This is a genomic window from Mesorhizobium sp. M0771 (genome assembly GCF_040320155.1).
In the GTDB taxonomy this organism is placed as follows: Bacteria; Pseudomonadota; Alphaproteobacteria; order Rhizobiales; family Rhizobiaceae; genus Mesorhizobium.
The window spans coordinates 1-54,914 of record NZ_JAMYPC010000003.1 but is presented as its reverse complement, the minus strand read 5'-3'; the positions used below and the strand labels follow the sequence as shown (position 1 = coordinate 54,914).

The following is a 54,914-nucleotide window of genomic DNA, read 5'->3' as shown; positions in this document are numbered from 1 at the left end:
CCGGCTTTGCGTCAGCACGTAGCCCAGTGCGATGGCCGCCGCGATGAACCAGAAGAGCGACATGTAGATGCGGAACGGGCCGATGAAGAAATCACCGACCAGCGCTTCGGCCAGCCAGCTGCCCTCGGCGCTCCACGTCCGCTGCGGAAAGCCGTCGGTGACGAACAGCGCGGTGCCGCGCACCACCAGCAGCATGCCGAGCGTCACCAGGAAGGATGGGATTTTCAGCTGCGTGACGAACCAGCCATTGACCAGGCCGATGAAGGCCGCGATCAGCAGCGCGGCGAGGAAGCCGACCTCCAGCGAGGTCAGGCCGCTGTTGAACAGCGTCCACATCAGCACCGGCGAAAAGCCGAACAGCGAGCCGACCGACAGATCGAATTCACCCGACGTCATCAACAGCGTCATCGCCAGCGCGATCAGCCCGAGCTCGACGGTGAAGGCCAGCGTGTTGGAGATGTTCTGCGGCGACAGGAAATCGTGGTTGATGCTCCAGAACACCGCGATTTCGACGATGAGCAGAACGAAGGGCCCGAATTCCGGCCTCGCGATCAGGCGTTGGATGAGCGAACGGTTTTCCACTGATAACCTGCGACAGGAAGGGGAAGGCTGAGCCCAGCGCGCAACGCGAAGGGCTCGGCGAAAGACAGTCGCGACCGCGGCTGCGGCCGCGACTGTTGAAGGTCTGGGTTATTTGCCCGACAGGATGTCGTCGTAGACCTGCGCGGTGTCCTTTTCATAGAGCGCGCCGGTGATGACGTTGAAGCCCGGAGGAATGCCTGACGCCGCCATGTTGGCCAGCGACAGCGCGACGTAGCTGGTCGCCTGCGGGTCCTGCCACTGGCCGGCATTGACGTAGCCGGTCAGCACTTCCTGGGTGGTGTCGAGCGAGTTGCCCCAGCCGACGACCGGGATTTCGCCCGGCTTGATGCCGGCCTGGTCGAACACCCGCTTGATCGAGCCGGTGACCAGATCGCCGAGGCCGATGATTGCCTTGACCTTGGCCTTGTTCGCGGTGAGATAGTCGACCATGCGGTTGATGGCTTCGGCCTGGTCGAGCGTCGCTTCGGTGATCTCATAGGTGATCCCCAGCGGTTCGAAGACGCTCTTGATGCCTTCCTCTTCCTGGACGCCGTAGGTGGCGCCGGGGATTTCGACCGGCATCCAGACGAAGTCGCCCTTCTTCACCAGACCCTTGTCGACCAGATATTGCGCCCAGTGCTTGCCGAAGGTGACGTTGTCGCCGCCGACATAGGCGTCGAAGCTTGCCTTGGGATCGGGCGTGTTGAAGTTGATGATCGGGATCTTGGCGGTGTTGGCTTCCTTGGCGATTTCGATCAGGCTGCCCGGATCGGGGCTGGTGGTGACGATGCCGTCGGCCTTTGCCGAGATCGCGGCGCGCACGGCCTCCTGCTGCGAGGCAACGTCGCCATTGTGGAACGAAGTGTTGACGGTGTTGCCGGTGTCCTTCGCCCATTGCTTGGCGCCGGCCAGGAAGTAGGTCCATACCGGGTCGGCCGGGCCGCCATGCGAAATCCAGTAGAACGTCTTGGCCTGTGCCGCCGCCGGAACGGCCAGCGCCACAATCAAGCCAAGCACGAGTAATCGTAGCCTCGTCAGCATTTGCTTTCCTCCCATGTTGAAAAACGACCTCCACGTCCGGCGATGATCCGGGCCATGCCCTTGATCCTCTCCTCCTGCCAGCGCCGACCCGGATGCGCAGAGCATCTTCTTTTGCGGCCGATGGCAAGCCTCCATCCGCCCAATGGATGGTGGCGCGATGCAACGCGCCATCATCGATCCCATCAGATCGCATCAGTTAGAGGGCGATTCCAGGAAAAGTGTGAAACGGTTTTCCGTCCGGAATTGCGTCAACCAAGAGATAGAGATATTTCCCGGCAAGCAGGCGGGGCTTAAACTCAGGCGCGCGGATTTTCCTGGAAGCGCTCGGCCTGGCGGTTGGGCAGCACCTTGGCCAGCCGGTCGAGCGCGAGCGCCAGCACCATCACCGCGCCGATCACGAAGGGGCTCCATGCGGCGTCGATGCCCAACAGGGTCACGCCGCTCAAGATGACCTGGACGATCAGCATGCCGATCACCGCACCGAAGACGGTGCCGCGCCCGCCGGAAAGCGAGGTGCCGCCGATGATCGCCGCGGCAATCGCCATCAGCACGAAACCGCCGCCTTGGTCGACGTCGGTAACGGGAGAGCCAAGCCACAGCGCGCCCGCCAGCCCCGAGACGACGCCCATCAGCACCAGCGTCTGCAGCCGCACAGCACCTGTCGGGATGCCGGCATAGAGCGCCGCCTGCGGATTGCTGCCGACGGCCTGGATCCGGTAGCCGAAGCGGCTGCGGTGAAGCACGAGGTGCATCACCACCGCCATTGCGACGAATACAAAGACAGCCGTCGGCACAAGGCCGAACAGCTTGCCGTGAACGATCTCAAAGAAGTCGCCGCTTGGGCTGGCCGGAGCTGTCGCTTGCATCTTGACGGCCACCTCCGCCAGGCCCCGGAACATTGCAAAGGTGCCCAGCGTAACGACGATGGCCGGCAGTCGCAGCGCCACCACCAGCAGGCCGTTGACGAGGCCGAGCCCGGCGCCGAGCAGCACGCCGGCAAGGGCGGCAAGCCACGGGTCAATGCCGGCGGCCAGAAGGAATGCGGTGAGAAGGGCCGCGAGATGGAACATCCAGCCGACGGAAAGGTCGATCTCGCGGAGTGCGAGCACGAACACCATGCCGATCGCCAGCATGCCGGGATACGCAGCGGTTTCCAGCAACGACAGCACATTGGCCTCGTCGAGGAAATCCGGCCGGGCAAAGCCTGTAATCGCCACCAGGACAACGAGCCCGATGAGCGGCCTGAGTTCGACGGGCAGGCGAAGGCTGCGCTTCGGGTGGGCAGCCGAACCGGCAAGCTGTAGCATGGGATCCAATCGTGTCATGCCATGGCTCCCACGAGTTTCTTTTTCGGCCGCTCCGCCTCCGGCATCTCGCCGGTGGTGGTCAGTTGCAGCACTGTCCTTCGCTTCATCTCGGCGCCGGACAACTCGCCGGCGACCCGGCCGCGGTGGAAGACAAGGACGCGGTTGCTGAGGTTGGTCAGTTCGGACGGCTCGACCGAACGCAGCAAAACGATACAGCCATTGGCTGCCATCTGCCGGATCAGCGCATAGATCTTGCGCTTGGCAGCCGCCTCGATACCGCCAGCCGGATTGTCTAGGAGCAGCACTTGCGGCGCCGTCTCCAGCCATTTGGCGATTACGATCTTCTGCTGATCGCCGGCCAGCAGCGAATTCACCGGCGCGTCCGGCAGGCCCTTGATGCGCAGCGCATCGATCTGCCTTGCGGCGGCGGCGATCGCGGCCTTGGGCGAGTAGCGGCGCGACCCCCAGTTGCGGGCGCCGGTAGCGATGTTGCCTATGTTGAAGGCCAGCGACCGGTCGGGCATCAGGCCGTTGCACAGGCGGTTGGCCGGCACCAGGCCGATGCCGCGCCGCGCCGCTTCGGTCGGATTTCCAGGCAAGCCGTAGCCGTCGGGGAGCCGCACCCTGCCGCTTTGCGCCTTGCGCAGGCCAAACAGCATCTCGAACAGGTGTTCAACGCCTGACCCCTCAAGCCCGGCCAAGCCGAGGATCTCGCCGGAGCGGGCGGTGAAGCTGACGCCGGAAATCCGGCCGCCGCTCAGACCCTCCACCGTGATCCGCGGCCTTATCGTGCTGGCATTGGCCGGCAGTGCAGGCGGGAACAGGCTGTCGCGCTGCTGGCCGATCATGGCGTCGATCACATCGGCTTCGCTCAACGCCGAGCGCTCACTTGTCAGCACGTCACGGCCGTTGCGCATCACCGTGACCTGGTCTGCGATCGCAAACACGTCCTCCAGCCGGTGCGAGACATAGAGCACGCTCGTGCCCTTGGCCTTGAGGTCTCTTAGTACGGTGAACAGGTGCTCGGTCTGGCGCCGGTCGAGCGCAGAATTCGGTTCATCGAGGATCAGCAGCCTCGGGCCTTCCAGAATTGCGCGGCCGAGTTCGACATATTGCCGTTCGCCCATGCCGAGTTGTCCCACAGGAGCGTGGACATCGACGTCGAGCTTGAGTTGCCGAAGCACGGTGCGGCTGCGTGCCTCCATCTCGCGCCTGGAGACGAAGCCATTGCGCAACGGCTCGCGATTGACGAACAGATTGGCCAGCACCGAGCGGTCGGCAAACAGGCCGAGTTCCTGGTGGACGACGCCGAAGCTGTGCTTGCGTGCAGCGATCGGGCTGTCGACGGTGACCATCTGGTCGCCGACGCGGATGGTGCCGCTGTTGGGCCGGAGCACGCCGGCAAGCAGCTTCACCAGCGTCGACTTTCCGGCGCCGCTTTCACCGACGACAGCATGGATCGTCCCCTGTCCGACAGACAGGTTCATATCCCTGAGCGCGACAACGCCGCCATAACGCATGGCGAGATTGCGCACCGATATCATCGGCAAACCGAGCATGCGATTCGGCCCCCACAGACCGCGCCCCGATCCTGGAGCGAATTTCCGATACAGTCACCCGGATTCCGCTAACAAACGGCTTACAGGGACCGGATAGGAACGTTTATCGGCTATCCGTTCGTCCTGGCTGCTCCGAAATCAGATCAGGTCGGCCTTGGCGAGGTCCCGCATGAGATGGCTGGCGCCGTAGGTCCAGTGCGGGCAATCGGGCGACAGAAGCACGCGGTTCACCAGCGCGCCGAATTTCTCCGACGAGATGGTGACGATGTCGCCGATCTTGTGGGTGAATCCCTTGCCCTTCTCGCCGCGATCCTTCGACGGCACGAACATGGTGCCGAGATAAAGCGCCAAGCCGTCGGGATACTGGTGGTGCGGCCCCATGGCGGCCGCGACCAGCTCTTCGGGCGAACGGCTGATCTCGGCCATCGAGCTCGCGCCCTCCAGCGAAAACCCGTCCTCGCCCTCGACCTGCAGCCGCACCGTGGCGCGCTTCACGTCGTCAATCGAAAATGTTGCGTCGAACAACCGGATGAAGGGCCCAAGCGAGGCCGAGGCATTGTTGTCCTTGGCCTTGCCGAGCAGCAGCGCCGAGCGTCCCTCGACGTCGCGCAGATTGACGTCGTTGCCGATGGTGGCGCCGACGATCCTGCCGGTGCTGGCGGCGATCATGGCGATCTCCGGCTCGGGGTTGTTCCAGGTCGACACCGGATGCAGCCCGACATCGGCGCCGAAGCCGACGGACGCCATCGGCTGGCATTTGGTGAAGATCTCGGCGTCGGGGCCGATGCCGACTTCCAGATATTGCGACCAGGCGCCGCGCTGGATGAGCTTGGCCTTGATCTCCATCGCCTCAGGCGAGCCGGGCTTCAGCTTCGACAGATCGTGGCCGATCAGCCCGGCAATGTCGGCGCGGATGGCGTCGGCCTTTTCCGCCGAACCGCGCGCCTGCTCCTCGATGACGCGTTCGAGCAGGCTGACCACGAAGGTCACGCCCGACGCCTTCACCGCCTGCAGGTCGACAGGCGAGACCAGATAGGGTTTTGCCGGATCGCGGGTGGCCTGAAAACTGTTGGCGGCGATCGCGTCGAGCGAGCCGACCGGTTCGCCCTTGGCTGAGCGCACGTGTCCGGCCGGATCGGCCATCTCGCAGATGTCGCGCACTGTGGGTGCGGTGGTCGAGGTGACGTCGAAAACGATCCCGTCGCGCACGGTGACCACCAGCGGATGCGAGGCATCGCTTGCCCTGGCTCGGCCGATGAAGAGCCCGTCGGCGGGAAGCTGCGTTGGGTTCGTCATGGCTTACGGTCCTTTGATGATCGAGATGGCAGCTGGGCCGCTGCACTTTCACCGGATTCACGCCAAAGGTCTATCCCGTGGCGCAGGCAATTGTCGGTTCTGACATGAGGCCCGCTCTTTCAAAAAAATGAAACTGGCACTAGAATTTTCATTTTCCGCATACTCCAGGTGAAGCCTTGCCCGCACCGTTTTCCGTTCCGATCTGGCAGAAGCCGCAGACCGCATCCGCCTTCCAGTTGCTCGTCACTGCGCCGGTCGACGTTGCCATCGTCGGCGGCGGCTTCATGGGCCTGTCGACCGCCTTGCACGCAGCCCGGCTCGGTCTCGGTGTACAGGTGCTGGAGGCTGGCGAGATCGGCCAGGGCGCCTCGGGCCTCAATGGCGGCCAGGTCATTCCCGGCCTGAAATATGATCCCGAATGGCTGCTCGAGCATTTCGGCCCCGAGCGTGGCCAAGCGCTGGTCGATTTCGCCGCCTCGGCGGCGGATACGGTGTTCGATCTCATCCGCGACGAAAAGCTGGCGGTGCCGCTCACCCGCAAGGGCTGGATCCAGGCCGCGCATACCGAAACCGCATTGAAAGCGGCGGCGAACAGGGATGGTCAATGGCGGGCGCGTGGCGCCGATGTCCGGCTTCTGAATGAAAGCGAGATCGCCGATATGACCGGCGCGCAAGGCTATCTCGGCGGCTGGCTCGACCGCCGCGCCGGCATCATCGATCCGCTCGCCTATACAGTGGAACTGGCGCGCATCGCCGCCGCCGCCGGCGCCAGCATTGCCGAGCGGCAGAAGGTGGTGAAACTCCGCAAGGAGGCCGGCCTTTGGCGTGTCTCAACCGAAAGCGGCGCCGAGGTGCGGGCGAAAGCGGTTGTCCTGGCGACGAACGCCTATACCGATGGACTGCTTCCGGGCCTCGCGGAAACGATCGTGCCGCTGCATTCCTTCCAGGTCGCGACCGCGCCGCTGTCATCCAACCTTGCGGCGACGATCCTGCCGGAAGGGCAGGCGGTGTCCGACTCCAGGCGCATTCTCGTCTACTACCGCAAAACAGCCGACGGCCATCTGGTGCTTGGCGGCCGCGGCCGCATGGCGCGGCCGAGGAGCGAGGCCGACTGGGCGCATCTGCAGCACGCGCTGGTGCGGCTCTATCCGGCGCTCTCCGATGTCGTCATCGAGAAGCGCTGGTTCGGCCGCGTGGCGATGACACCGGATCACCTGCCGCACATCCATGAGCCGGAAAAGGGCCTGCTCGCCGTGGTTGGTTGCCAGGGCAGGGGCGTCGGCCTGATGACCGCGCTGGGAAAACGCATGGCGGGCTACCTCGCGGGCGGCGATGTCAATCAATTGCCGTTCCCGCTGTCGCCGGTCCGGCCGATCCCGTTCCACGCCTTCCGCCAGGTCGGCGTCGCCGCGACCATCGCCTGGTACCGGATGCTCGACGCCTTCGAGCGCTGATTGGGTGCCGGTCGCCTAGGCCTCGTGGATTCAGCTTGACAGTTTCACAAATATGAAAAAAGCTAAGCCGATTTCATATTTCCGTTGAGCAGTCCGATGTCGAGCATCGTTGCAACAGAAGCGCCGGCAGGGTCGTCCCGAGGCTTCCGCTTCGCCATGTTGCTGCCGGGCGGGCTGGTCACCTTGTTCCTGATCCTGTTTGCCCTTGGCCTTGTGCTCTTCCTCTCACTTCGCGGCAATGACGGTTCGCTGCTCGGCGCCGGCTTCACGGCAGGCAACTTCATCACCGTGGTCTCCGATCCGCTCTACTGGACGGTGACGCTGCGCTCGCTGGTGATCGCCGGCCTGGTGACGCTGGCGACCGTCGTCACCGCCTATCCCGTCGCCTACTATCTCGCTTTCTATGCCGGCCGCCGCCGCAGCCTGCTTTTGTTTCTGGTGACCCTGCCGTTCTGGACCAGCTATCTCCTGCGCGTCTTCGCCTGGAAGATCGTGCTCGCCTACAACGGCGTCTTGAACTCGGCGCTGATCGAAAGCGGCATCTGGTCGGAGCCGACGCTGGCCTTCCTCAACACGCCGGCGGCGGTGGTCGTCACGCTGGCGCATGCCTATGCGCCCTTCGCCATCCTGCCGATCTATGTGGCGCTGGACACCATCCCGAAATCACTGCTCGAAGCCGCCTCCGATCTCGGCGCCAGACCGTTCACGGCGTTTCGCCGCGTCGTCTTGCCCAATTCGATGCCGGGCGTTCTGGCGGCCGCCCTCGTCGTCTTTGTGCCGACGGTCGGCGACTATGTCACCCCGGCCATGGTCGGCGGTCCCGCCAGCACCATGATCGGCACATTGATCCAGTCGCAGTTCGGCAAGGCCAATGACTGGCCGTTCGGGGCGGCACTTTCAGTCTGCGTGATGCTGGTCATCCTCTGCGTGGTGCTGGTCGCACGCGGCGCCGACCGCAAATTCGGCAGCCGCACATGAGCGCGGCGCGGAGAGATGATGGCCGCGGCTGGCTCGGCGTCTATGTGCTTGCCTATCTCGTCTTCCTCTATCTGCCGGTGCTGTTGATCCCGCTGTTTTCCTTCAACAACTCCATCCAGGCCGCGTTTCCGCTGCAGGGCTTCACGCTCGAATGGTATGCCACGCTCTATGGCAATCCGGCGCTGTCCGGCGCGCTTTTGAACAGTCTCGTCATTGGCGTCGTGGCCGCCGCCGGCGCCACGCTCTGCGGCATCACCGTCTCCTATATGGACCTCTACGGTCGTTCGCCGCTCGCCGCCACCATCAGCGCCATCTCCAGGCTGCCGATCCTGATCCCCGGCGTCATCGTCGGCATATCGTTGCTGATCCTCGTCAATCTCATCGGCCTCGGCCCGTCGCGCATCGCCATCGTTCTCGGCCACATACTGGTGGCGCTGCCGACCACCGTGGTGATCATGCGCAGCCGGTTTGCCGCAATTCCGAAAACCATTCGCGAGGCCGCACTCGATCTCGGCGCTTCCGACTGGACGACCTTCCGGCGGGTGATGTTGCCGCTCTCGCTGCCGGCCATCGTCTCGGCCTTCATGCTGGCCTTTCTGATTTCCTTCGACGAGTTCATCGTCGTCTTCTTCCTCGCCGGCACCGAGCCGACGCTGCCGCTCTACATCTGGAGCCAACTGCGTTTTCCTCGCTCGCTGCCGACCGTGATGGCGCTGGGGACAGCTATCCTTGCTGTGTCCGTCATCATCGCCGGCATCGCCGAAATCCTGCGCCATCGCGGGCTGAGCACAGCCCGTCGGACGGCGCCCACCAGTCCAGCCTGACCCATAACAAAAGAGGAGAACCGAAATGGCATTCGACCCGAAATCAATTACTGGGCTGAAATCGATCACTGGCCCGAAATCGATCACTGCAAAGACAGCCCGCACCGGGCTTGCCGCGCTTGCAATCGTCCTGTCGTCGACTGTCGCCTTCGCCGCCGACAAGCTGCAATATTTCACCTGGTCCGGCTATGAACTGCCAGACTTCAACAAGAGCTTCCTGACGGCCCATCCCGATGGCGTCGAGGCCTCGATCTTCGGCGACGACGACGATGCCTTCACCAAGGTCAAGGCCGGCTTCCGCCCCGATATCGCCCATCCCTGCTACGACAAGGTGGCGCGCTGGAACAAGGAAGGCCTGCTGCAGCCGATCGATACCAAGCGCATCAAGAACTGGGATTCGATCTTCCCGGTGTTCAAGAACCTGCCCGACATCCAGGCCGGCGACGGCAAGGTCTGGATGGTGCCGTGGGATTGGGGCAACACCTCGATCCTCTACCGCACCGATCTGGTGAAGAACCCGGAAGCGAGCTGGAACCTTCTGTGGGACAAGCAATATGCCGGCCGCATGGCGACCATCGATGCCGTGCATGACACGCCGATCGTTGCAGCACTTCTGGCCGGCGTAAACCCCTTCGATATGACGCCGGAGCAGATGGACAAGGTGGCGGAAAAATTGCGCGAGCAGCGTCCGCTGCTCTCCAACTACACCACCGACATGACCTCGGTCGAACAGGCGCTGGCCAGCGGCCAGCTGGTCGCCGCCATGACCTGGAACGCGTCGGCAACCTCGCTGAAGAAGCAGGGCGTGCCGGTCGAGTTCATGAAGCCGAAGGAGGGCATGCTGACCTGGGCCTGCGGCTTCGTCATGCTCAAGGACGCCAAAAACGTCGACCTCGCCTATGACTTCATCAACAGCCGGCTCGACGCCGACTCGGGTAAGTACCTGATCCAGGCCTACGGCTATGGCAGCTCGCTGAGCACCGCCTTCGCCGGCGTGGCGAAGGACGAACTGGACAAGCTGCAATTGCCGGCGGACCCGGAGGTGATGCTGAAGACCACCATCTTCACCGGCCCGATGAAGCAGAATGACGATGTGGCGAAGATGTTCGAGAAGGTGAAGGCTGGGGGGTGAACTGAGGCTGGGGTGTCCCCTTCTCCCCTTGTGGGAGAAGGTGGATCGGAGCACAGCGCCGAGACGGATGAGGGGTGTTCCAAGGAACGCCAACGTCTCACTCCGCTGGAACACCCCTCATCCGTCGCCTTCGGCGACACCTTCTCCCACAAGGGGAGAAGGGGGAGCCTATCAACCCCGCGCCGCGCCAATAAAGAGACGAGGACCCACGCATGGACATGCTTGACGACGCAACCGAGAAGCCCAAGGCCGACGCCGACATTCGCGTCGGCCGGCGCGTGCGGGCGCTGCGGCTGGAGCGCAATTTGTCGTTGGCCGAGCTGGCAGCAAAAGCCGGCGTCTCCATTGGTGCGCTGAGCCAGATCGAGCGCGGCCTGTCTTCGCTGCGCGTCAAGGTGATCTGGCCGCTTGCGGCCGCGCTCGACATCGAGCCTTCGGCGCTGATCACCGACGGCAACGAAGCCGCCAACGATCTCTATTGCGTGCGCGCCGACAAAAGGCGGCAGCTCCCGGTCAAGTCGGAAGGCATCGCCAAGGCGCTGCTGTCGCCGCCGGGCGCGGCGCTGACCGGCCTCTTGGTGACCGTGGAAGCCGATGGCGGCACGGCGGAAGCCTATGCGCATATCGGTCACGAGTTCGGCTATGTCCTGTCGGGCGAGGTCGAACTGGTGGTGGACTCGACAAAATACGTGCTGAAGAGCGGCGACTCCTTTGCCTTCAAGAGCACGCTTCTGCACGCCTTCCGCAATCCCGGCACCGAGCCTTGCCAGATCCTCTGGGTCAACACCACCAAGCCGTCCGAGGTTCGCGATGGCGCCTGATGCGCTGGTACGCCTGGACACGGTCTCGAAGGTTTTCCCCGGCGGCGTTGTCGGGCTCGACGCCGTCGATCTCGACATTATCAGCGGCGAGTTCATCACCCTGCTCGGGCCCTCGGGCTGCGGCAAGACCACCAGCCTGCGCGTCATTGCCGGTTTCGAGAGCCCATCGAGCGGCAAGGTGCTGCTCGATGGTCGCGACATCACCGCGCTCAGGCCGTTCGACCGTCCCGTCAACACCGTGTTCCAGGATTATGCGCTGTTCCCGCATATGAACGTCGCCGAGAATGTCGGCTTCGGCCTGTCGCTGCGCAAACTGTCCGGCGCCGAGCAGGCAAGGCGCGTCCGCGAAGCCCTCGACATGGTCGGCCTCGCCGACAAGCTCGGCGCCCGCGTTTCCGAACTGTCGGGTGGCCAGCGCCAGCGCGTCGCGCTCGCCCGAGCCATAGTCTGCGAGCCGCGCGTTCTGTTGCTCGACGAGCCGCTGTCGGCGCTCGATGCGCATCTGCGCGAACAGATGCAGGTCGAACTGAAGCGGCTGCAGTCGCGGCTCGGCACCACCTTCGTCATGGTCACCCACGACCAGACCGAAGCGCTGTCGATCTCCGACCGCATCGTCGTCATGAACAAGGGCCGCATCGAGCAGATCGCGCCGCCGGCCACGCTTTACGACCGGCCGGCGACGAAATTCGTCGCAAGCTTCATCGGCACCATGAACCTCTTGCAATCGCGCTTCATCGGCCGCGACGGCGACCGCCTGCGCTTCGCCGCTGGCGGGCTTTCGCTGGAAGCAACATCTGAAACCGGCGACACACCCGGCGAAGGCACTGAGCGCACCATCGGCGTTCGCCCCGAGGACTTGCTGGCCACCACCGATGCCGCCGCCGGCACCGCGCCGGCGCGCGTCAACTCCATCGTCTTCCACGGCCGCACGCTGCGGCTGCATGCTGAGCTGGGGCAGGGATTGCCGGTGGTGATCGATGCGCCGCGCCAGGCCGAGGGCTTTCAATTCAGCGTCGGCGACGTGGCGCATATCAGCCTGCGCCGTGGTGCCAACTGCCCTATGCTGCCAAGCTGATCCAACCCAATCCCTTCATCGACGGTTGGATTTAACCTGCTGTGAAGATCGCCAAGGTGGAATTAAGTGTGAATTGACTCGCAAAGGAACATATTCCTACTTTGCGGGATGCCCGAACTAAGCACCCGACCGCGCCGAAATGTGCAAACCCTCTGCTTGGCGCATGAAGTCGGGCAGCTAATTCGTGTTCGATGTCGGAACTGCAACATCACTCGACACTATCTGCCTGGCGATCTCGCAAAGCTGGTTGGTGATATCCCCTTTTGGGATGTGGAGCGGCACATGCGGTGCGAGCGCTGCAAAGGTCGTGAGCTCGATGCAGGCATCATTCTGCCAAGCGCTGCTGAACGCCTTAAAATTCGCGTCAGACGTCTTGTCGAAATCCGCATGGTTCGCCGGGTAATCTGGCGAGACGACGATTGAGGAGAGCCGATTTCGGGCTAAAACAGAGACCCTTGGGCCGGGGCCTGTGGTGGGAACTTGATCTGTGTGGCTGGCTTCTCAACGATCACCAACGCGTCGTTGGGCGCCGTCCGCTGCAAATGCCGTGCTTTCGACCATGGCGCCGTCAGCCAAGCCTCGGTTTCCTCCGGCGTGGTGAGGATCACGGGCATAGCCTTCTCATGGATCGGCGCAATGAGAGCATTAGGCTTGGTGGTCATGAAGGCGTATAGCTCGAAGTCGCCGGGACCGTCCTTGACCTTTCGCACGCCCTGCCAAGACGTCCAGAAACCAGCGAAGAAGAACAACGGCCGGCTCTCGCCACGGGCAAACCAGTAATTTCGCTGGATTCCTGTTTCCGGGTCTTTATCGTTCGCCGCAGGGCTGGGCTCGGCAAAGCTGGTCACCGGCACGACACATCTGTGCTCGACCCCCACATATTGCTGCCAGTGCGAATATTGCGGATTGCGAACGTTGGTGGTGCCGTAGTCGGCCTTACCTTTCATGCGCTCGGGCGGCGTTGGCAAACCCCAAAGCAGTTTCGCCAGTTCACGCTCCCCATCCGCCCTGTTGCGAACGACAAGCCCAGGTTGATTGGGATAGACATCAAGCGAAGGTTCGAGGTTGCCGCTGATATCGTGCAATGTGCGGGTCCATTGGCGGACCGCCTCTTGCGTCGTCGTGATGTTGTAGAGGTTGCACATGCACCCAGCATTGCGGAATTGGCTTTTGTCTGCAACCGAAGTCGCTGTCCGACGCCGCCGCAATCGTCGTCACACAGCCGCGCTATATCCATCGTCCTGACACACCGTGTCAGCTGTCGTGCGGGTAAAGGTGGCGGGCCGGCAAGCGCTTCCCTACTTCAAACCAGTCTGAACAGGAGGAACACACATGACCATCGCGGATGTTGCCAAGGATTTCACCGAAATGCTCCAGCAGGGGGATCACCTGGGTGCTGGTGAAAAGTACAATGCCGATGATATCGTCAGCCTCGAAGCCATGGAGGGGCCGATGGCCATCGCCCGTGGCAAGGAGGCTCTCAGGCAAAAGGGCGAATGGTGGCAAGCGAACCACGAAGTCCATGGCGGCTCTGTCGAAGGCCCCTATGTCAACGGCGACCAGTTCGCGGTGCGCTTCAAGTTCGACATAACGCCCAAGGCCACCGGCGAACGGGTCACCATGGACGAGGTTGGCCTGTACACGGTCAAGAACGGCAAGATCACCGAAGAGCGCTTCTACTACTGAGCCCGGGTGCCGTCGGGTTCCGGCGCGCGCTTCGCTGCACGACCCAAAAACCAGGCGGCCGGGACAAAGTCCTGGCCGCAGTGGGAAAAGCTCAAATGGTCTTCACATACTGCGCCAGCTGATCGGCCACCGTGCCCCAGCCGTCGAAGAACCCCATCTCTTCATGATTGTTGCGGGTAGCCTCGTCGCGATGGATGGCCGTTGCCGTGTAGCGCGTGCCCTTGTCATCCGACTGAAGCGAAATGACTGCGGTGATGAAGGGCTCGCCCGAGGGCCGATAGCCCGGCAGCAGCGCATCGGTCCACACCAGCCGCTCGTTCGGCACGATCTCGAGATAGCAGCAATGGCGGTCGTTGAGCTCCTTGCCGTCGGGCGATTGCATGCGCGTCCGGAACAGTCCGCCCGGACGAAGGTCGATCTCGCAATCGGTGATCAGCCAGGGCTTGGGCGTGAACCATTGCTTGACATGCTCCGGCACCGTCATCGCGCTCCACAAGAGTTCGCGCGGCGCGTCGAGCTTGCGCTCCAGCACAAGGTCCAGTCTGGGGTCGGGCTTGAAGGGATAGCTCACTTTTCTTGCTCCTTGAGGCTCATCACATAGGCGTCGAATTGATCGAGTCGGCGCTCCCACAGCGTGCGCTGTTCGGCCAGCCAGTTTTCGGCGAGCTGCAGCGGTTCGGGCGCCAGCTGATAGGTCCTGGTGCGGCCGATTTTTTCCGATCGCACCAGACCGCAGCCTTCCAGCACTTTCAGATGCTCGATGAAGGAAGGCAGCGCCATCTCGAAAGGCTGCGCCAACTCGCTGACCGAGGCCGGACTGCGGTTCAACCGCTCGACCACGCGCCGCCGCGTCGGGTCAGCCAGCGCGCGGAAGATGCCGTCGATCGGCGGGAGACTTGTAGTTGGGGCGAGGAGGCTTGGCATGGGCGATCCTGAGGTCTGTCGACGCGGTGCAGGCAGATACTTAGGAAATTTCCTTAGTATTGGCAACCTCTAAAAAAGCGCCGCTAGCGATTGGGAAGCTGGCAAAGCGGGGAGGGCGGTTTTAGGCTGTCTGAGGATTCGACTGTCAGTCAAGGGAAGCGCGTTTTGACGATCACCATGTACGGCATCACCACCTGCGACACGATCCGCAAGGCGCGCACCTGGCTGGAGGGCCATGCTGTGCCCTACCGCTTTCACGACTACCGGGCCGAGGGGATAGAGGCGGGCAGACTGGACGGGTGGGTCGGCAAGGTTGGCTGGGAAAAGCTGCTCAACAAGGGCAGCACCACATTTCGCGAACTGCCGGACAAGGACAAGCAAGGGCTCGACGAGAAGAAGGCCAGGAAGCTGATGCTGGCCAACCCGACGATGATCAAGCGCCCGGTGCTCGAGGTCGGGGATGAGATTTTGGTGGGGTTCAAGCCGGAGGCTTATGAAGGGGTGGTGAAGTAGCGTAGCCTTGCCTCGTCAGCCTATGGCGTAGCAAGGAGCGAAGCGACGCAGCGCAGACCCGAGGATGACGAACGCGTGGAGGGCGATCGCTAATTGTGAAGGCTTTCGCTTGCGGCGTATGCAGCGGTTCGCTGTCTCTCAACCCGTCCCGCGCAAATATCCCGCCAACGCCACCGCATTGTTATGCGCCTCGTCATGCGCGCCATAAAGCAGCGTCACCTTGGCCTTGCCGAGCAAGCCACGCAGTTTCGCCACCGCTTCTCTATTCCCATCCAGTTCGACCGAATACCGCACCTGAAACTCCGCCCATCGCGCCGGCTCATGTCCGAACCACCTCCGCAATTCATCGCTCGGCGCGATCTCCTTCAGCCACAGCGTCAGCGCGGCATCCTCCTTGCTGACGCCGCGCGGCCAGATGCGATCGACCAGCACCCGCTGCCCGTCATCGGGCGCGGGTGCTTCGTAAATTCGCTTGACCGTCAGGTCGAAGGCCATCCGCCCCCTTTACGCCCACTCGCCCTTGCGCATCACCGGCACCTTGCGGCCATCCTTATGCACGCCGTCTATGTCGATCTTGTCCGAGCCGATCATCCAGTCGATGTGGATAAAACTCTTGTTGCCGCCGCGCTGGGCGATTTCGTCCTGGCTGAGCGAGGCGCCGTCGACGAAGCATTTTGAATAGCACTGCCCGAGCGCGATGTGGCAGGCGGCGTTCTCGTCGAACAGCGTGTTGAAGAACAGCAGGCCGCTGGCCGAGATCGGCGAGGAATGCGGCACCAGCGCCACCTCGCCGAGCCGGCGCGAACCCTCGTCGGTGTCGAGCACTCTCTTCAGCACGTCCTCGCCCTTCGAAGCCTTGGCTTCGACGATCCTGCCCTCTTCGAAACGCACCGAGATATCGTCGATCAGCGTGCCTTGGTAGGACAGCGGCTTGGTCGAGGATACATGGCCGGAGACGCGCCGTGCATGCGGCGTGGTGAAGACCTCCTCGGTCGGGATGTTCGGATTGCAGGTGACGCCGTTCTTGGCAGTCGAGGCGCCGCCCATCCATTCATGGCCATCGGCCAGCCCGACGGTCAGGTCGGTGCCCGGGCCGCTGAAATGCAGATCATGGAAATTGTGCTCGTTCAGCCACTTTGTGCGGCCGCGCAGCGCTGCATTGTGCGCCGTCCAGTTTGCGATCGGGTCTTCCACATCGACCCGTGATGCCGAAAAGATCGCATCGGCGAGCTTCACCACCGCGACATCGTCGGCATCGCCGGGGAAGACCTGTTTTGCCCAGGCGAGATCCGGGTAGGCGACGATGTTCCAGTTGATGTCGAAGCCGGTGATCTTTTCCAGCGCCGGCTGGTAGGCCATCGAGTTCGCCTTGTTGGCGCGCGCCACTTTCGCCGGGTCCTGCGCCGACAACAGCGACGGGTCCTCGCCGCGCACGGCAAGCCGCGCCGCATTGTTGGAAAAGGCCTTCGCCATGCCTTCATACATCCAGCCGGCGGCGCGGTCGAAGCCGGCATCCGCGCCGTAGCGGAAGCGCGCCAGCATGATCTCGTCATCGTTGAAGATAGGGGTCACCAGGCCGGCGCCCGCTTTATAAGCGTGCTCAACGATGCGCCTGGTCAGCGGCAGTGCGGCGATCGACGAGGTCAGCACCAGATCCTGCCCCGGCTGCAATTGCAGCCCCACCTTGATGGCGACTTCCGCCAGCCTGTCGAGCTTCACCGGGTCGATGGTTGCGGAAACGCCGCGCGAATGTGTGGTCATGATCCTGCCTGCCTTGGTCCGGGAGTGAGAGTTCCAACATAGGCCGGCGCGGCTGTGCTTTCCAGCACCGTCGCGACGGACAGCCCTAGGCAGCGCTTTCCAGCGCGCTGAACTGCGCCACGGTCGCCGCGATCTCTTCGCGGATCCAGATCTTGAAATCGCGCACCTTGCGGCTTTCGGTCTTGGTGGCCGAGGTCACCAGCCAGTAGCCGAGGCCGCTCTGCGCCCGCACGCCGAAAGGCGCGACGAGGCGGCCGTCGGCCAGCGCATCGGCGGCCAGCAATTGCCAGCCGAGCATGACGCCGTGGCCGGCGATTGCCGATTCCAGGCACAGCATCGGGTCGGTGAAGCGCGCGCCCTTGCGGAAGCTGACCGGCTCGGCCCCGGCAGCCTTGAACCAGCTCTCCCAGTTGATCATCGCCCGCTCGTCGGTGATGGCGCAGGTCTGCGCCAGGTCTTCGATCGACTTCAGTTTCTTGGCGATCACCGGCGCGCAGACCGGAAAGACTTCCTGCGCCAACAAAAGTTCCGCCCGGCCGCCCGGCCATTTGCCGTCGCCAAGCCGGATGGCGATGTCGATGTCGGAACGTTCGAGATCGGCGAGGCGCACCGAGGCGTCGATGCGCAGCAGCACGTTGGGATGGCGGTCGAAATGCCGCGACAATCGCGGCAGCAGCCATTTCGAGGCGAAGGCCGGCGCCACCGAAACCACCAGCGTGCATTGGCTTGCCTCATCGGCCAGCGCCACCGCCTGCGCCAGCTCGCGAAAACCGGCGCCCAGCCGGGCGGAAAAAACCGTTCCGAATTCGGTCAGCACCAGCCCGCTTGCGGTGCGTTCGAACAGCGCCTGTCCGAGCTGCTTTTCAGTGCGGTTGATCTGCTGGCTGACGGCGCTGACCGAGACGTTGAGTTCGCCGGCCGCCGCCGCGAGCGAGCCGAGGCGGGCGACGGTTTCGACGGCGCGCAGGCCGTTGAGATGGACGCGGTTCAGCATAGCCATTTCAGTTTTTCTAAACCGGCGCGGCTGAAATCTCAATTGAAAGACAGCCCGACAAGGCAGATTTTAGTGGGACAGTCAGACCGAGGAGGCGAGGATGACGATCGTACATTGTTCAAGATCTTAGCCGCTGCCGGCCTCCGGCCGGACCGCTATGATGGGATGCACGGCGGCGATGTCATCGACTGGGTTACCGACCCATTGTCGCATCCGGTGCTGGACACCATGTCGGAACGCGAACTCGGAGATATCCCGTTCCGGCTGACGGCGCGCCGCACCGCCTACGAGACCGGGGCGGTCGGCTGCGGCTGAGATGCGGGGGCGTTAGTCGCGCCCGCTGGCCCAACACAAAGCGGATTGTTTCATCGGTCGCCAATTCTATGGTGCGCTGCAATGAACGCCGCTCCATCACCCTTGCGCCAAGCTCTCGCTGGCATGATCGCCATGGCCGTTGCCATGGGCATTGGCCGTTTCGTCTACACGCCGATCCTGCCCGGAATGATGGAAGAACTGCATCTGTCGCCGGCCGATGCCGGCTGGATCGCGTCGGCCAATTATCTCGGCTACCTCGTCGGCGCGCTTGCGGCGGCAGGCGGCTGGGCGCATGGGCGCGAGCGGCTGCTGATGTTTGGCGGCCTTGCCGCCAGTGCTGCGCTCGCCGCCCTGATGGGGCTGAGCGAGACGATGACCGCCTTTGTCGTCCTCCGCTTCCTTGCCGGTCTCGCCAGCGCCTTCGTCATGGTGTTCATGGCCTCGATCGTCTTCGGTCACCTGGCAGCCGCCAACAGAAGCGACCTGCAGGCGCTGCATTTCGGCGGCGTCGGCCTCGGCATCGCGGCATCCTCAGCGCTGATGGCGGTTCTGGTCACCGAACATGCCGGCTGGGCTTCGGGCTGGCTGTGGTCGGCAGCGATTTCCGCCGGCGGCCTTGCGATGGTCGCCTTGCTCGCCGGCAGCACCGCACCTGGCCGCGGCGTGGCCGACCGCGAACCGGCACTGCCGAGGGACCGGTCGTTGGCAAAAGTCATCGTTGCCTACGGCCTGTTCGGCTTCGGCTATGTGGTGACGGCGACCTTCCTGGTCGCCATCGTGCGCCAGGGCGGCGGCGGCCGCGTCTTCGAGGCAAGCGTCTGGATGGTCACCGGCCTTGCCGGCTTTCCCTCGGTCTGGCTGTGGCAGAAGGTAGCGGCACGGATCGGGCTTTATACCGCCTATGCCGTGGGCTGCCTGGTCGAGGTGGTCGGCGTCACCGCCAGCGTCGCCATCGGCGGCACCGCCGGGCCGCTGCTGGCGGGCGTCCTGCTCGGCGGCACCTTCATCGCCATCACCGCGCTCGGCCTGCAGACGGCAAGGCAGCTCGTGCCGGAGGCGCCGCGCCGGATTTTTGCGCTGATGACCGCTTCCTTCGGCATCGGCCAGATCGTCGGCCCGATCGTCGCCGGACTGCTGGCGCAAGCCTCGGGCAACTTCTTCCTGGCCTCGATCGTCGCTGCTGGCGTATTGCTGGTATCTGCTGGGATCACCTGGTCGGCCGCGCCAAAATCGCCATGATTGTGGTCTTGCTCGATGCCGGGCATCGGGTACGGGCATTTGCTTTCCACCTGATGTGTGACTTTATGCCCGCTGAACCCCGCTGATTTGCGCACCGACCGAGGATTTCACCACAGTGTTCGTATCCTTCTTCCCGCAGCCGAAGCTGTTTTTCACCTCGGCCGCCGTCTGGAGCCTTTTGCTCATCATAATTTGGTTTTTCGGCGGCCAAGAGCTGGGTACCCTGATTGGGCTTGCTCCGGTGGCAGCCGACACGCCCGTTGGCGTTGAAGTCTTTTGGTCTGACCCGTTCGTCTGGTTCTACCTATACTACGGCACGGGCGTAGCGCTTTTCGCTGGCTTTTGGAGGTGGTATTCACCCCATCCTTGGCAGAACTGGTCGATCCTTGGGTCCGCGCTCATTCTCTTCGTGATCTATTTCCAGGTTCAAGTGGATGTAGCCTTTAACGCTTGGTACGGACCGTTCTACGATCTCATACAGCGGGCGCTCGGCAAGGCGTATTCGACAACGCCGTGGGATTTCTACAGCCAACTGCTGACCATCTCCTGGGTCGCTGGATTGGCCGTTGCCGTGGGTGTCCTTAACCTATTTTTTGTGAGCCATTGGATCTTCCGCTGGCGCACGGCGATGAATGAATACTACATGTTCTATTGGGACAGGCTTCGCACTATCGAAGGAGCGTCGCAGCGTGTCCAGGACGACACCATGCGCTTTTCCACGACGATGGAAGCACTCGGTGTGAATTTGGTCCGCTCGGTAATGACGCTGATCGCATTCTTGCCCGTTCTCCTCGTTCTGTCGAAAAATGTAACTGAATTGCCAATCGTCGGAGAGGTCCCTTACTCCCTAGTGGTGGTAGCGATTGTTTGGTCGATTTTTGGGACTACTTTCTTGGCGCTCGTCGGCATCAAGTTGCCAGGCCTCGAATTCCGTAACCAGCGCGTCGAGGCTGCCTATCGAAAAGAACTTGTTTATGGTGAAGATGATCCGAATCGTGCTCGGCCGCCCACTGTCGCCGAACTATTTAACAATGTGCGGCAAAATTACTTTAGGCTTTACTTTCACTACATGTATTTCAATGTGGCTCGCATATTTTATCTTCAGATAGATAATATATTCCCTTATATAGTATTGGTCCCAACGATGGTGGCCGCCAAAATCAGTTTGGGTCTATTGAACCGAATTCTCGATGCCTTCGGGCAAGTGCGCTCCTCGTTCCAATATCTCGTCAATGCGTGGACAACGATTGTCGAGCTTCTGTCCATTTACAAGCGCCTGCGTGCCTTCGAGGCAATTATCCACGGCGAGCCGCTTCCCGATATCGATCGTCGTTTCCTCGCCCGCCAGGCAAAGGCACCCGACCCGGCTTGATCCTATCTGCATAGACGGTTGGCGGCTCAGCCGCCCACCGCCGCCTGCCTCTCGCTACCACGTTGCCGCTGCACATAATCGCGAAAACTGATGCATTCGACGTCGGCTTTCACGCACGTCTCGTCGGCAAAGCGCTCCAGCGCGTCCCAGTAGGCGCCGTTGTTCATCGGCGTGAAGTGGAAGCTGAGCACCAGCGGGATGCGCTTGCCCTGATATTGCTTGTCGAAGGCGGCGCGGAACGCCTGGTAGGTCCGATCGCTGAACTCGGCTGCCTGGCTCGGCCGCTCGAAACCGCCGGAATGCCTGACATAGAGATTGTAGTCCATGGCGATCACCGGCCTTGAACTCGGGCCTTCCGGGATCTGTGGCAGCGAAAAGCGGGTCAAGCCGCCGCCGGTCGGCGGCTCGACCGGGCCGTTCGAGACGCCGCTGGCGTCATAGTGGTAGCCGGCTTCAGGCAGGGCCTCGTAGAGCCCTTTGCTGGTCGACAGATAGGGCGCGCGAAAGCCGACCACGGCATGGGCAATAGCGCGCCAGCCTGCGGGCTCGGGCGCAATGCCGTTGATTGCATAGGCGTTCTCCAGAATGCGCTCGAACGATGCGAATTCCTTCAGCCAGTCGGCCTTGCTCCAGTCCTTGCCGTCGAAATGGCCGCAGCCATGGCTGGCAATGTCATGGCCCTCCGACGCGGCGAGGCCGATCTGGTCGAGCCGGTCCGCGACTTCCTGTTTCGAGGCGGCGAAGCCGATGTTGGATTTGCCCGCGGACCTGGCCGGCGCGGTGTATTCGGCGCGTGTCTGCTGCGACAGCAGGAACACGCAGGAAAGGAAGTAGGTAAAATGCGCGCCGGTGCGCTTGGCTAGCGCCCGGCTGCGCTGCCATTGCGATATCTCACGGGCGCTGTCGAACGAGATGATGACGATCTGCTTCGGCTTTGCCGGGGATGGCGCCGCCGGCGGGTCGGCGTAAGCAACGCCCGCCGTGGCAAGCACAGCGGTGGAAAATGCGACAACGCGGGACAAACGAGGCATCGGCAATCTGGGCTTGATCGGAGGCAGTCCAAGCCGGCTACCGGCAAAATGTGGCACGGGTGCGATCAATGTCGGCAGCCATGCACCCGGCGATTAGCCGATTTTCCTGCCGAGCCCCTTCCATGCCCGTGAAATTTCGCTAAAACGCGGGCTCAAGAAGCGCCCCTGTCAGGGCAGCAATGGTTTTGATTGATGTCCGACGACAGTTTTATCCGCGAAGTCAACGACGAAATCCGTCGCGAGCAGGCGCAGGCGTTATGGGACCGCTTTGGTCCGGCGATCCTTGGCCTCGCCATCCTGGTGGTGCTTGGCACCGCCGCCTTCGTCGGCTACCGCTATTGGGATGAGACCCGCGCCAACCGCTCCGGCGACGCGTTTTCGCAGGCGCTGAAGCTTGCCAATGACGGCAAGAGCGACGAGGCGCTGACAGCGCTCGAACAGCTGGAAAAGGATGGCTACGGCGCCTATCCACTGCTCGCCCGTATGCGCGCCGCAACCGTCAAGGCCGACAAGGGCGACTTTGCCGCCGCCGTTACGGATTTCGATGGCGTCGCCGTCGACAACGCCATTCCCCAGGGTATTCGCGACATGGCGCGCCTGCGGGCCGCCCTGCTGCTCGTCGATCACGGCTCCTTCGCCGACGTCTCCAGCCGCGTCGAGGCGCTGACCGCCGACAACAACACGCTGCGCCACACGGCGCGCGAAGCGCTCGGCCTTGCCGCCTGGAAGGAAGGCAAGACCCAGGATGCGCTAAAACTGTTCGACCAGATCGCCGCCGATGACGGCGCGCCGCGCAATGCGCGCCAGCGGGCGACGTTGATGTCCGAACTGATCCGCGGCTCGGGCGCGTCATGATACGCATCGCCCAAAGCCTGCCCTCGGGACTGACCCAAGGGCGCGCTGCGGTTCGGGCGATGATATGGGTGGCCGGATGAGCTTCAAAGTCGCCATTATCGGCCGTCCCAATGTCGGCAAATCCACGCTTTTCAACCGGCTGGTGGGACGGAAGCTGGCGCTTGTCGACGACACGCCGGGCGTCACCCGCGACCGTCGCGTCCACGCGGCCAAACTCTACGATTTGCATTTCGACGTCATCGACACCGCCGGCTTCGAGGACGCGGCCGCCTCGACGCTGCCCGGCCGCATGCGCGCGCAGACCGAGATCGCCATCCGCGAAGCCGACCTGATCTTCTTCACCATCGACGCCAAGTCCGGGCTTTTGCCCGACGACCGCACATTTGCCGAAATCGTGCGCAAGTCCGGCAAGCCGGTCGTGCTGGTCGCCAACAAGGCCGAGGCCAAGGGCGCCCAGGGCGGCATGCTGGAAGCCTGGGAACTGGGTCTCGGCGAGCCGATCCCGGTCTCGGCAGAGCATGGCCAGGGCATGCCCGACCTGCGCGATGCTGTCATCGAAGCCCTTGGCGAGAAGCGCGCTTTCGACGAGGAAGAGGCCGAAGCCGAAGACGAGGTCGCCGCCAGCGAGGTGCTGATCGGCGAGGACATCACCGATCCCGACGCTGAACCTGCCTATGACGACACCAAGCCGATGCGCATCGCCGTCGTCGGCCGTCCCAATGCCGGCAAGTCGACGCTGATCAACGCGCTGATCGGCGAGGAGCGGCTTTTGACCGGCCCGGAAGCCGGCATCACCCGCGATTCCATCTCGGTCGACTGGGACTGGCATGGCCGTCGCCTAAAACTGTTCGACACTGCCGGCATGCGCCGCAAGGCCAGGATCCACGAAAAGCTGGAAGTGATGTCGGTGCAGGACGGTCTGCGCGCCATCCGCTTTGCCGAGATCGTCATCATCGTGCTCGACGCCACCATCCCATTCGAGAAGCAGGACCTCCAAATCGCCGACCTGATCATCCGCGAGGGCAGGGCGCCGGTCATCGCCTTCAACAAATGGGACCTGATCGACAATCCGCAGGAACTGCTGGCCGAATTGCGCGAAAAGACCACACGGCTTTTGCCGCAAGTGCGCGGCATCCAGGCGGTGACGGTTTCGGCCGAGACCGGGCGCAGCCTCGACAAGCTGATGGATGCCGTCATCAAGACGCACAAGGTGTGGAACAGCCGCGTTTCCACCGGCAAGCTCAACCGCTGGCTGGAAAGCATTCTTGCGCATCATCCGCCGCCCGCCGTCGCCGGACGCCGGCTCAAGGTAAAATACGTCACCCAGGCCAAGACGCGGCCGCCTGGCTTTGTCGTCCAGTGCTCGCGGCCGGATGCGATGCCGCAATCCTATGTCCGCTATCTCTCCAACAGCCTGCGCGAAGCCTTCGACATGCCTGGCGTGCCGATCCGGATAGCGCTGCGGACTTCGGACAACCCGTTCGCGGGGAGAGCGAACAAGCGCAAGTGAGCGGTGACGGTTGCGGAATTCTCCGCAAGATTGGCGGGACAGCACCCCCTCTGCCCTGCCGGGCATCTCCCCCGCAAGGGGGGAGATCAGTCGTTTCGTCTTTGGAGCCTCTCTTGCAACGTTGAAAATTGGCGAAAGCATTCGCGAGATCCAATCTCCCCCCTTGCGGGGGAGATGTCCGGCAGGACAGAGGGGGGTGTGACGGAACGCTACGCTGGACAGCCGCTTCCGTCTAAGCGACCTCTCTCAACCGCTCGTCCTGCGGCAGCGCCGCCACCGCCGCGTGCCACAATATATCCGCCAGCCGCGCCGCCACCGGGTCCAGTTCGGCGTCTTTCTGGTGCAGCACCAGCGCCATGGTCGGCAGCGCGGGTAAGCCCAGCGTTTGCGGCGCCATCGCCCTGACATTGGCCGGCAGGCCGATATCGGTGCGGATGGTCAGGCCGAGGCCGGCGGCGACCGCCGCCCAGATGCCGCCAAGGCTGGGGCTGGAGAAGGCCATCCGCCATGGCAGGCCGGCGCGGTCGAGTGTTTCCGTCGTCACCGTGCGCAGCAGGCACGGCGCTTCCAGCGCCACCAGCGGCAGCGCCTCGCCCTCGCGCAGCCTGGTCTCGATCAGCTTGGCCGGCCCGATCCAGCGCAATTGCGCGTCGCCGACATGCCGGCTGTAAGGCAGCGCCTGGCCGCTGTCCCAGGCCAGCGCAATGTCGAGATTGCCTGATGTGATCCGCTCGGCAAGTTCATAGCTGCGCCCGATCCGCGCCTCGATCTTGACCTTGGGGTGCGCGCGGGCGAAGCGTCCGAGCACCTCCGGCAGCACCGCCTCGCCGAAATCCTCCTGCAGGCCGAGCCTGACCCAGCCTTCCAGTTCCACGTCGTGGATGGCCGAGGCCGCCTCGTCGTTCAACTCGAGCAGCCGCCTGGCATAGCCGAGCATGGTTTCGCCGGCTTCGGTCAACGCCAGTCCGCGGCCCGACTTGCGGAAGATCGGCGTCGCCGCCTGGTCCTCCAGCTTCTTCAATTGCGCGCTCACCGCCGAAGTCGAGCGTCCAAGCCGGTCGGCGGCCTTGGCGAAGCTGCCGAGTTCCATGCCGGTGACGAAGCTTCGGAGGACATCGAGGTCGAAGGTTACGCGGCGCATCAAAACGGTCCTGTTTTTCGGGAACAATTGTCAAAAAATTCCCGATATTCGGGATGAAGTTATGGCGGTAAAGACGAGGCGTCAAGGTCCCGAAAGGGCATCAACAGGAGTCCCGCCATGTCGATTGCCGACGCAAATCGTGAGCCAGGCCGGGTTGGCCGAGCCGCCGCCGTCAGGTCGAAGGCTGAACGATTTCGCGCCAATCATCGCTGGAAGGTGCTTGGCATCGGCGTTGCCGCCAATGCCAGTTTCTCCGCCACCTTCGCCGGCATACCGGCGGCGGCGGTGTTTCTGCGGTCGGGCTATCACTTGAGCAATGGCAATCTCGGCCTGGTCCTCGGCCTTCTCGGACTGGGCGTTGCCTTGAGCGAACTGCCCTGGGGTCTGCTCACCGACCGCTGGGGCGATCGCGGCGTGCTGTTGACCGGCCTTGGCGCGACCGCGGCGTGGCTCGCCTTGATGGCGTTGTTCATCGTGCCCTCAGTGACCTATGTGCCTGGCGTCGCAATGCTGGCCGCATGCCTTCTGGTCGCCGGCCTGCTCGGCGGCAGCGTCAACGGTTCCAGCGGCCGCGCCATCATGGCCTGGTTCCACGAAGGCGAACGTGGCTTTGCCATGAGCATTAGGCAGACCGCCGTGCCGCTCGGCGGCGGGCTCGGCGCGCTGGTCCTGCCGTCGCTGGCATCGGTGCACGGTTTCGCGGCGGTCTTCGGGCTGCTGGCCGCCATGAACGCCGTCTCTGCGCTGTTTGCCTGGCGATGGCTGCACCAGCCGCCGGAACTGGACAATGCCGGCAGCATGGCCATGGCAAAGTCGGGCGGTCCGGCGCCGCTGCGCAATGTCGAGGTCTGGCGCATCGCCACCGCCATCGGCCTGCTCTGCTTTCCGCAAGTGGCGGTGCTGACCTTTGCCTCGGTCTTCCTGCACGATTTCGCCGGCATGGCCACGCTCACGATCAGCGCCAGCCTTGCCGCGGTGCAGACCGGCGCCATGGTGATGCGCGTCTGGAGCGGCCGCTTCACCGACCGCCATGGCAACCGCCGCTGGTTCCTGCGCCTCTGCAGCATGACAAGCGCGCTTGGCTTCGCGGCCGTCGGCCTGCTGGTCCTGGCGGCAGGAGCCACGCCAGACGCCCATGCCGCGTTGATCCTGGCGATCGCCGTGCTGCTGGTCGTTGCCGGCATTTCGGTCTCCGCCTGGCATGGCGTCGCCTACACCGAACTCGCCACGCTTGCCGGCGCCAGCCGCGCCGGAACCGCGCTCGGTCTTGCCAACAGCTTCGTCTTCATCGCCTTCTTCGTGGTGCCGACCGCCATTCCGGCATTGCTGCTCATCTGGTCGTGGCCTGGCGTCTGGCTGGTGGGCGCGCTCTGCGCCTTGATTGCATGGCCAATTTTCCTGCGGCCGAACTGACGGGTTGCCGGTCGGCAAACGGCGTCCCATTTCGGGCCGCTTCGGAAAAACACGATCAACCGCGTTAACCCCGCATCAAGGTTAATGCTTCACTTTGGCTCTCCAGTGGCTCAGTGGCGTTTCTGGAGAGTTCCCCGTGCATCGACGTGTCCTGAAGCGGCTGGCCGCCGCCGCCGGTGAGAAAAAACGTTCCTTCCTATCGCCATTGGTCATCGGGCTCGGCATCTGGATCGGCTTTCCGACCGTCGTCGCCTACCAGGACATGGGCAGCTTGATTTCCGGCCTCGAAGCTTCGGGCACCCGCTGGAACTCTTATGTCGAGCGCTCCGTCGCCGGCTCGGTTCATGCCGCCGAAATGCCTTTCATCGATTCCGTCACCACCGGTTCGCTCTCGGGCTCGGGCGTGCGCCTGCCCGGCGTCGGCAAGGTCTCGTTTCGCGGCAAGGGCAATGTCGCCGGCATCACGCCCGACGAGGACCGCATCATGCGCGCCGACAAGAAGGGCCGCATCATCCAGGTCTCGCCGGTGGCGCCGCCGAAGAACTTCAATGCCGGCTCAATCTTTCAGCGCACGTCCTCGCTGCTGCGGCCGAGCATGGACAGCGGCCTGAAGCTCGCCTTCGCCAAGCCCGGCATCAAGGGCAAGGAAATCCAGATCGCCCAGGCCTTCCATACCAACCTGGACAAGAAGCCCGATCCCGGCGTGCCGGCCATGCTTGCCGCGTTGGTCAACAATGACAGACCGGACGTGCTGGCCACCGCCTATGCCCAGGCCGAACCCGATTACGCCAAGGCCTCACCCTTCGAGGCGCTGCTGCAGGACGAGGAGCCGAGCAGCGGGCGCTTCATTCCGCCGATGGCCAAGGGTGACCACTCGTGGATTCAGAACCCGCTGCCGGCCAGCGTCTTCTCCACGAAGGAGCAGGCCTGCCTCGCCAACGGCATCTATTTCGAGGCGCGCGGCGAATCCGTGCGCGGCCAGGCCGCCGTCGCGCAGGTCATTCTCAACCGAGTCCGCAATCCGGCCTATCCGAACTCGATTTGCGGCGTCGTCTACCAGAACGACAACTGGCTGAACCGCTGCCAGTTCTCCTTCGCCTGCGACGGCCGCAAGAAGCGCATCGAGAGCCCCGCCCACTATAAGACCGCCCAGGACGTCGCGATGGCGGTCACCGCCGGCAAGATATTCATTCCCGAAGTCGGCTCATCCACCCACTACTACGCCAACTACGTCCATCCGGGCTGGGCGCGCACGATGCAGAAGATGACCAAGATCGGCCTGCATATCTTCTACCGCACCTATGGCGGCGGCTGGAGCTGAGCCCTTCGGCTTGCCTGTCGCAACGAACCGCAAAGGCCCTGGAAGCCGAAATCGGACAGCGGTCGCCGGACGGATTCGGGGCATGTGCCGACCCGATAGTGCCGGGCACGATGTCGCACCTCGCCAAGTAATTGATTCCAATAGAAAAAATACATGGCTTTGAAGTCCCGCCCGTGGCTTGACGGGCGCAAACCCTCTAACTATGTTGCCGGCGACTTTAGAAGCGGACGGACGGTGACGGTCTGACCGGGCAGGGGGGTTACGATGGCCGACAAGAACGGGCCAGACGGAACCGGAGAAACCGGCCGCGGCAGCAAGCACGAGGCCGACATCCGCGACGAAGATCTCGAACGCCGCCGGCGTGAGCTTGGAGCATCGCTTGCGACAAGACGGCCGGATCAGCTCGAGGGGAATGACGGCGCGAAAGCGACGGCCGGATATGGCCAGGCGCTCAAGCTGTCCAGCGAGTTCATCGCCGGGATAGTGGTGGGTGTGGGCCTTGGCTGGTTTCTGGATCGCGTGGCGGGAACCTCGCCATGGGGTCTGGTCGTCGGCTTGTTGCTGGGCTTTGGCGCCGGCGTGCTCAATGTCCTGCGTTCGTCAGGTGTTGTGGCGGAATTCGGAAAAAGCGAGAAGTCGCACGATCCGAAAGAATGAAATGGCGCGCCGCCAATGGCGCACAAGGACACTTAAGGCCGCTCGCGGTTTTGACGGGGATGTAAATGGCTGCTGACAAGGTCGATCCGATCCACCAGTTCCATATCGTCAAGCTGATTCCGATCAATATCGGAGGCTATGACCTGTCCTTCACCAATTCGTCCCTGTTCATGGTCGCGACCGTGCTCGTCGCATCGGCGTTTCTGTACCTCTCGACCTCCAGCCGCAGCCTTGTTCCCGGGCGCCTGCAGTCGGTTTCGGAAATGGGCTACGAGTTCGTCTCCAACATGCTGCGCGACGCCGCCGGAACGCAGGGCATGAAGTTCTTCCCCTTCGTGTTCTCGCTGTTCATTTTCGTGCTGGTCGCCAACCTGCTTGGCCTTTTCCCCTACTTCTTCACCGTCACCAGCCACATCATCGTCACCTTCGGCCTCGCAGCCCTGGTGATCGGAACCGTCGTTGTCTACGGCTTCACGAAGCACGGTCTGGGCTTCCTCAAGCTCTTCGTGCCGCACGGCGTTCCGGTGTTCCTGTTACCGCTGGTGGTGCTGATCGAGGTGATCTCCTTCGTGTCGCGCCCGGTCAGCCTCTCGGTTCGTCTGTTCGCCAACATGCTGGCCGGCCACATCACCCTGAAGGTGTTTTCGGGCTTCGTCGTCAGCCTGAGCGCGCTCGGCGCCGTCGGCGTTGCCGGTTCGGTGTTGCCGCTGGCCATGGCAGTCGCGCTGACCGCGCTGGAATTGCTGGTCGCTTTCCTGCAGGCCTACGTCTTTGCGGTGCTGACCTGCATGTATCTGAACGACGCCCTGCATCCCGGGCACTGACCTTAGAATTTCCGGCATCTTTCGCCGGATGGAATTGCAACGGAATTACAGATCCAAAGGAGTTTAAAATGGACGCAGAAGCAGCAAAGTACATCGGCGCCGGTATCGCTTGCCTGGGCATGGGCGGCGCGGGCATTGGCCTCGGCAACATCTTCGGCAGCTACCTGGCGGGCGCCCTGCGCAATCCGTCGGCCGCCGATGGCCAGTTCGGCCGCCTGATTTTCGGCTTCGCCGTGACCGAAGCTCTGGGCATTTTCTCGCTTCTCATCGCGCTTCTCGCCCTGTTCGGCTGAGCCCCTGTTCGGCCAATTATCGGTCGGACGAGCATTGGGAAGAATTGGCTGGCCGCATTCCTGCGGCCATGCCTGATATCAGGGGATAGTCCATGTTCGTGACATCTGCGTTTGCGCAAGAGTCCGCACCCGCCGCTGAAGGCGCCCATACCGGTACGGAAGGCGGCACGCATTCCGGCGCCGGCGTGCCTGCCGAGGCGCACGGCACGTTCCCGCCATTCGATCCGGCGACGTTTCCGTCCCAGCTTCTGTGGCTGGCGATCACGTTCGGGCTGTTCTATTTGTTCCTGAAGAAGGTGGTGATGCCGCGCCTTGGCGGCATCATCGACGTCCGCAGCGATCGCATCACGCAGGACCTCGACCAGGCCGCCAGGCTGAAGGGCGAGGCCGACGCCGCCGTTGCCGCTTACGAGCAGGAACTTGCGGAAGCCAAGGCCAAGGCCAACGCGATAGGCCAGCAGGCCAACGACGCTGCCAAGGCTGAAGCCGAGGCTGCCCGCAAGAAGGTCGAGGCCGCCCTCGACAAGAAGCTCGGCGAGGCCGAGGCCAGCATTGCTTCCATCAAGGCCAACGCCATGAAGGAAGTCGGCACGATTGCCGAGGACACCGCTTCAGCCATCGTCGATGCGCTTGTCGGCGGCAAGACGAGCAAGGCCGAGATCTCGGCTGCGGTCAAATCCGTGGCCCGGTGAGGAGCACATCATGGACGCCACATCTCTCGCAACGCTTTGGGCAACGGTTGCCCTCGTCATTTTCCTCGGCGTTGCCGTTTATATCAAGGTGCCAGGCCTGATCGCCAAGTCGCTCGACGCCCGTGCGACCAAGATCAGCGACGAGCTTGCGGAAGCCCGCCGGTTGCGCGAAGAGGCCCAGCAACTGCTCGGCCAATACCAGAAGAAGCGCAAGGAAGCAGAGCAGGAGGCCGCAGCCATCGTCGCTGCCGCCAAGCGCGAGGCCGACATGCTTGCCGCTGAGGCGCACAAGAAGACCGAAGACTATGTCACCCGCCGCACCGCGCTTGCCGAGCAGAAGATCGGCCAGGCCGAGCGCGAAGCCGTCGCCGAAGTGCGCGCCAGCGCCGTCGACATCGCCGTCGAGGCGGCCCGCACGCTGCTTGCCGGCAAGATCGACGCCAAGGCCGGCGCCGACCTGTTCAAATCCGCGCTGCAGGATGTGAAAGCCAAGCTGAACTGAGCGGGATTAGCTCGCTGACATCGAGCCGCTTGGGTGACCTGGCGGCTTTTTTGTTTGGCGAGGCGTCGAAGCCGCCAATCTCCCCCCTTGTGGGGGAGATGCCCGGCAGGGCAGAGGGGGGCGCTGTCCCGCCGGCGTTTCCAGATTTTCTATTTCGTGTTACGGATTCCTTGCATCGGCAGGTTTACTGAAAGGTCGCGTTCCTTCGCGCCCCCCTCTGGCCTGCCGGCCATCTCCCCCTCAAGGGGGGAGATTTAGCTGTCCAACCCGACAAACCCTTCTTCTTCCACCACCTCAACCCCACCCAGCCTGAACGGCGCGAATGATGCCCGGTGCAGCCTTGCCACCGGCCCATGCGCTTCGATCGCGGTGCGGTGCCGCACGGTGGCGTAGCCCATATGGACCTCGAACCCGTAGCGCTCGTGATGGCTGCCGCAGCCGCACATCATGCGGTCGCGCATCACCTTGGCGACGATCGAGGCGGCGGCGATCGATTGCGAGCGCTGGTCGCCCTTGATCAGCGCGCGGCCTTCGCAGAGGAGGCCCGGCGGCACATCGCGGCCATCGGCCAGCGCCAGCTTCGCCTGGATCGGCAGGCCGGCAAGGGCGCGGCGCATGGCTTCCAGGCTGGCCTTGAGGATGTTGCTGCCGTCAATGCCTTCGGCGCTGACCGAGGCCATCGACACGCCGAGCGCTGACCCCAGGATTTTCAGGAACAGCGCCTCGCGCTGCAAATGGTTGAGCCGTTTGGAATCGTCGAGCCCGTCGGGAATGTTGGCGGGATCGAGGATCACGGCCGCCGCCACCACCGGCCCCGCCAGCGGACCGCGGCCGGCCTCGTCCATGCCTGCCACCGGCCACAGGCCTTCGGCCATCGCCTTCGTCTCGAAGGAGAAATCGGGCTTTTCGACGATTTCGAAAAGAAGCGGAGAATCGGAACGTGCGCGAGCCATGTTGCGGCGAGGTTCGCATCGGCTCCGATTCTCCGCAAGTCCCTCCAGGGTCGAGTGGGGCAAGACCGGGAGGGCACCGTCTGCAGGCCGGGGGACAGGCCGGACGGGATTCTCGGGTCGCCTGACAGCCACGAGGGCAGGGCAAGCGCTACTCTCAGAGCAGCATCAGCTGCTCGGTCGCCTTGGCGGCGGCGACAAACTGGTCGGTTCGGAGCGTGCGCCGCTCGGCGTTGAGGCCGAGCCGCTTGGCCGTGATCTCGAAGCGCCGGCCGATCTGCCAGGCATAGGGGCCGGCGCCTTTCATCCGCTTGCCCCATTCCGAATCATAGTCCTTGCCGTCGCGCATCGAACGGATCAGCGACATCACGTGCCGGTAGCGGTCGGGATAATGGCGCAGCAGCCAGTCCTTGAAGATCGGCGCCACCTCGAGCGGCAGGCGCAGGATGACATAGCCGGCCTCGCGGGCGCCTGCGGCGCGTGCCGAATCGAGGATGCGCTCCATCTCCTGGTCGGTCAGGCCGGGAATGATCGGCGCCACCATGACAGAGGCCGGGATGCCGGCATCGGAAAGCTGCCGGATCGCCTCAAGCCGCTTGGTCGGCGTCGACGCGCGTGGCTCCATGGTGCGCGCCAGCATGCGGTCCATCGTTGTCACCGACAGCGCCACCTTGGCCAAGCCCCGTTCGGCCATGCGCGACAAGATGTCGATGTCGCGCGTCACCAGATGGGATTTGGTGACGATGCCGACCGGATGGCCGCGCGCCTCCAGCACTTCGAGGATCTCGCGCATGATCCGGTATTGTTTCTCGATCGGCTGGTAGGGATCGGTGTTGGTGCCGATCGCGATGGTGCGCGGCTGATAGCCATCCTTCGACAGTTCCTTGTCGAGCAGCCGCGCCGCATCCGGCTTGGCAAACAGCTTCGCTTCGAAATCCAGCCCCGGCGACAGGCCCATGAAGGAATGCGTCGGCCGGGCGAAACAATAGACGCAGCCATGCTCGCAGCCGCGATAGGGGTTGATCGAGCGGTCGAAGGAAATGTCGGGCGATTCGTTGCGGGTGATGATGGTGCGCGGCTTCTCGACCTGCACTTCGGTCTTGAACGGCGGCAATTCCTCCAGCGAATTCCAGCCGTCGTCGAACACATGCCGGCTGACCGGCTCGAACCGGCCGGACGGGTTGATGCCCGCGGAACGGCCGCGGTTGCGATCCGGACGGACGCGCATGCCGCTCTGTTCGATCATCGCATTGGCCATCTCGGCTCGCCCTGCTCCGAAAGCAGCAATGTCCGCACGCACGATATGTTCCATTTTGGCCCTTTCCCAAGGACTGTCGGCTGGCTGTCGAATCGCTCTGTTCATGAAAATAATCCTATTTCGCTGATGAGAACAAAGCAAGAACTTTTTCGTTGGGCCATGCAAAACTGGCGCTGCGCCGGGCTTTCCGCTATTCGGCTAAAAATGCTCAGCGTTCTCATCGAAACCCGGGATGACGAAGAAGGCCTTGCCCGCACGCTCGCCTCGTTGATCGGCGGCGCGGTCGAGGGCGTGGTGCGCGATGTCATCGTCTGCGACACCGGCTCGACCGACCAGACGCATCGGGTTGCCGATCATGCCGGCTGCCACTTCGTGGTCGGCGGCATTGCCGCGGGAATCAGGCAGGCGAAGGGTGACTGGCTGCTGTTTCTGGAACCCGGCGCAAGGCTGGCGGAGGGCTGGATCGACGACGTTGTCGCTCACACGGCGCGGCAAACCATGCCGGCGCGCTTTTGCCGTGCGCGCGGCAGCCGCACGCCGTTCCTGTCACGGGTGTTTTCGGGCAACCGGGCGCTGGCCGAAGGGCTGGTCATCAGCAAGCGCCAGGCCGCTGCCCTGTCGAAGAACGCGCACAGCGCCGAAGCCCTTGCGCGCGGTCTCGCCACCAGGCGGCTCGACGCCGAAATCTGGCTGGCGCCGAAGAAGTGATGTTTCTCCCTTTTCCCGTTCCCAGGGAGAAGGGTGCCCGAAGGGCGGATGAGGAGCAGCGTCGGCGTCTCATCCGCATTGGCACGGTCGCAGCACCATCCCTCTTTTTCGCCGCAAAAAGCTATTGTGCATTGCACAAAAGCTGACGCGGGATTAGCATTCCGTTGATGCGGGATATCGGGGTTTGGGTAGTGCCGGAGCGGTAAGCAAGCGCCGCGTCGTCGTTGCTGCCGTTCATATCTGAGGACCCCGATGAACCTTTCGTCCCCTGACAAATCCGGCGCCCCGAGTCTGGAAGCCATTGCCCGCAACGGCAGCCTGCTCCGCCGCATTGCGGTGCGTATCCCGACCTATCTGTCCGACCTGCGCGAAAATCCCGCATGGCTGCCGATGTTCGTGCTTGCCCGCACCATGCCGGCGCGCAAGCTGCACTGGCTTGGCGCCAAAGCCGCGCGCCCCGCGCAGAGTGCCGGAGCGACGATGTTCAGGGGCGTCGACCTCAAGTCGATCGTCGCGGCGCTGCGCACCGATGGCCTGTTCTCCGGACTGGTCCTTCCGCAGGCAATCCACGAAGAGATCGCCAGCTTTGCTCAGAGCACGCCGTGCTTCGGCAATTTCGACCGCCGGCTCGAATTCATGCCCGGAGAACACGCAGAAGCCGAGAAGCGGTTCGGCCGCTCTTTGCTCAGCGGACACTATTTCGAGCGCATCCTCGGCTGCAAGGCGGCACTCGCCATCCAGAACGACCCGCTGCTGCTCGACATCGCCCAGCACTATCTGGGCGGGCAGGCAAAGCTGATCACCACGCGTGTCTGGTGGAGCTTTCCGACCGGCGAGGCTTCCGACGCCGACAAGAACCTTGCCTCGCTCGGCAAATATCATTTCGATCTCGACGACTGGCGGATGCTGAAATTCTTCTTCTATCTCAAGCCCTGCGATGCCGGCACCGGCCCGCATGTCTATGTCAAAGCCAGCCACAACAGGCGCAGCCTCAAGCACCAGCTGACGCTGCTGGTCGGCCATCCGGCGCAAGACGTGCTCAAGGTCTATGGCGACGACAGCCCGGTCACGCTGACCGGCGAGGCCGGCCTCGGCTTCGTCGAGGACCCGTTCGGCTTCCACATGGGCACCGTGCCGTCCACCACGCCACGGCTGATGATGGAGGTCGGCTTCGGCGTCTCGCCGCCCTCGCGCCGCCGCTTCCACGGCGAGCCGGTCATCCGCTGACGCCGGAGCGGATCTCGACCGGCATCCAGCGCGCTTGCCGCCGGGCAATGCGACCCTCTTTGTTCTCGGCATCATAGTCCATTGGGACCGGCTCGCGGTTGAACCGCGGCCGGTCATCCAGCGCATTGACGATGACGATCGCTCTCGGTTCGCCGTCGGTGGTCACAGCAGCGACATAGACGCCGCAGTCCCGGCAGATGAGATAATCGGCGGTGCGCAATCCGAACCGGTATCGGTGCAGCCGCGCCTCGTCCTCGACCGAGACGATCAATCGGCCCTGCGGATCGGCAGCGGCGCGCGAACCATGCCGGACACAGAACGCGCACTGGCAGGCGCGGATCTCCACCTCGGCCGGCTCGATTCCCGTTTCGAACGTCAGGTGGATGTTGCCGCAATGGCAGCCGCCGCGGTGCGCGCTCATTGGATCTCTTCCGTCTTGACTTGGCGACAGACTATCCGCCCGACGACCCGGAGGAAATGACCTCTCGAAGGCGCAGCCGCCATTCTGCCTGACAAAGGCAGCACTTGGCCGGCTTTGCCTTGGTTTACGAGGCGGCCTTGCCGCGCCGCAAATGCTCGTCCAGGCGCGGCATGATCTCGACGAAGTTGCAGGGCATGTGGCGGTAGTCGAGCTGCGGTTTCAGGATGCCGTCCCAGGCGTCCCTGCAGGCGCCGGGCGAGCCCGGCAGCACGAAGACGAAGGTGGCGTTGACGACGCCGCCCGTCGCCCGACTCTGCACTGTCGAGGTGCCGATCTTGTCGTAGGAAATGCGGTGGAACACTTCGGAAAAGCCATCCATGCGCTTCTCGAAGATCGGCTCCAGCGCCTCCGGCGTCACGTCGCGGCCGGTAAAACCGGTGCCGCCGGTGGTGATGACGACATCGATGTCTTCGTCGCGCGACCAGCCCAGCACCTTGTCGCGGATTTTCTCCCGGTCGTCGGTGACGATGTCGCGCGCGGCCAGGACATGGCCGGCCTCGACGATGCGATCGGCCAGCGTCCGCCCTGATTTGTCGTCGGCAAGGCTGCGCGTATCGGACACCGTCAGCACCGCGATGCGCACCGGGATGAAGGGGCGGCTTTCGTCAATTTTGGTCATCGGCCCCCTCTGAAGCGATGCTTCGTGTCGCGGCGACAAACCACTCCGGTTCGCGGCTGCGGATCTCGGCGGCGGCGCGCTTGGCGACATTGCCGGTCTCGAACAGTCCGAAGCATGTCGCGCCGGAGCCCGACATGCGCGAGAATCCAGATCCGGCCCTGTTCAGCAGGGAAAGCGCTCGGCCGATGGGCGGCTGGATCGCCTGCGCCGCCGGTTCGAGATCGTTGCGGGTGATCTCCAGCCAGTTGCGGACACTGTGGAAGTCAAATGCACGCGGCAGCGGCGGCAATCCCTCATTGTCGCGTTTCTCAAGTGCGTTGAACACATCAGGCGTCGAGACGGCGACGCCGGGATTGACCAGCACCAAAGCGAGCGCCGGAAAATCCGGCACCAGCGACAGCTCGTCGCCGACGCCACGCGCAACCAGCGGTTTTGCCGCAAGACACATAGGCACGTCGGCGCCGAGCGTGAGACCGATCCGGCTCAGTTCGGCCTCGCCGATGTCGAGCCCCCAGGTCCGGACAAGACCCTGCAATACCGCCGCCGCGTCGCTTGAGCCGCCGCCGACGCCGGATGCGATCGGCAGGTTCTTTTCCAGCCGGATGGCAACCGGCGGCGTGCTCTGCTGGCCGGCCTGCCTGCGCAGCGCCTCGCGCGCCTTCACCACCAGATTGCTGTCGTCGATCGGCACGGAAGTCGCGTAACGGCCCGATACGGAGAACCGGTCGGCGTCGGCAGGCTCGATCTCGACCCTGTCGCCGAAGCGGGTGAAAACGACCAGGCTCTCGAGCAGATGGTAGCCGTCGGCGCGCTTGCCGGTGACGTGCAGCGCCAGATTTATCTTGGCGGGCGCAAGCCACGTCCGGGCTGCGGCATCCAAACTGTCGGCTGCTGACGGGATGATGATCAGTCCTTGGCCAGGCGGTATTCGCCGGTCTTGGGATCCTGGACCAGCGTGCCGTTGGTGCCGTTGGCTGCCTGCTTTTCGGTGCGCCGCACCTTGGCGGTCACACGTTCGGCCTCGCGGACGAAGGTGCGGTAGCCGAAATAAGCGGCTGCGCCGACAACTGCGAAGAAAATGATCTGTGGCATTTCAAAGCTCCTCCCTCGCAAGGCGGCAAGGCAGACTGTCAAGCCCTCATGCTAGACGCTTTCCCTGCTTTTTCAAAGCCCGAAGCGAGCCCACAATGCGCGCTCTTCCGCCGCATCGATCACGCCGCTTGCGGCGGCGGCAATATCGGGCGCTGAAAAGTTCGAGCCGAACAGGCCGATGCGGCCAAACAGGCCACGCGGCGCGGTGACCAGCCTGAGCTGGGTTTTCGCGCCGAAGCGGGTTTTCAGTACCGTGCGCATGTCGCTCAACGCATCGACGAGGCCAAGCTCCAGCCCTTTCTTGCCGGTCCAGAACAGGCCGGTGAACAGGTCCGGATCGTCCTTCAGCTTGGTGCCACGGCGTTCCCTGACCAGGTCGATGAAGGTCTCGTGCACTTCCAGCTGCAGCGCCTTCAGGCGCTCGACGTCTTCCCTCTTCTCCGGCTTGAACGGGTCGAGCACCGCCTTGTTCTGGCCGGCGGTGTGGACACGGCGCTCGACACCGATCTTCTTCATCAACTCGGGAAAGCCGAACGAGGCCGAGACGACACCAATCGAACCGACGATGGAGGACGGATCGGCAAAGATCTCGTCGCCGGCGACCGCGATCATGTAGCCGCCCGAGGCCGCCACATCCTCGACAAAGACCAGCACCTTTTTGTTCTTCTCGACCGCGAGGTCGCGGATGCGCTTGAAGATCAGCCGCGACTGCACCGGCGAGCCGCCAGGCGAATTGATTGAAATGGCGACGGCGGGCGCATCGAACAGGAACGCCTTTTCGATGAGGGCGGCGGTGGACGCCAAGGACAGGCTCGGCCGGAACGGGCCGCCGCCGGCCATGATGGTGCCATGCAGCCTGATGACGGGAATGGTGACGACGCTGGATCGCCAGGATTTCGGCAGCAGGCGGTTGAAAAGGCGTTTCACGAGGTGGCTGTCTCCAAATGGCTTCAACGCATGTAGGGATTTGCCGGTCAACGGCAATGCTGCAATCCATCTCAGCCAACTGTGTGCCGGTTTTGCGGCAACGACACTGACGGGCCTAAATCAATCGCCAAACAGCGACGCCAGTCCGTTGTTGATCATCTCGGTTCGTTCCGACGGGCCGTCGCCCGTTTGCCCATGCAGCATCAAAGGCGGGCGGATCGACAGCTTGCCGCGCGCGCCGAGCGCTGCCCTGACCACAATGCGGATTGCGGCTGCTTCCGGGCGCGGATGCACGGCCAGCATCTCGGCGTCGCCGAAGCGGCCCGACAGCGCATCGAGGAGGTCGCCAAGCTGTTCCGGCCGCGCAATGACGGCCAGGCCCCCGCGCGGCTTGGCGACGGCAGCCGCACTCCGGATCCAGCTTTCGAACAGCCCGTCGTCCATGACATGCGCCTGCCGCCGCAGCGGATCTGGCGTGGCGCGGTCTTGCGCCGCGTTGAAGGGCGGGTTCATGATGACGAAATCGAAGGAATTGTCGGCGAGGCCGGCTTGCGTCCGCGCCCGGCCTGACAGCGTGACGTCGGCGGTCAGCACCGAGGCGCGATTGCCGAGATGCGCATTGCCGGGATGGGCGAGCGTGGTTGTGGCGAAGCCTGCCATCTCGGCCGACCGTTCGACGAGAACGACCTGCGCCTCTGGGCAGCGCGACAGCACGGCGAGACCCGCCGCACCGGCGCCGGCGCCGAAATCGGCGAGGCGTCCAGAAAAGCCGGATGAAACTGCTGCCGCCAGCATCATGGCATCCATCCCGGCGCGATGCCCTGTCCTGGGCTGGACAAGCCAGAAGCGGCCGCGATGGAAGGCATCGACCGTATGGGCCGGCGTATCGCTGGTAAGCGCGCTCGCTTCAGCCATTATGTCTGGCGGATTTCGTTCTCGATGCCGGCGTCTTTCAAGATGCGCCGCGCCTGATCGGCCTGGACGGCATCGACCATCACGCGCTTCTGCAAAAGACCGATCGACCCTTCGAGAATGCTCATGTTCTGGTCGGCGACGAAGCAGGCGATCCCGGCATCGCGCATCAGCGATTCGACGAAGGAGATGATCACGGCATCGTTGGTGCGCACGAGTTCTATCATCGGACGAAGTTCGCAGGTTGCAGCGTTGATGTAAACGCCGGAGCATGGCGCCGAAAAGTGTGGAGCGGTTTCCGGGCAACGGCATGCGGTCGCTAAGGTTGACACGCCGTCACCGCAGCCGCGCCAATTCGCCTCTTGCCGTGCCCGTATGTGCCGCCCTAGAGTCCCAGGTGGGACCAGGGTGCCGTCGCACGCGTGATCAAAGACGGGAGTGTTTGTTGGTGGGTGTCGTTCTCAACATCGAAAACGGGAAGCGGGAACCCGCGTCCATCAAAGATCTCATCGACCTGACAGCAGCCGATATGGGGCGCGTCAACAAACTGATCCTGTCCAAGGCCGGCTCCGACGTCGAGATGATCCCGGAGGTCGCCAATCATCTGATCTCGTCGGGCGGCAAAAGGCTGCGTCCCATGCTGACGCTCGCGGCGGCCCAGATGTTCGGCTATTCTGGCGAGGGCCACGTCAAGCTCGCCACCGCGGTCGAGTTCATGCACACCGCCACGCTGCTCCATGACGACGTCGTCGACGAGAGCGGCATGCGGCGCGGCAAGAAGACCGCCCGCATGATCTGGGGCAACCAGGCGAGCGTGCTGGTCGGCGATTTCCTGCTCGGCCAGGCTTTTCGCATGATGGTCGATGTCGGTTCGCTGGAAGCGCTCGACATCCTGTCCAGCGCCGCCTCGATCATCGCCGAGGGCGAGGTGATGCAGCTGGCGGCAGCCAAGAACCTGGATACCACCGAGGACGAGCATTTCGCCGTCATCAAGGCCAAGACCGCGGCGCTGTTCTCGGCTGCCGCCGAGGTCGGCCCGGTCATCGCATCGGCGACGCGCAACGATCGCGCCGCCTTGCGCTCCTACGGCATGAATCTCGGCCTTGCCTTCCAGCTCATCGACGATGCGCTGGATTATGGCGGCTCCAGCCAGGAGCTGGGCAAGAATGTCGGCGACGATTTCCGCGAAGGCAAGGTTACACTGCCGGTCATCCTCGCCTACCGGCGCGGCACCAAGGCCGAGCGCACCTTCTGGAAGCGCGCCATCGAGGACAATGTCACCGACGATGCCGGCCTGGAAAAGGCGATCGGCCTGATGACCCGCCATGGCGCCATTGCCGACACCATCGGACGGGCCCGCCATTTCGGCGAGATCGCCCGCGATGCGCTGGCACCGCTGGAGGCGACGCCGCAGAAATCGGCGCTCATCGACGTCATCGACTTCTGCATCAGCCGGGTGAACTGACCCGCGCCTGGCGCCAAAGCAAGTTTGCACGCAAAATCGGGCAATCACCGCTCGACAATCGGCAGCAGTGCAAATTATCTATAAAACATGGCAAAGACCGCAGACGACACCATCGCCGTGCGCATCAGCAAGGTGCTGGCGGATCGCATCATATCGGGCGCGATCGAACCCGGCGCCCGGCTGCGGCAGGATCACATCGCCGAGGAATTCCAGACCAGCCATGTCCCGGTGCGCGAAGCCTTCCGGCGCCTGGAGGCGCAAGGGCTGGCGGTCAGTGAGCCCAGGCGGGGCGTGCGCGTCGCCGCTTTCGATCTCGGCGAGGTAAGGGAAGTCGCCGAAATGCGGGCAGCCCTCGAAGTGCTGGCGCTGCGCCATGCCGCGCCGCATCTGACGGCTTCCATTCTCAACCTTGCCGAAGAAGCCACAAAGGCCTGCGACAAATCCCGCGATGTCCGCTCTTGGGAGGAGGCCAACCGCACCTTCCACCGGCTGATCCTGGCGCCCTGCGGCATGCCGCGGCTCATCGCCACCATCGACGATTTGCACGCCGCAAGCGCCCGCTTCCTGTTCGCCGCCTGGCGCTCGGAATGGGAAATCCGCACCGACCAGGATCATCGCGCGATCCTGAGCGCGCTGCGGCAAGGCAACACCGAATCGGCCGCCGCCACGCTTGGCCGGCACGTTCAGCGGATCGGCCAGAAAACCGGTCAAGACCGCGTCGGGCAAGATGCGCGAAGCGTTTGCCATCGTCGGGTAGGGACGAAGGGACAAGTCGTCGGATTCCGCGCGTAGCGATCCTTCACACCCCCCTCTGTCCTGCCGGACATCTCCCCCGCAAGGGGGGAGATCAACAGCTTTGCCGTTGCGTTAGTCCTGCAACGTCGGCCATTGGCGAAAGCAAAGGCGACATCCGATCTCCCCACTTGCGGGGGAGATGGCCGGCAGGCCAGAGGGGGGTGCTGTCCCGCCAGCCTTTCCAAATGTCCTTTATTCGACACGCAAGCCCAAGCCTTTTTAGGGGTGAGGGTTGCCATTCCCGCGCAAATATGGATTCCATAATAGATCGAACAACAAAATTATCTATAATTTCAAACCAGCTAGGAAGCACCATGACCTACATCGCCTTTTCGCCGTCCAAGCCGTCCTTCAGCCCGTTGCGCCTGCAAACCCGCTCGCATAGCTGGCAGGCCGCGGCCGTCGCCCTCGGTACGCTGTTTCTGGCGCTGTTGTCCCAGATCGAGGTGCCGATGGTGCCGGTGCCGGTCACCATGCAGACCTTCGCCGTGACGCTGGTCGGCGCACTTTATGGCTGGCGGCTTGGCGCCATGACCATCATCGCCTGGCTCGCCGAGGGCGCCGTGGGCTTTCCTGTCCTGTCCGGAGGGGCAGCGGGCGCGTCGTATTTCGTCGGGGCAACGGGCGGTTATCTCTTCGCCTTCCCGGTCGTCGGCGCGCTGGTCGGCTGGCTGGCCGAACGCGGCTGGAACGGCAACCGCGTGCTGCTCGCCTTCGCCGGCATGGTCCTCGGCAACCTCGCCTGCCTGGTTCTCGGCACGGCCTGGCTCGCCGTCATGATCGGCCTCGAACAGGCCATCACCTTCGGCTTCTTGCCCTTCCTCGTCGGCGGCCTGCTGAAATCGGCGCTCGGCGCCGCGACGCTCAAGCTGTTTTCCGGTAAGGCGGACCCGGCAGGAGCATGATCCCGAAAAGTGGAGTCCGGCTTTCGGAAGAGATCATGCTCAAACAAAAAGATGGAGCCCCATCCCGATATCTTCGGGATGGAACAGGCTCCGCAACCGCGTCCTAAGACCGATGACCGTCAGGCTGCGCTCCCACCATCTGCTTTGCCTGCTGACCTATGTCGGCAAGGGCTACAGCGCAGCCTTCGTCGCCAACTATGACGTGATCGCGAAACGTCTGGGCCGGGGCGAGGATATTCTGATCGTCTCCGGCCCCGACGACATCTGTCGGCCGCTGCTCGGCGAGGCCGAGCCCCACTGCTTGCGCGAAAGCGCCGCAGGCCGGGACGAGCTGGCAGCACGCGATGTCGGCAAGCTGCTGGCCCGGCCCATCGAGGCGGGCGTCCGTCTCAGCCTCGACGCGGCAACGCTTGCCGCCTTGCGCGCGGCCTTTTCAGCCGGCGTGACGCGTGAGGCCTGCCAGGGTTGCGAGTGGGCCGGCCTGTGCAGCACGATAGCGGCACGCGGATATCGCGATGTCAGGCTGTAGCTCCCAACCCCGATCTGCTATTGTCGGAACCGACAGTGTCTGCGTCGCCATGGTTTGTTAATCGGGTGACCCGATTGTGAATTCGGCCCGGATTGAAGCCTGACCCCAAAAAGGCCATGCTTTGTCAGGAAACATCGAGTCTATGGCTTCTCCGCGCCGACGCGGGATGGCGCTTGGCTGAAAGGGATACGATGCGGCAAGGACGTGCGCGCTGGCTCGCGGGGCTGGCAATTGTGGCAGGAATGGCGATTTCTCCGCTGCCTGCCTACGCCAAGGAATCGACCGGCCCGGTCAAGATCACCTCCTTCTCGGGCGCCTATCTCGCCGCCCGCATCGCCGAAGGCGACAACGACCTCGACAATGCCATCGCTTATTACAAGCAGGCGCTCGCCTTCAATCCCGGCGACACCTCGCTGCAGCAAAGCCTGATGCTGTCGCTGATCGCGCAAGGCCGCTTCGAGGAATCGCTGGTCTATGCCGACAAGCTCAAGGCAGTTCCCGACGTCGAGCGCTTCTCGCGTCTGGCTCTGGCGGTCGATTCCTTCCACAAGAAGGATTTCACCAAGGCGCAGTACTGGCTCAAGCTGTCGCTCGAATCCGATCTCGACCGGCTGATTTCCGGCGTCATGTCCGGCTGGGCACAAGAGGGCGCCGGCGACCCCACCGGGGCGATGGCCTCGATCGACAAACTGCAGGGGCCTGACTGGTTCGGCCTGTTCAAGTCCTTCCACCGCGCGCTGATCGCCGATGCCGCAGGCCTGTCGGACAAGGCCGACGCGCTTTATGACGCGACCCTGACCGACGTCACGGCCGGCGGTGCCGCGCCCGAGACATGGATGCGCAACGCCCAGGCCTACGCGTCTTTCCTGGCGCGCAAGGGAAACAAGAACAAGGCGCTCTACGTGCTCGACAAGGCCGAGGCGTTCGCGCCCGGCAAGCTCGACATCCAGGCGCTTCGCGACAGGATCAGCAAGGGCGACAAGATCGAGCCCTTCGTCGCCAGTCCCTCCGAAGGCGCCGCTGAAATCCTGCTCGACCTCGCCATCGCGCTCAATCGCGGCGGCGGCGAGCCGTTCGTGCGCCTCTATCTGCAATATGCGCTCGCGCTCAAGCCCGACAGCGACGCCGCTTTGGTGCAGCTTGCCGCCGTTGCGGAGCAGCTGAAGGACGGCGAAGGCGCCATTGCGCTCTATAGCCGCATTCCAGCCTCCTCGCCGCTGAAGGAGCTTTCCGACCTGCAGCTCGGCCTCAACCTTGCCGATCTCAACCGTCACGACGAGGCTATCGCCCACCTCAAAGCATTCGTCGAAGCTCACCCCGATGACATGCGCGCCTATCTGGCGCTGGGCGGGGTCTATGCCTCGAAGGAGGATTTCCGCTCCGCCGCCACTCTCTACGACAAGGCGGTCGCGGTGCTGAAGACGCCGACCAGTGCCAACTGGAACATCTACTATCAGCGCGGCATCGCCTATGAGCGGCTGAAGGAATGGCCCAAGGCCGAACCGAACTTCCTCAAGGCGCTGGAACTGTTCCCCGACCAGCCGCAGGTGCTGAACTATCTCGGCTATTCCTGGGTCGACATGAACATGAACCTCAAGGAAGGCCTGGCGATGATCCAGAAGGCCGTCGACCTCAGGCCGAGCGACGGCTACATCGTCGATTCGCTGGGCTGGGCCTATTTCCGCATGGGCCGGTTCGACGACGCCGTGCGCGAAATGGAGCGCGCCGTGTCGCTCAAGCCGGAAGATCCGGTGCTCAACGACCATCTCGGCGATGCCTATTGGCGCGTCGGCCGCAAGCTCGAAGCCACTTTCCAGTGGAACCAGGCGCGCGACCTGAAGCCGGATCCCGATGTGCTTGCCATTTTGCAGCAGAAGCTGATGAAGGGCCTGCCGCCGATCGAATCCAACACGGCGCAGGAAACCCCGAAAGTCAAGCCGGCCACCCCGCCAGCGCCGAAAGGGTGATCGGGCCATACTTCTGATGAAACGGGGCTCGCTGAGCCCCGTTTTTGTTTCGGCTTGGCGTCTTAGAGCAATTCCAGGAAAAGTGTGCGCGGTTTTCCGTTCGGAATTGCGACAGAACAAAGAGATAGAGACGCCCTATCGCGATCGTCATTCTATGGCGGAGCAAGGAGCGAAGCGACGCGGCGCAGACCCAGCGTTGGCGCTCATTCTAGAACAGCTTTCGGTAGACGACGAAGCCCGAGAGATCGCCGATCTTGTCGTAGAGCTTCATCGCCGTGTGGTTGGTTTCGTGTGTCAGCCAGTAGACGCGGCTGGAGCCTGCGGTTTGCGCCCTGGTATAGACGTCTTCGATCAGTGCCCGGCCGACGCCCTTGCCGCGCGACGCCTCATTGGTGAAGAGGTCCTGCAGATAGCAGTTCGGCGAAATCGCCGTCGTGGTGCGGTGATAGAGATAGTGGACAAGACCGAGAAGCTTGCCTTCGCTCTCCGCGACCAGCGCATGCATAGGCTCATAGGCATCGAAGAAGCGCGACCATGTCATTGCAGTGATGTCACCGGGCAGGGCGGTCTCCCCCGAGCGGCCGTAAAACGCATTGTAGCCGTCCCACAGCGGCAGCCATTGCTCGTAATCCTCTCGGGTGACGGGGCGTACGGTGAGCTGGCCTTGCATGGCTGAACCTCTGTCGTTGAAGCTGGGCGAGCAAACGGCCACCGGCACCGTCCGGCAATGGGCCAGTCCGAAGCAAAGCGTTCAACCTCTCATCAAGGCGGCGATAGGCGCTGCCTTGACGCTAGCCGGCCCGGCAACTAGGGAATGGCATCATTTCAGCGCTTTCCGAGGCCGCCGTGACGTCAGACAGTCCAGCCCATATACATCCCAGCCGCTCGTTCCAGGGGCTGATCCTGACCCTGCACAATTACTGGGCCGCCTATGGCTGTGTCATCCTGCAGCCTTACGACATGGAAGTCGGCGCCGGCACCTTTCATCCGGCCACCACGCTGCGCGCGCTCGGGCCCAAGGGCTGGAACGCTGCCTATGTCCAGCCCTCGCGAAGGCCGAAAGACGGCCGCTACGGCGAAAACCCCAACCGGCTGCAGCATTATTACCAGTACCAGGTGATCCTGAAGCCCAACCCGCCGAACCTGCAGGAGCTCTATCTCGGCTCGCTCAAGTCGATCGGCGTCGATCCGCTGCTGCACGACATTCGCTTCGTCGAGGACGACTGGGCAAGCCCGACGCTTGGCGCCTGGGGGCTCGGCTGGGAGTGCTGGTGCGACGGCATGGAAGTGTCGCAGTTCACCTATTTCCAGCAGGTCTGCGGCATCGAATGCGCGCCGGTGGCGGGAGAACTGACCTACGGCCTGGAGCGGCTGGCCATGTATGTGCAGGGCGTCGACAATGTCTACGACCTCAACTTCAATGGCCGAGAAGGCGCCGAAAAAGTCACCTATGGCGATGTCTTCCTGCAGGCCGAGCAGGAATATTCCAGGCACAATTTCGAATATGCCAACACTGCCATGCTGCTCAGGCATTTCGAGGACGCCGAAGCCGAATGCAAGGCGCTGCTCGCGGCCGGCGCCCCGGCTTCGAACGACAATCTGCCGATGCACCGCATGGTCTTCCCGGCCTATGACCAGTGCATCAAGGCCAGCCACGTCTTCAACCTGCTCGACGCGCGCGGCGTGATTTCGGTGACCGAGCGGCAGAGCTACATCCTGCGGGTGCGCAATCTGGCGAAGGCCTGCGGCGAGGCGTTCCTCCAAACCCAGGCCGGCGGCCTCGCCGCCTGAGGCTCACTTCATCATTTCGGGGGACATGTTGATTGGGGCCAACATCGGGCCAGTCGATCCGGCCATGGTCCGCATAGCCTGCCGTACGCCCGGCATTGAGAAGGCGCCATGCACTTGCGCGGCGAAACAGGCGCTGAGCGCGATGATCTGGAGGAGTCTCGATGCCGTTTTCATGGTCGTTCAGCCAATAGGTCCCTGCCTGAGCGTTGGTCGCTTCAGCGCTGCGTTTGGTTCATGGAAATCTTTGATCCAAGGACGGGCGGGCTGGTTGCGGCCCGACAGCGCCTTGAAAATTTTAGAAAATCGCCCCTGGCCGACGATCGGCAAGCGCAAAGGGTGACAGCGGCCAGCCGAGTTGCTATGCCCCGCCGACCATTGTCGCGCGAGCCTAACCATGCCTGATCTTTTGCTAGAACTTCGCTCCGAGGAAATTCCCGCCCGCATGCAGCGCAAGGCGGCGGGCGATCTCAGGAAGATGCTGACCGACGGTCTGGTCGAGGCGGGTCTGACCTATGACGCCGCGCGCGAATACTGGACGCCGCGGCGCCTGGCGCTCGATGTCAGGGGCCTGACCGCGCGCTCGAAGGACATCCACGAGGAGATCAAGGGGCCGTCGACGGCGGCGCCGGAACAGGCGGTGCAGGGTTTTCTGCGCAAGGCAGGCCTTGCCTCGGTTGCCGAGGCGCATGTCCATTCCGATCCGAAGAAGGGCGATTTCTACGTCGCCCATATTTCGAAGCCGGGCAGGGCGGCGGAAGAAATCGTCGCCGAACTGGTGCCGGCCATCATTCGCGGCTTCCCCTGGCCGACATCGATGCGATGGGGGCCGGCTTCGGCGAAGCCCGGTTCGCTGCGCTGGGTGCGGCCGCTGCAGACGATTCTGTGCACCTTCGGGCCGGAGACCGAGGAGCCGGTGGTGGTCGATTTCGAGATCGATGGCATCCGCTCGGGCAATATCACCTACGGCCATCGTTTCATGGCGCCGGGTGAAATCACCGTGCGTCGCTTCGACGATTACGTGACCAAGCTGGAAGCAGCCAAGGTCGTGCTGGACGGCGACCGGCGCAAGGAGATCATCCTTGCCGACGCCCGCAACCTCGCCTTCGCCAACGGGCTCGATCTGGTCGAGGACGAAGGGCTGCTGGAGGAAGTGTCGGGCCTGGTCGAATGGCCGGTGGTGCTGATGGGCGAATTCGAGCAGGCCTTTCTTGCCATTCCGCCCGAGGTGGTGCGGCTGACCATTCGCGCCAATCAGAAATGCTTTGTCACCCGTCCGCAAGGCGACGGCGAAAACCTTTCCAACCGCTTCATCCTCACTGCCAACATCGAGGCGAAGGATGGCGGCAAGGAGATCGCGCACGGCAACGGCAAGGTGGTGCGCGCGCGCCTGTCGGATGCGCTGTACTTCTGGCGGACCGACCAGGGCGATCTGCCCGATCTGGGAGAGCTCGAGGCATCGGCAAAAAAGTTCGGGCTCGATCTGAAAAAGCCGCTCGACCAACGCATGGCCCGCCTCGACCATCTCGGGGTGACTTTCCACGCCAAGCTCGGCACGCAAGGCGAGCGGGTGGAGCGGATCAAGCGGCTGGCGGAAGAGCTGGCGCCAACAGTGGCGCAGTCGATCTCCCCCCTTGAGGGGGAGATCGCCGGCAGGCCAGAGGGGGTCGCTTCGGCTGCCGCGACGCCGTCCGGTCTCTCGAAGAAAGAGGGAGTTGGCGCTCCACGCGAGACGACCCCCTCTGTCGCCTTCGGCGACATCTCCCCCTCAAGGGGGGAGATTACCGCGCTCGCGGCCCGCGCCGCGGTGCTGGCCAAGGCCGATCTTACGACCGAAGCAGTGGGCGAGTTTCCGGAACTGCAAGGCGCCATGGGGCGCAAATACGCGCTGCTGCAGGGCGAGCATCCGTCCGTGGCTGCGGCGATCGAGGAGCACTACAAACCGCAAGGTCCGTCGGATAGCGTGCCGACCAATCCGGTGTCGATTGCCGTCGCGCTGGCCGACAAAATCGATACGCTGGTCGGCTTCTGGGCCATTGATGAAAAGCCGACGGGCTCGAAGGATCCTTACGCGCTGAGAAGGGCAGCACTGGGTGTGGTGAGGATCCTGATCGAGAATGGGATCTCACTGCCGCTGACATCGCTCTTCGATAGTGCCTATCAAACGGCGAGTTATCTCGCGTCTAAGGCTGGACGGGCCTTTGGCTCCGACCTCCTCGCCTTCTTCCACGACCGCCTGAAAGTCTATCTCCGCGACCAGGGCGCTCGGCATGATCTCATTGACGCCGTGCTGGCAGGTGGTGGAAGCGCGCCAATCTCCCCCATTGTGGGGGCGGCGAAGCCGACAAAGGGGGGCGCTGTCCCGCCGACCTCTCATTCTGGCGCGCCCCCCTCTGCCCTGCCGGGCATCTCCCTCACAAGGGGGGAGATCGGCCAATCGCACTCGGATGACCTCCTGCAGATCGTGCGCCGCGTCGAGGCGCTAGGGTCCTTCCTCGACACCGAGGACGGCAAGAACCTGCTCGCCGGCGCCAAGCGCGCGGCCAACATTCTGGCTGCCGAGGAGAAGAAGAAAACGCGCGTCGCCGCGACTGTTGAGCCGGCGCTGTTTCGCGAGGAGGCCGAGAAATCGCTGTTTGCGGCGGTGAATCAGGCGGAGAGAGAAGCCGGCGAAGCGATTCAAAACGAAGACTTTTCCGCCGCCATGCTGGCGCTTAGCGTGTTGCGTGAACCGGTTGATTCATTCTTTGAACGCGTTCTCGTGAATGATGAGGACCAGGCCGTGCGCGCCAACCGCCTGGCGCTGCTGGCTCGCATCCGCACGGCCACCGATCAGGTCGCGGATTTTTCCAGAATAGCTGGCTAAGGGACGGACAAGCCCGAACACGGGCGGCGTTCACACGCCGCCCGTCTTGTTTTCAGTCCTCCCGAGGCTGACTCCGTCAGTCCTCCAAAATGCTGACATGCACGCTGTCTGAATAGACGTCGACCTGGATCAGCGGCTCGCCATTGACGATGGCGTTCCGTGTCGAGGAGCTCATCGCGCCACCGCGCTTCAGCATGCGTTCCAGATACGCGCGATCATCGTTGCTGCGGAACCAGTCATCGCCCTGGTCGTCGGCATCGCGCCGGTGGAACTTGTGCCAGTTGGCACGGTCCTGCCGCACCATCTGTGCTGCGCTGCTCAGCTCATAGCCGTCGCTGGCATGGTGGTCGCGATCGGAAATGCGCGCGACGTAGGACCCTAGCTCGTCACCGGCCTGCGCGCCGCCGACACCTATAGGTGACGCCAGCAACAGGCCGGCAATAGTCAAAGATTTCGTCATGTTCATGATAACCCCTCGCTCTCCTAGAACCCGGCGCGCTCATGCCAAACCCGATTGGCGAAATTGGGGCCGCCGCCGCCAAGCCGATCCTGCGCCGGGGCGTCGATCGGCGTCAAGCGGCATGGATCGGCCGACTGTCTTGGCCGACTGTTTTGGCTGAATGGCCTACTCGGCTTTGCCGACGCCCTCGATCGGCTGCTGCGGTGTTGCTGCCGGCTGCGGCGCTGCCGGTTGCGACTCGGGCTTGCCGTTCGATGCCGTTGCAGTTCCGGCTGGTGCGGTCTCTGCCGTCGGCTCAGTCGCCGGCGCCGCGGCGCTCGCCCTGGCCGGAGCCGGCGCGGCGAAGGCGCCGCCGACGATGCCGCCGCGAATGATCATCGGGTCCTGGCCGTGCCTAGGCTTTTCGGGGATCGCCGCGACCTTTTCATAAGTCACATCGGGCTGGGCATCGCCGAGTGCGACGATCGATGGCGACGAGGCGATCCTGACCGGTTCGGATCCGCCAACCTTGATGACCGATGGCGTCGAGGTCGAGACGCCGAGAAAGACGATCGACGAGGCGTGCGCCCCACCGGTCATCGCCGCCAGGGTGAAACCAAGCGCTCCAAGCACACGCATCGACATCGAAACCGTCCCCTTGCCCGACAAGCCGCCAGCCCTAACCGCAAATAGCCTTAACCCCAGTGGATTGATGCCGGCTTGCAGGGAAACGTAGCATTTTAGGCATTGATAATTCGCCAACGCCGGCTTGCCCGAAAACCACTGCCGTATTAGAGCAATTCCAGGAAAAGTGAGTAGCGGTTTTCCGTCCGGAATTGCGCAAAAACAAATACTTAGAGCGTTTCAGCGAACCGCTGAACCGCTCTAATGCATGTCGCTCAAAAGTGGCCCCGGTTTTGAGAGAACGACATGCATCAAAACAAAGACCTAAAGCGCGTCGCATGAATCCGGTTCAGCGCGACGCGCTTTAGGTCCGGTGCCTGTGAGGTGAAGCGAGTGGCTGAGATACTATCCGTCGGCGAAGCGATGGAGCAGGCGTTGGCGCTGCTTGAGGGCGGCGACGTCGTCGCCATCCCGACGGAGACCGTCTATGGACTGGCCAGCGACGCGACCAATGGCGTCGGCGTCGCCCGCATTTTCGAAGCCAAGGGCCGGCCGCGCTTCAACCCGCTGATCGCCCATGTCGCCGATCTGGCGATGGCCGAGCGCATTGCGATCTTCGACCCGCTTTCGAAGCGGCTGGCCGAGGCGTTCTGGCCGGGGCCGCTGACGCTGGTGCTGCCGCTCCGACCCGGCAACGGCATCCATCCGCTGGTCACCGCCGGGCTCGATACGATCGCGCTGCGCATGCCGAGGGGGTTCGGCGGCGAGCTGATCGCCAGACTCGGCCGGCCGTTGGCCGCGCCCAGCGCGAACTCTTCGGGCAAGATCAGCGCCACGACGGCGCAAGCCGTCGCGGCCGATCTCGGCGCCAAAATCCAGCTGGTGGTCGATGGCGGCGCCACCCCGGTCGGGCTGGAATCGACCATCGTCAAGGTCGAAGGCAACAGCGTGCGGCTGCTGAGGCCAGGCGGCATCGCTGCCGCCGATATCGAGGCCGTCACCGGCATTAAGCTGCAGCGCGGCGCGACAGCCGGCATCGAGGCGCCCGGCATGCTGGCGTCGCATTATGCGCCGCGCGCATCGGTGCGGCTCGATGCACAGAGTGTGGCTGAAGGCGAGGCCTTGCTGGCCTTTGGTGGCGACCGCGCCGAAGGCTGGCAAGCGGCGGCCGCCTTGCGCAACCTGTCCGCGTCAGGCGATTTGCGCGAAGCCGCAAGCAATCTGTTCGCGTATTTGCAGGAACTCGACCGCAGCGGTGCGGCGACGATCGCCGTCGAGCCGATCCCGTTCGATGGGCTCGGCGAGGCGATCAACGATCGGCTGTTTCGTGCCGCTGCCCCCCGTGACAAGCTCGATTGAGCGCCATAGTTTGCGCCCATGAACGACGCACCCTTCGACCTCGATCCCGCTCTCATCGCCCGCTTCGCGGCAATCGTCGGCGACAAATATGCGCTGCGCGACCAGGCCGATATTGCGCCGTATCTGACCGAGCGGCGCGGCCTATGGCACGGCAGGACCGCCTTGGTGCTGCGCCCCGGCAGCGTCGACGAGATCAGCCGGATCATGCGCCTTGCGAGCGAGACGGGAACGCCGGTCGTGCCGCAAAGCGGCAACACCGGGCTGGTCGGCGCCCAGGTGCCTGACGCATCCGGCCGCGAGATCGTGCTTTCTTTGTCGCGGCTGAACCGCATTCGCGAGATCGACGTCTTCTCCAACACGGTAACAGTCGAGGCCGGCGTTATCCTGCAGACGCTGCAGGAAGCGGCCGATGCCGCCGACCGGCTGTTTCCGCTGTCGCTCGCCGCGCAAGGGTCCTGCCAGATCGGCGGCAATCTCTCGTCCAATGCCGGCGGCACCGGCGTGCTTGCCTATGGCAATGCGCGCGAACTCTGCCTCGGCGTCGAAGTGGTGCTGCCGACCGGCGAGGCCTTCGACGATCTGCGCAAATTGAAGAAGGACAACACCGGCTACGATCTGAAGAACCTGTTCGTCGGCGCCGAAGGCACGCTCGGCATCATCACCGCAGCGGTGCTGAAACTGTTTCCCAAGCCCAAGGGGCGCGAAGTGGCCTTTGCCGGCCTGTCGTCGCCGGAAGCAGCGCTTTCGCTGTTCAGCCTGGCGATGGACCGGGCAGGGGCGGCACTCACCGCCTTCGAGCTGATCGGCCGGCGTCCGTATGATTTCACGCTGCGCCATGCGCAGGGCGTCACGCGGCCGCTGGCGCAGGATTGGCCATGGTATGTGTTGATGCAGGTGTCGTCGGGCCGTTCAGCCGAGGACGCCAGGGGGCTGATCGAAGAAGTGCTGTCGGCAGGCCTCCAGCAAGGCATCGTCGGCGACGCGGTGATCGCGGCCAGCCTGGCGCAGGGCGACGCGTTCTGGAACTTCCGCGAGGTGCTGCCGGATTCGCAAAAGCCCGAAGGTGCTTCGATCAAGCATGATATTTCGGTGCCGGTGGCATCCATCCCGGCGTTTATCGAAAAGGCGGCCGGTGCAGTGGCTTCGGTCAGTCCGCAGGCGCGCGTGGTCTGCTTCGGTCATATGGGCGACGGCAATCTGCACTACAACATCTCCCGGCCGGAGGGCGGTGACGACGAAGCGTTTCTCGGCCTCTACCACGCCATGAACCATGCCGTGCACGATGTCGTGCGCTCCTTCCACGGTTCGATCTCGGCCGAGCATGGCATCGGCCAGTTGAAGCGCGACGAACTGATCGCCACCGCGCCGCCAATGGCGATCGAACTGATGCGCCGGGTGAAGGCCGTCTTCGATCCGGCCGGCATCATGAATCCCGGTAAGGTTATCTGATCCTTTCAACATTTTGTGGCTGGTTTCATTCCGATAACCATCGCCTGAGATCAGCAAAATTTAACTGACTTTCTTAAGCCGCGCGGCAGAAGCTCGCGCTAATGTTTCACACAACGAGGCCGGGAAAACTGGCCCGGTGGGATCCGTGAAAGCGGCTCTCAGGAGAAACACAGGAAGGCAGCAGATGAACAGTGTATTGAAGCCCGTCTGGGCCGGGCGCAACATGCGCCTCGACCCATTCCGCCTGCCGCAAGTGGTGAGCTATGCCACGCGCGACGACTATGGCGACGTTACCTTCACCATCGACCAGCGCGGCGCCGTCATCCGCCGCACGCTCGAGATGAGCGGCGTGCCGGCGATCATCGCGCTGCCCGCCAACGCGTTTCGCGGCGTCGCCGCCCGCGCGATGGAGGATGCGCAAGGCAATGTCACGGTAACCCTCGAACTCCTGCACAACGACCCGATGCTGTCGGTGCCGCTGCTGGTGGCCGACGATCTCGACGACGTCGCCGCCGACTGGCGCGCCTGGGCCGACGCCTACCGGCTGCAGATGCTGCTGATCGAATCCGACGGCATTGCCCGCACGCTTGAGGAATCGCTCGGCGCCGCCATCAAGGCGCTGCCGGCCAAGGATCGCCGCAAGGGCCGGGTCTCGACCACGCGCCGCCCGCGCTTCCTCGCCCGCCGCAGGGCCGGCAATCTCGGGCTGAGGCTGGTGATCGACGGCCAGGAGATTATTTCGAGAGAGTAGCTTGACCGGCGATTGGCGAAACCGCCGACGACAGCCTTCTTCTCCCCGTCACTATACGGGGTTGAGGAGCGGTCCGCGTAGCGGACGAAAAGCCAATTGCTTGGCTTTCGAGTGACCAACGCCCGGCAGGGCGATGAGGGGCGGCGCTGACCGAGGCATTTCTCGCAATATCGCCGCTGTGCATCTCACCTCAACTGCAAAGATTGGCGCTGCCCCTCATCCGGCTGCCGGCACCTTCTCCCCGTGTAGTGACGGGGAGAAGGAGATTATGTCCGAACCGGATAGATAGGTAACAGAATGGACCGATAGCATGGGTGACAGTTTTCTTGTCCGCCGGAGGACCGGCAATGGTTTGGCGAGAGACTGGCATCATGGACGAGCGGCTACGGTTTGTTGTGGAGTGTCTTTCTGGGGATGAGACGATGGTTGCGCTTTGTGCGGCCTACGGGATCTCACGCAAGAACGGCTACAAATGGCTAGGACGCTATCGGGAGTTCGGCCCGGAAGGTTTGCACGACCTGCCGCGAGCCCCGCTCAATCATGGCCGGGCGACAGCTCAGGATCTGGTTGAGCGGATTGTGGCGGCCAAGGAGCTGCATCCGCTTTGGGGTCCAAAGAAGATCGTGGCACGGCTCAGGCGCACGGCTCCCGAGTTCATGTGGCCTTCAGCCTCGACGGTCGGCGCGATCCT

Annotated in this window: 58 protein-coding genes and 1 pseudogene (1 of these 59 running past the window's edge); 34 read left to right on the top strand and 25 right to left on the bottom strand. The window is 63.6% G+C overall.

What is annotated here, in order from left to right; translation table 11 throughout:
- From NKI05_RS05765 to NKI05_RS05745, 5 genes are all read right to left on the bottom strand, one after another.
- Positions 1-582 carry the 5' portion of an ABC transporter permease gene (locus NKI05_RS05765; protein WP_023668514.1) on the bottom strand. Its footprint begins 405 nt before the window's first position, so the window shows 582 of its 987 coding nt (coding positions 1-582); its start codon is at positions 580-582; its stop codon lies beyond the left edge, outside the window.
- A gap of 108 nt (positions 583-690) precedes the next feature.
- Entirely contained in the window at positions 691-1,623 is a 933-nt protein-coding gene (locus NKI05_RS05760) for a substrate-binding domain-containing protein (RefSeq protein WP_023687083.1), read from the bottom strand.
- Positions 1,624-1,919: 296 nt separating this feature from the next.
- The gene (locus NKI05_RS05755) at positions 1,920-2,948 is read right to left on the bottom strand and encodes an ABC transporter permease (protein WP_196814893.1); all 1,029 of its coding nucleotides are present in this window, start codon (positions 2,946-2,948) and stop codon (positions 1,920-1,922) included.
- Entirely contained in the window at positions 2,945-4,489 is a 1,545-nt protein-coding gene (locus tag NKI05_RS05750; RefSeq protein WP_050594076.1) for a sugar ABC transporter ATP-binding protein, read from the bottom strand. The genes NKI05_RS05755 and NKI05_RS05750 overlap by 4 nt, the downstream gene beginning before the upstream one ends.
- 138 nt (positions 4,490-4,627) lie before the next feature.
- A complete protein-coding gene (locus NKI05_RS05745) occupies positions 4,628-5,785 on the bottom strand; it encodes a fumarylacetoacetate hydrolase family protein (protein WP_023815219.1) in 1,158 nt (385 codons plus the stop codon).
- Between the two features lie 176 nt (positions 5,786-5,961).
- On the opposite strand from NKI05_RS05745, the gene NKI05_RS05740 reads away from it, so the two are divergent.
- From NKI05_RS05740 to NKI05_RS05715, 6 genes are all read left to right on the top strand, one after another.
- On the top strand, positions 5,962-7,239 hold the full coding sequence (locus tag NKI05_RS05740; RefSeq protein WP_023747935.1) for an NAD(P)/FAD-dependent oxidoreductase: 1,278 nt from the start codon (positions 5,962-5,964) through the stop codon (positions 7,237-7,239).
- A gap of 96 nt (positions 7,240-7,335) precedes the next feature.
- Complete coding sequence (locus NKI05_RS05735) at positions 7,336-8,217, top strand: ABC transporter permease (protein ID WP_023747934.1); 882 nt, start codon at positions 7,336-7,338, stop codon at positions 8,215-8,217.
- On the top strand, positions 8,214-9,041 hold the full coding sequence (locus NKI05_RS05730; protein ID WP_023709184.1) for an ABC transporter permease: 828 nt from the start codon (positions 8,214-8,216) through the stop codon (positions 9,039-9,041). Before NKI05_RS05735 ends, NKI05_RS05730 begins: the two co-directional genes overlap by 4 nt.
- Positions 9,042-9,066: 25 nt before the next feature.
- Positions 9,067-10,173 carry an ABC transporter substrate-binding protein gene (locus NKI05_RS05725; protein WP_023668506.1) on the top strand — a complete coding sequence of 369 codons (1,107 nt, stop codon included), beginning with the start codon at positions 9,067-9,069 and terminating at the stop codon, positions 10,171-10,173.
- A 212-nt stretch (positions 10,174-10,385) separates the two neighbouring features.
- A complete protein-coding gene (locus NKI05_RS05720) occupies positions 10,386-10,994 on the top strand; it encodes a helix-turn-helix domain-containing protein (RefSeq protein WP_023687089.1) in 609 nt (202 codons plus the stop codon).
- The gene (locus tag NKI05_RS05715; protein WP_352792267.1) at positions 10,984-12,069 is read left to right on the top strand and encodes an ABC transporter ATP-binding protein; all 1,086 of its coding nucleotides are present in this window, start codon (positions 10,984-10,986) and stop codon (positions 12,067-12,069) included. Before NKI05_RS05720 ends, NKI05_RS05715 begins: the two co-directional genes overlap by 11 nt.
- Positions 12,070-12,509: 440 nt before the next feature.
- Here the strand turns inward: NKI05_RS05715 and NKI05_RS05710 are convergent, their stop codons facing one another.
- Positions 12,510-13,214 (bottom strand): SOS response-associated peptidase, encoded by a 705-nt coding sequence (locus NKI05_RS05710; RefSeq protein ID WP_023668503.1) that lies wholly within the window; start codon positions 13,212-13,214, stop codon positions 12,510-12,512.
- Positions 13,215-13,401: 187 nt separating this feature from the next.
- Between NKI05_RS05710 and NKI05_RS05705 the strand changes: the two genes are divergently transcribed.
- Positions 13,402-13,755 carry a nuclear transport factor 2 family protein gene (locus tag NKI05_RS05705; RefSeq protein WP_023668502.1) on the top strand — a complete coding sequence of 118 codons (354 nt, stop codon included), beginning with the start codon at positions 13,402-13,404 and terminating at the stop codon, positions 13,753-13,755.
- Positions 13,756-13,846: 91 nt separating this feature from the next.
- On the opposite strand, the gene NKI05_RS05700 is transcribed toward NKI05_RS05705, so the two are convergent.
- On the bottom strand, positions 13,847-14,326 hold the full coding sequence (locus NKI05_RS05700; protein WP_023815225.1) for an SRPBCC family protein: 480 nt from the start codon (positions 14,324-14,326) through the stop codon (positions 13,847-13,849).
- On the bottom strand, positions 14,323-14,679 hold the full coding sequence (locus NKI05_RS05695; RefSeq protein ID WP_023668500.1) for an ArsR/SmtB family transcription factor: 357 nt from the start codon (positions 14,677-14,679) through the stop codon (positions 14,323-14,325). Before NKI05_RS05695 ends, NKI05_RS05700 begins: the two co-directional genes overlap by 4 nt.
- 165 nt (positions 14,680-14,844) lie before the next feature.
- On the opposite strand from NKI05_RS05695, the gene NKI05_RS05690 reads away from it, so the two are divergent.
- Positions 14,845-15,192 carry an ArsC family reductase gene (locus NKI05_RS05690; RefSeq protein ID WP_023709906.1) on the top strand — a complete coding sequence of 116 codons (348 nt, stop codon included), beginning with the start codon at positions 14,845-14,847 and terminating at the stop codon, positions 15,190-15,192.
- A gap of 138 nt (positions 15,193-15,330) precedes the next feature.
- Here the strand turns inward: NKI05_RS05690 and NKI05_RS05685 are convergent, their stop codons facing one another.
- The 3 genes from NKI05_RS05685 to NKI05_RS05675 form a co-directional block, all read right to left on the bottom strand.
- Positions 15,331-15,687: a DUF488 domain-containing protein gene (locus tag NKI05_RS05685; protein WP_023668498.1), complete on the bottom strand. Its 357-nt coding sequence runs from the start codon at positions 15,685-15,687 to the stop codon at positions 15,331-15,333.
- A 9-nt stretch (positions 15,688-15,696) separates the two neighbouring features.
- Positions 15,697-16,953, bottom strand: coding sequence for an aminopeptidase (locus tag NKI05_RS05680; protein ID WP_023815226.1), 1,257 nt, complete (start codon positions 16,951-16,953; stop codon positions 15,697-15,699).
- An 85-nt stretch (positions 16,954-17,038) separates the two neighbouring features.
- A complete protein-coding gene (locus NKI05_RS05675) occupies positions 17,039-17,953 on the bottom strand; it encodes a LysR substrate-binding domain-containing protein (protein ID WP_023687096.1) in 915 nt (304 codons plus the stop codon).
- A 108-nt stretch (positions 17,954-18,061) separates the two neighbouring features.
- Here NKI05_RS05675 and NKI05_RS05670 point away from each other — a divergent pair, with 108 nt between their 5' ends.
- From NKI05_RS05670 to sbmA, 3 genes are all read left to right on the top strand, one after another.
- On the top strand, positions 18,062-18,262 hold the full coding sequence (locus NKI05_RS05670; protein ID WP_352792289.1) for a hypothetical protein: 201 nt from the start codon (positions 18,062-18,064) through the stop codon (positions 18,260-18,262).
- 81 nt (positions 18,263-18,343) lie between these two features.
- Positions 18,344-19,501, top strand: coding sequence for a YbfB/YjiJ family MFS transporter (locus NKI05_RS05665; RefSeq protein WP_023738455.1), 1,158 nt, complete (start codon positions 18,344-18,346; stop codon positions 19,499-19,501).
- Positions 19,502-19,616: 115 nt separating this feature from the next.
- Entirely contained in the window at positions 19,617-20,873 is a 1,257-nt protein-coding gene (sbmA, locus tag NKI05_RS05660) for a peptide antibiotic transporter SbmA (RefSeq protein ID WP_023815227.1), read from the top strand.
- A gap of 26 nt (positions 20,874-20,899) precedes the next feature.
- Here sbmA and NKI05_RS05655 read toward each other — a convergent pair whose 3' ends face one another.
- Positions 20,900-21,904, bottom strand: a complete 1,005-nt coding sequence (locus tag NKI05_RS05655) for a polysaccharide deacetylase family protein (protein WP_023692118.1) — start codon at positions 21,902-21,904, stop codon at positions 20,900-20,902.
- Positions 21,905-22,096: 192 nt separating this feature from the next.
- On the opposite strand from NKI05_RS05655, the gene NKI05_RS05650 reads away from it, so the two are divergent.
- Both NKI05_RS05650 and der read left to right on the top strand, forming a co-directional pair.
- Positions 22,097-22,759: a tetratricopeptide repeat protein gene (locus tag NKI05_RS05650; protein WP_023815228.1), complete on the top strand. Its 663-nt coding sequence runs from the start codon at positions 22,097-22,099 to the stop codon at positions 22,757-22,759.
- Positions 22,760-22,835: 76 nt separating this feature from the next.
- Positions 22,836-24,269, top strand: a complete 1,434-nt coding sequence (gene der / locus NKI05_RS05645; protein WP_023696590.1) for a ribosome biogenesis GTPase Der — start codon at positions 22,836-22,838, stop codon at positions 24,267-24,269.
- A 232-nt stretch (positions 24,270-24,501) separates the two neighbouring features.
- On the opposite strand, the gene NKI05_RS05640 is transcribed toward der, so the two are convergent.
- Positions 24,502-25,410 (bottom strand): LysR substrate-binding domain-containing protein, encoded by a 909-nt coding sequence (locus NKI05_RS05640; protein ID WP_023668489.1) that lies wholly within the window; start codon positions 25,408-25,410, stop codon positions 24,502-24,504.
- A 117-nt stretch (positions 25,411-25,527) separates the two neighbouring features.
- Between NKI05_RS05640 and NKI05_RS05635 the strand changes: the two genes are divergently transcribed.
- From NKI05_RS05635 to NKI05_RS05605, 7 genes are all read left to right on the top strand, one after another.
- Positions 25,528-26,823 carry an MFS transporter gene (locus NKI05_RS05635; protein ID WP_023726389.1) on the top strand — a complete coding sequence of 432 codons (1,296 nt, stop codon included), beginning with the start codon at positions 25,528-25,530 and terminating at the stop codon, positions 26,821-26,823.
- 136 nt (positions 26,824-26,959) lie between these two features.
- Positions 26,960-28,144: a cell wall hydrolase gene (locus tag NKI05_RS05630; protein WP_023815230.1), complete on the top strand. Its 1,185-nt coding sequence runs from the start codon at positions 26,960-26,962 to the stop codon at positions 28,142-28,144.
- Between the two features lie 264 nt (positions 28,145-28,408).
- Complete coding sequence (locus NKI05_RS05625; RefSeq protein ID WP_023668486.1) at positions 28,409-28,801, top strand: AtpZ/AtpI family protein; 393 nt, start codon at positions 28,409-28,411, stop codon at positions 28,799-28,801.
- 65 nt (positions 28,802-28,866) lie between these two features.
- Positions 28,867-29,625, top strand: coding sequence for a F0F1 ATP synthase subunit A (locus NKI05_RS05620; RefSeq protein ID WP_023815231.1), 759 nt, complete (start codon positions 28,867-28,869; stop codon positions 29,623-29,625).
- 68 nt (positions 29,626-29,693) lie between these two features.
- The gene (locus NKI05_RS05615; RefSeq protein ID WP_006206606.1) at positions 29,694-29,918 is read left to right on the top strand and encodes a F0F1 ATP synthase subunit C; all 225 of its coding nucleotides are present in this window, start codon (positions 29,694-29,696) and stop codon (positions 29,916-29,918) included.
- Positions 29,919-30,010: 92 nt separating this feature from the next.
- Positions 30,011-30,610 carry a F0F1 ATP synthase subunit B gene (locus NKI05_RS05610; RefSeq protein ID WP_023668484.1) on the top strand — a complete coding sequence of 200 codons (600 nt, stop codon included), beginning with the start codon at positions 30,011-30,013 and terminating at the stop codon, positions 30,608-30,610.
- Between the two features lie 10 nt (positions 30,611-30,620).
- Positions 30,621-31,112 carry a F0F1 ATP synthase subunit B gene (locus NKI05_RS05605; RefSeq protein ID WP_023754077.1) on the top strand — a complete coding sequence of 164 codons (492 nt, stop codon included), beginning with the start codon at positions 30,621-30,623 and terminating at the stop codon, positions 31,110-31,112.
- Between the two features lie 254 nt (positions 31,113-31,366).
- Here the strand turns inward: NKI05_RS05605 and rnhB are convergent, their stop codons facing one another.
- Together rnhB and NKI05_RS05595 are read right to left on the bottom strand one after the other, a co-directional pair.
- Complete coding sequence (gene rnhB / locus NKI05_RS05600) at positions 31,367-32,065, bottom strand: ribonuclease HII (protein WP_023726390.1); 699 nt, start codon at positions 32,063-32,065, stop codon at positions 31,367-31,369.
- Positions 32,066-32,219: 154 nt separating this feature from the next.
- Positions 32,220-33,374, bottom strand: coding sequence for a PA0069 family radical SAM protein (locus NKI05_RS05595; protein ID WP_023684378.1), 1,155 nt, complete (start codon positions 33,372-33,374; stop codon positions 32,220-32,222).
- A gap of 150 nt (positions 33,375-33,524) precedes the next feature.
- Here NKI05_RS05595 and NKI05_RS05590 point away from each other — a divergent pair, with 150 nt between their 5' ends.
- Both NKI05_RS05590 and NKI05_RS05585 read left to right on the top strand, forming a co-directional pair.
- The gene (locus NKI05_RS05590) at positions 33,525-34,028 is read left to right on the top strand and encodes a glycosyltransferase (protein ID WP_023740679.1); all 504 of its coding nucleotides are present in this window, start codon (positions 33,525-33,527) and stop codon (positions 34,026-34,028) included.
- A gap of 252 nt (positions 34,029-34,280) precedes the next feature.
- Entirely contained in the window at positions 34,281-35,255 is a 975-nt protein-coding gene (locus tag NKI05_RS05585; RefSeq protein ID WP_023806763.1) for a hypothetical protein, read from the top strand.
- Here the strand turns inward: NKI05_RS05585 and NKI05_RS05580 are convergent.
- From NKI05_RS05580 to NKI05_RS05550, 7 genes are all read right to left on the bottom strand, one after another.
- A complete protein-coding gene (locus tag NKI05_RS05580; RefSeq protein WP_023709898.1) occupies positions 35,245-35,676 on the bottom strand; it encodes a GFA family protein in 432 nt (143 codons plus the stop codon). The genes NKI05_RS05585 and NKI05_RS05580 overlap by 11 nt on opposite strands.
- Before the next feature lie 124 nt (positions 35,677-35,800).
- Positions 35,801-36,355, bottom strand: coding sequence for a molybdenum cofactor biosynthesis protein B (gene moaB, locus NKI05_RS05575; protein ID WP_023732120.1), 555 nt, complete (start codon positions 36,353-36,355; stop codon positions 35,801-35,803).
- Positions 36,342-37,235 (bottom strand): 4-(cytidine 5'-diphospho)-2-C-methyl-D-erythritol kinase, encoded by an 894-nt coding sequence (locus tag NKI05_RS05570; RefSeq protein ID WP_023747562.1) that lies wholly within the window; start codon positions 37,233-37,235, stop codon positions 36,342-36,344. The genes moaB and NKI05_RS05570 overlap by 14 nt, the downstream gene beginning before the upstream one ends.
- A 26-nt stretch (positions 37,236-37,261) precedes the next feature.
- Positions 37,262-37,447 (bottom strand): membrane protein, encoded by a 186-nt coding sequence (locus NKI05_RS05565; RefSeq protein ID WP_023668475.1) that lies wholly within the window; start codon positions 37,445-37,447, stop codon positions 37,262-37,264.
- A gap of 72 nt (positions 37,448-37,519) precedes the next feature.
- Positions 37,520-38,374 carry a S49 family peptidase gene (locus NKI05_RS05560; RefSeq protein WP_023815233.1) on the bottom strand — a complete coding sequence of 285 codons (855 nt, stop codon included), beginning with the start codon at positions 38,372-38,374 and terminating at the stop codon, positions 37,520-37,522.
- A 120-nt stretch (positions 38,375-38,494) separates the two neighbouring features.
- Positions 38,495-39,289 carry a tRNA1(Val) (adenine(37)-N6)-methyltransferase gene (locus tag NKI05_RS05555; protein WP_023696580.1) on the bottom strand — a complete coding sequence of 265 codons (795 nt, stop codon included), beginning with the start codon at positions 39,287-39,289 and terminating at the stop codon, positions 38,495-38,497.
- On the bottom strand, positions 39,289-39,513 hold the full coding sequence (locus NKI05_RS05550; RefSeq protein WP_023668472.1) for a putative signal transducing protein: 225 nt from the start codon (positions 39,511-39,513) through the stop codon (positions 39,289-39,291). Before NKI05_RS05550 ends, NKI05_RS05555 begins: the two co-directional genes overlap by 1 nt.
- A 221-nt stretch (positions 39,514-39,734) precedes the next feature.
- Between NKI05_RS05550 and NKI05_RS05545 the strand changes: the two genes are divergently transcribed.
- From NKI05_RS05545 to NKI05_RS05525, 5 genes and pseudogenes are all read left to right on the top strand, one after another.
- The gene (locus tag NKI05_RS05545; protein ID WP_023668471.1) at positions 39,735-40,751 is read left to right on the top strand and encodes a polyprenyl synthetase family protein; all 1,017 of its coding nucleotides are present in this window, start codon (positions 39,735-39,737) and stop codon (positions 40,749-40,751) included.
- 87 nt (positions 40,752-40,838) lie between these two features.
- Positions 40,839-41,508 (top strand): annotated as a pseudogene (locus NKI05_RS05540) (GntR family transcriptional regulator).
- 352 nt (positions 41,509-41,860) lie between these two features.
- Positions 41,861-42,451 carry a biotin transporter BioY gene (locus NKI05_RS05535; RefSeq protein WP_023668469.1) on the top strand — a complete coding sequence of 197 codons (591 nt, stop codon included), beginning with the start codon at positions 41,861-41,863 and terminating at the stop codon, positions 42,449-42,451.
- A gap of 112 nt (positions 42,452-42,563) precedes the next feature.
- Positions 42,564-42,980 carry a DUF1284 domain-containing protein gene (locus NKI05_RS05530; RefSeq protein ID WP_023815234.1) on the top strand — a complete coding sequence of 139 codons (417 nt, stop codon included), beginning with the start codon at positions 42,564-42,566 and terminating at the stop codon, positions 42,978-42,980.
- Between the two features lie 191 nt (positions 42,981-43,171).
- A complete protein-coding gene (locus tag NKI05_RS05525) occupies positions 43,172-44,947 on the top strand; it encodes a tetratricopeptide repeat protein (RefSeq protein ID WP_023815235.1) in 1,776 nt (591 codons plus the stop codon).
- Between the two features lie 208 nt (positions 44,948-45,155).
- Here the strand turns inward: NKI05_RS05525 and NKI05_RS05520 are convergent, their stop codons facing one another.
- Positions 45,156-45,617, bottom strand: a complete 462-nt coding sequence (locus NKI05_RS05520; protein WP_023684366.1) for a GNAT family N-acetyltransferase — start codon at positions 45,615-45,617, stop codon at positions 45,156-45,158.
- 176 nt (positions 45,618-45,793) lie between these two features.
- On the opposite strand from NKI05_RS05520, the gene NKI05_RS05515 reads away from it, so the two are divergent.
- The 3 genes from NKI05_RS05515 to glyS are packed head-to-tail and all read left to right on the top strand — an operon-like array spanning position 45,794 to position 49,601.
- Positions 45,794-46,738 (top strand): glycine--tRNA ligase subunit alpha, encoded by a 945-nt coding sequence (locus NKI05_RS05515; protein WP_023815236.1) that lies wholly within the window; start codon positions 45,794-45,796, stop codon positions 46,736-46,738.
- A 25-nt stretch (positions 46,739-46,763) separates the two neighbouring features.
- The gene (locus NKI05_RS05510) at positions 46,764-47,078 is read left to right on the top strand and encodes a hypothetical protein (protein ID WP_352792266.1); all 315 of its coding nucleotides are present in this window, start codon (positions 46,764-46,766) and stop codon (positions 47,076-47,078) included.
- Positions 47,079-47,132: 54 nt separating this feature from the next.
- A complete protein-coding gene (glyS, locus tag NKI05_RS05505; protein WP_023815237.1) occupies positions 47,133-49,601 on the top strand; it encodes a glycine--tRNA ligase subunit beta in 2,469 nt (822 codons plus the stop codon).
- 76 nt (positions 49,602-49,677) lie between these two features.
- Here the strand turns inward: glyS and NKI05_RS05500 are convergent, their stop codons facing one another.
- Both NKI05_RS05500 and NKI05_RS05495 read right to left on the bottom strand, forming a co-directional pair.
- Positions 49,678-50,061: a hypothetical protein gene (locus NKI05_RS05500; RefSeq protein WP_081732299.1), complete on the bottom strand. Its 384-nt coding sequence runs from the start codon at positions 50,059-50,061 to the stop codon at positions 49,678-49,680.
- A gap of 165 nt (positions 50,062-50,226) precedes the next feature.
- A complete protein-coding gene (locus tag NKI05_RS05495) occupies positions 50,227-50,685 on the bottom strand; it encodes a hypothetical protein (protein ID WP_023706636.1) in 459 nt (152 codons plus the stop codon).
- Positions 50,686-51,057: 372 nt separating this feature from the next.
- On the opposite strand from NKI05_RS05495, the gene NKI05_RS05490 reads away from it, so the two are divergent.
- The 4 genes from NKI05_RS05490 to NKI05_RS05475 all read left to right on the top strand — a co-directional run.
- Positions 51,058-52,023 carry an L-threonylcarbamoyladenylate synthase gene (locus NKI05_RS05490; protein WP_023709889.1) on the top strand — a complete coding sequence of 322 codons (966 nt, stop codon included), beginning with the start codon at positions 51,058-51,060 and terminating at the stop codon, positions 52,021-52,023.
- Between the two features lie 18 nt (positions 52,024-52,041).
- Complete coding sequence (locus NKI05_RS05485) at positions 52,042-53,472, top strand: FAD-binding oxidoreductase (RefSeq protein WP_352792265.1); 1,431 nt, start codon at positions 52,042-52,044, stop codon at positions 53,470-53,472.
- Positions 53,473-53,656: 184 nt separating this feature from the next.
- Positions 53,657-54,223, top strand: coding sequence for a DUF6101 family protein (locus NKI05_RS05480; RefSeq protein WP_023668457.1), 567 nt, complete (start codon positions 53,657-53,659; stop codon positions 54,221-54,223).
- Between the two features lie 347 nt (positions 54,224-54,570).
- Positions 54,571-54,914, top strand: a 344-nt coding sequence (locus tag NKI05_RS05475) for a helix-turn-helix domain-containing protein (RefSeq protein WP_352792264.1), incomplete at its 3' end; no start/stop codon positions are given.

What these genes read in the sequence shown, in the direction of transcription:
- NKI05_RS05760 (WP_023687083.1), bottom strand. Translation starts at nt 1,623, where the DNA reads ATGCTGACGAGGCTACGATTACTCGTGCTTGGCTTGATTGTGGCGCTG.
- NKI05_RS05755 (WP_196814893.1), bottom strand. Translation starts at nt 2,948, where the DNA reads ATGACACGATTGGATCCCATGCTACAGCTTGCCGGTTCGGCTGCCCAC.
- NKI05_RS05750 (WP_050594076.1), bottom strand. Translation starts at nt 4,489, where the DNA reads ATGCTCGGTTTGCCGATGATATCGGTGCGCAATCTCGCCATGCGTTAT.
- NKI05_RS05745 (WP_023815219.1), bottom strand. Translation starts at nt 5,785, where the DNA reads ATGACGAACCCAACGCAGCTTCCCGCCGACGGGCTCTTCATCGGCCGA.
- NKI05_RS05735 (WP_023747934.1), top strand. Translation starts at nt 7,336, where the DNA reads ATGTCGAGCATCGTTGCAACAGAAGCGCCGGCAGGGTCGTCCCGAGGC.
- NKI05_RS05730 (WP_023709184.1), top strand. Translation starts at nt 8,214, where the DNA reads ATGAGCGCGGCGCGGAGAGATGATGGCCGCGGCTGGCTCGGCGTCTAT.
- NKI05_RS05725 (WP_023668506.1), top strand. Translation starts at nt 9,067, where the DNA reads ATGGCATTCGACCCGAAATCAATTACTGGGCTGAAATCGATCACTGGC.
- NKI05_RS05720 (WP_023687089.1), top strand. Translation starts at nt 10,386, where the DNA reads ATGGACATGCTTGACGACGCAACCGAGAAGCCCAAGGCCGACGCCGAC.
- NKI05_RS05715 (WP_352792267.1), top strand. Translation starts at nt 10,984, where the DNA reads ATGGCGCCTGATGCGCTGGTACGCCTGGACACGGTCTCGAAGGTTTTC.
- NKI05_RS05710 (WP_023668503.1), bottom strand. Translation starts at nt 13,214, where the DNA reads ATGTGCAACCTCTACAACATCACGACGACGCAAGAGGCGGTCCGCCAA.
- NKI05_RS05705 (WP_023668502.1), top strand. Translation starts at nt 13,402, where the DNA reads ATGACCATCGCGGATGTTGCCAAGGATTTCACCGAAATGCTCCAGCAG.
- NKI05_RS05695 (WP_023668500.1), bottom strand. Translation starts at nt 14,679, where the DNA reads ATGCCAAGCCTCCTCGCCCCAACTACAAGTCTCCCGCCGATCGACGGC.
- NKI05_RS05685 (WP_023668498.1), bottom strand. Translation starts at nt 15,687, where the DNA reads ATGGCCTTCGACCTGACGGTCAAGCGAATTTACGAAGCACCCGCGCCC.
- NKI05_RS05680 (WP_023815226.1), bottom strand. Translation starts at nt 16,953, where the DNA reads ATGACCACACATTCGCGCGGCGTTTCCGCAACCATCGACCCGGTGAAG.
- NKI05_RS05675 (WP_023687096.1), bottom strand. Translation starts at nt 17,953, where the DNA reads ATGGCTATGCTGAACCGCGTCCATCTCAACGGCCTGCGCGCCGTCGAA.
- NKI05_RS05665 (WP_023738455.1), top strand. Translation starts at nt 18,344, where the DNA reads ATGAACGCCGCTCCATCACCCTTGCGCCAAGCTCTCGCTGGCATGATC.
- NKI05_RS05655 (WP_023692118.1), bottom strand. Translation starts at nt 21,904, where the DNA reads ATGCCTCGTTTGTCCCGCGTTGTCGCATTTTCCACCGCTGTGCTTGCC.
- NKI05_RS05650 (WP_023815228.1), top strand. Translation starts at nt 22,097, where the DNA reads ATGTCCGACGACAGTTTTATCCGCGAAGTCAACGACGAAATCCGTCGC.
- der (WP_023696590.1), top strand. Translation starts at nt 22,836, where the DNA reads ATGAGCTTCAAAGTCGCCATTATCGGCCGTCCCAATGTCGGCAAATCC.
- NKI05_RS05640 (WP_023668489.1), bottom strand. Translation starts at nt 25,410, where the DNA reads ATGCGCCGCGTAACCTTCGACCTCGATGTCCTCCGAAGCTTCGTCACC.
- NKI05_RS05635 (WP_023726389.1), top strand. Translation starts at nt 25,528, where the DNA reads ATGTCGATTGCCGACGCAAATCGTGAGCCAGGCCGGGTTGGCCGAGCC.
- NKI05_RS05625 (WP_023668486.1), top strand. Translation starts at nt 28,409, where the DNA reads ATGGCCGACAAGAACGGGCCAGACGGAACCGGAGAAACCGGCCGCGGC.
- NKI05_RS05620 (WP_023815231.1), top strand. Translation starts at nt 28,867, where the DNA reads ATGGCTGCTGACAAGGTCGATCCGATCCACCAGTTCCATATCGTCAAG.
- NKI05_RS05615 (WP_006206606.1), top strand. Translation starts at nt 29,694, where the DNA reads ATGGACGCAGAAGCAGCAAAGTACATCGGCGCCGGTATCGCTTGCCTG.
- NKI05_RS05610 (WP_023668484.1), top strand. Translation starts at nt 30,011, where the DNA reads ATGTTCGTGACATCTGCGTTTGCGCAAGAGTCCGCACCCGCCGCTGAA.
- NKI05_RS05605 (WP_023754077.1), top strand. Translation starts at nt 30,621, where the DNA reads ATGGACGCCACATCTCTCGCAACGCTTTGGGCAACGGTTGCCCTCGTC.
- rnhB (WP_023726390.1), bottom strand. Translation starts at nt 32,065, where the DNA reads ATGGCTCGCGCACGTTCCGATTCTCCGCTTCTTTTCGAAATCGTCGAA.
- NKI05_RS05595 (WP_023684378.1), bottom strand. Translation starts at nt 33,374, where the DNA reads ATGGAACATATCGTGCGTGCGGACATTGCTGCTTTCGGAGCAGGGCGA.
- NKI05_RS05590 (WP_023740679.1), top strand. Translation starts at nt 33,525, where the DNA reads ATGCTCAGCGTTCTCATCGAAACCCGGGATGACGAAGAAGGCCTTGCC.
- NKI05_RS05585 (WP_023806763.1), top strand. Translation starts at nt 34,281, where the DNA reads ATGAACCTTTCGTCCCCTGACAAATCCGGCGCCCCGAGTCTGGAAGCC.
- NKI05_RS05580 (WP_023709898.1), bottom strand. Translation starts at nt 35,676, where the DNA reads ATGAGCGCGCACCGCGGCGGCTGCCATTGCGGCAACATCCACCTGACG.
- moaB (WP_023732120.1), bottom strand. Translation starts at nt 36,355, where the DNA reads ATGACCAAAATTGACGAAAGCCGCCCCTTCATCCCGGTGCGCATCGCG.
- NKI05_RS05565 (WP_023668475.1), bottom strand. Translation starts at nt 37,447, where the DNA reads ATGCCACAGATCATTTTCTTCGCAGTTGTCGGCGCAGCCGCTTATTTC.
- NKI05_RS05555 (WP_023696580.1), bottom strand. Translation starts at nt 39,289, where the DNA reads ATGGCTGAAGCGAGCGCGCTTACCAGCGATACGCCGGCCCATACGGTC.
- NKI05_RS05550 (WP_023668472.1), bottom strand. Translation starts at nt 39,513, where the DNA reads ATGATAGAACTCGTGCGCACCAACGATGCCGTGATCATCTCCTTCGTC.
- NKI05_RS05535 (WP_023668469.1), top strand. Translation starts at nt 41,861, where the DNA reads ATGACCTACATCGCCTTTTCGCCGTCCAAGCCGTCCTTCAGCCCGTTG.
- NKI05_RS05530 (WP_023815234.1), top strand. Translation starts at nt 42,564, where the DNA reads ATGACCGTCAGGCTGCGCTCCCACCATCTGCTTTGCCTGCTGACCTAT.
- NKI05_RS05525 (WP_023815235.1), top strand. Translation starts at nt 43,172, where the DNA reads ATGCGGCAAGGACGTGCGCGCTGGCTCGCGGGGCTGGCAATTGTGGCA.
- NKI05_RS05520 (WP_023684366.1), bottom strand. Translation starts at nt 45,617, where the DNA reads ATGCAAGGCCAGCTCACCGTACGCCCCGTCACCCGAGAGGATTACGAG.
- NKI05_RS05510 (WP_352792266.1), top strand. Translation starts at nt 46,764, where the DNA reads ATGTTGATTGGGGCCAACATCGGGCCAGTCGATCCGGCCATGGTCCGC.
- glyS (WP_023815237.1), top strand. Translation starts at nt 47,133, where the DNA reads ATGCCTGATCTTTTGCTAGAACTTCGCTCCGAGGAAATTCCCGCCCGC.
- NKI05_RS05500 (WP_081732299.1), bottom strand. Translation starts at nt 50,061, where the DNA reads ATGACGAAATCTTTGACTATTGCCGGCCTGTTGCTGGCGTCACCTATA.
- NKI05_RS05495 (WP_023706636.1), bottom strand. Translation starts at nt 50,685, where the DNA reads ATGTCGATGCGTGTGCTTGGAGCGCTTGGTTTCACCCTGGCGGCGATG.
- NKI05_RS05485 (WP_352792265.1), top strand. Translation starts at nt 52,042, where the DNA reads ATGAACGACGCACCCTTCGACCTCGATCCCGCTCTCATCGCCCGCTTC.
- NKI05_RS05480 (WP_023668457.1), top strand. Translation starts at nt 53,657, where the DNA reads ATGAACAGTGTATTGAAGCCCGTCTGGGCCGGGCGCAACATGCGCCTC.